We start from the raw sequence: 57,671 nt of genomic DNA on the forward strand, positions 1-57,671 counted from the left end.
TAGAGGAGTTAGTGAGCAAGCTTCATAGTATGCCAATTGATGGTTTGTATTACAAACAAAATATTAGAGAGCCCATTAGTAAGTATATAGCAGAACGAATTGTGAAACGGATAGAAGGGTTTAATACAATCACGAACTGTAAAATTAATCTTCCGAATACAAAAACAATTGAATATATTCTTAGTACAGCAGATCATGTAAAATGTTTATTACATATGGACATTCGACCAGCCAATTTAATCGGGTATAATGGAGAAGTTAAAGCAATAGTTGATTGGGATAACGCTTTAATTGGTCATCCATTGCTGGAGCTTATGAGAATAGCTGAAACAAATGAGGTTAGTTGGGATGAATTTAAAGATGGATATAAGAATGATAGTATCTTTAATGTTACTTCTCATATTGTTAGTTTATTTTATAGACTAGATACAGCAGTCATGCTAGCAAACTTATTTATAGCACATTTGAAAATAAAAGATAAAGGTGTATTCTATAAAGAGCGGGTTAAAGCGCTTCATCACGAAATATATAAAAATTTATAAGCAATGAGAACGAAGCTTTTAAAATAGGAATTGAGGAGAACATCATGAAATACAAAGTTATATTATTCGACGTAGATGATACATTATTAGATTTCCCCGAAACGGAAAGACACGCATTACATAATGCGTTTGTACAGTTTGGTATGTCTACAGGGTATAATGATTATCTTGCAAGTTATAAAGAGATTAGTAATGGATTATGGAGAGATTTAGAAAATAAAATGATTACGCTAAGTGAATTAGCAGTAAATCGATTTAGACAATTATTTGCACTTCATAATATAGACGTAGATGCACAGCAATTTAGTGATGTATATCTTGAAAACTTAGGGAAAGAAGTACATCTTATAGAAGGCGCAGTACAATTATGTGAAAATCTACAAGATTGCAAGTTAGGTATTATTACGAATGGATATACGATGGTGCAACAATCAAGAATTGGAAATTCACCTTTATGTAATTTTTTTGATCATATTATTATTTCTGAAGAAGTTGGTCATCAAAAACCAGCACGTGAGATTTTTGATTATGCGTTTGAGAAGTTTGGGATTACTGATAAATCAAGCGTACTAATGGTTGGAGATTCGTTAACTTCTGATATGAAAGGCGGAGAAGATTACAGCATTGATACGTGTTGGTATAATCCGAGTTTGAAAGAAAACGGGACAGATGTTAACCCGACTTATGAAGTGGAGAGTCTGCTACAAATTTTAGAAATTGTAGAAGTGGCGGAAGAAAAGGTAGCTTCATTTTAATCATGCTGATATTTGTCGAAAAATCGATATATTGAAAAAATCGTTGATATATTGTAAGTTGTGATAGATATATTGAAAAAATCGTTGATATATTGTAAGTTGTGATAGATATATTTGAAAAATCGTTGATATATTGTAAGTTGCGATAGATATATTTGAAAAATCGCTCATATAAATTCATATACTAAGATATAGAACAAAAAAATAGAGCTACTATACAAGGTCATTCACGTGTTATAATGCGTGAATTAAATATGCGTATATAAATAGTTTCCTAGCGTGATGCGATGTCATGTATGATTAGTGTAACAACTAGAGGTGAATAAAGGATGTTAACGTTTTTATTTGAGTTAGACAAAAATCTCCCGCAGAAGGATGAGCCACGGTATGATGCTTATTCAAAGGGCTTTATCGAAGGAGATGTAACGATTTGCGCGAGTGACAGCGTATTTTTTCAAAAATCATGTATGAAGGTTGCAGAGCTGGGGATTTATTTAGGTCAGTGGATGGAACAAGTTCAACATGGGCAGAACGTGCCTATGAAATATGAAACGGCTGACCGTGAAGAGGTAATTCTTGGTTTCTTCTATGAAGAGGATCATAATCAATGGACTGTTTTTTCCAGCTGGCAAGAATTTGAACTTCAAGAGCGTATAGCTACTGCAACATTAATAGAGAGTGTTCAACGCTATTTGTATGAGCTAAATAAAGAACTGCGCATGATAGAATATCCTGTGACGTTTGATCAGTACTTAAGAGGAGAGCGAATGATGCAGCTCTCTTACAAACGACCGTGTGATAGCAAAGCAGATACGACACCGATAGAGGTTTATAATGGAAGTGAGCAAGTAGGCGTAGTAAGGGGCTATTATAAAAATACGCTGATGAGAGTGCTGGATTTTATTCCGAAAATTGGTAGTAATATTATTTATGAAATAAAGGATAGTAAGGACAATATTCGCGTCATTGCAAAGGATGTAAGTAGGCAGCGCCAAAGAAGGATTTTAGTAATGTACAAAGATAATCATGATGCAGAGCATGAAATACTTGTATGTGACGGAAAGTTATTGGATGCAAATTTCTTATTTACCTTTACATATAAGGCAGAAGAATATGTTGTTCATAAAACTTCATTTGGAATGGGAAAGTTATTACGAAAGGGCTATGTAATTGCAGATTGGAATATTCGTCTTGAGGAGGATATGTATTACATTGAGATGAATGTATATGATGAAGATTACATGCAGGATCGATACTTACTATTAGGCGTATTTCATGCGGTTTTATATGGATAATCAATAAGAAATACCGTCATTCTTCTTGGAAAGAATGACGGTATTTTTTTTGTGATTCTTGTGACTGGACGTCTTTAATCAATCCTCAAAAATAAAAATCTCATCAATCGTACTATGTAATGCCTTCGCTATATCGTGAGCAAGTTGTAAGGAAGGATTGTATTTACCTTTTTCGAGATGACTAATTGTTTCACGTCGCACACCAACGCTCTTCGCTAAATCTTCTTGTGTCATGTTCAATTTGGCACGGTATTCTTTTATTCTCGTTACGAATGCCATGGTGCATCTTCCATTTCATCAATTGGTTTATCGAAAAAGAACATAGAAAAGCCGAATGTAAGAATGAGTGTGCCGAAAATAAGAGCGATATCAATCTCTTGTAGCGTAGGGTTTGGAAATAACATTTCAATAAACATAATGATTGTGGTAGTTAGTAACGTAACGATAAATGCATTGCGACACGATTTATTGACAATTTGTTCAAACAGTTCATCGTGTTGAACTGTTCTATACGATGTGAAAAAGGAGAAGAAACAGAACATAGTAAACAATCCTTTTTCATAAAAAAATCCGAGGAAACCGAAGAAACCGAGAAATCCTAAATATTTTATCCAAGTTGTTTTCATGATAGTTCCTCCTTATAGTGTTAGAAATAAATCACGTTATGTTATAAATATATCACATATGGATAGGAATGGTAATAATAGTTTTCCAGTTTGGTTCATAATAATAGTAAAAAGAGGAAATATGCTGCGAAATAAAGAGGATAATATTGTAAAATGGTTGTAAGGAGGGGGAGGAAGAAATGCTAACTTGGATCATGATCGTTGTATTACTTGTAGTGATTACTGTCATTGCGACGGTGTTAATTGGGCGGAATGGTGATGCAAATTATAGCAAAGCGACAAAGGGGAATATTAAACGCTTAACAATGATTTATATTATACTAGCTGTCGTTTTAGTTGTTGGATTAGGGGTGTATATTTATTTTAAAGGTTAAATATACTGAAAAATGTAAAAATCTTAAAATAGAACTATGCTATAATATCAATATAGTTATTTGGTAATTAAGGAAAGGATTGGATGAAATGATTGAAATTACGAATGTGTCAAAAAGTTATAATGGGTCTACCTATGCAGTAAAAGACTTAAGTTTATCTGTACCTAGCGGCGAAATCTTTGGATTTTTAGGACCGAATGGTGCGGGTAAATCAACGACAATTAAGATGATTACTGGTATTCACGGGGTGGACAAAGGGACTATTACGATTAACGGAAAAAATATTATGGAAGAGCCGATGGAAGCGAAGAAGACGTTTGGTTATGTACCAGATAGTCCAGATATGTTTTTACGATTAAAAGGAATTGAATATTTAAACTTTATGGCCGATATGTATGAAGTGCCGAAAGAAGTACGACAAGAACGAATAGAGTCTTTAGCGAAGAAGTTTGATCTTTATAATGCTTTATCTGATCAAATTCAAAGTTATTCGCACGGTATGAGACAAAAAATCGTTATTATTGGTGTGCTCGTACATGAGCCAGATGTATGGATTTTAGATGAACCATTAACTGGGCTTGATCCGAAATCTGCATATATTTTAAAAGAAATGATGAGAGAGCATGCGGATAAAGGAAAGATTGTATTTTTCTCTACACACGTATTAGAAGTGGCAGAAAAATTATGTGACCGCGTCGCGATTATTAATAAGGGAAACCTTCAGTTTAAAGGGAATTTAGATGAAATGAGAGATCATTTTAAATCCAATGAATCACTTGAAAAAATGTTCTTGGAGATGACGGGCAATGAGTAAAATTTGGACGTTAACGAAAGTATTATTGAAATTAAATTATGCAGATTTTATAACAGATAAGAAGAAGCGATGGGCGTATGTATTTTCATTTGCAGCTATTTTATTTGTCGGCTTTTTACTGTTTGGTTCTATCACGCATGCAATGTATGAGGGAATGATACATTTAGGGCAAGATCCAGGAATGATTATCGCAATGGGACTTGCGATTGCGAGTATATGGGTATTTTTAATGAGTATTACGAACATTTTAACTGTATTTTACTACAGCAATGACATTGAAATGTTATTACCATTACCATTAAAACCAGCGCAAATTATTTCAGCCAAATTTTTAACAGTATTAATTACACAATACGTAATGAGTTCATTTATTTTATTACCGATCTTTATTACGTACGGTTTAAAAAGTGGCGCATTTATTACATATTACATATATATGATTTTCATTTACTTACTCTTCCCAATTGTGCCGTTAGTACTAGCTTCGTTACTGATGACAGTTATTATGAGGTATACAAATATAGCGAAAAATAAAGACCGAGGAAATATATTTATTGGAATCGTAAGTATACTATTTATTGTAGGAATTAACGTATTTTTGCAGTGGAAAAATAAAAGTTCGTTTTCTGAAGATGCAATTGCGGATTACCTTGCAAACAACCAGTCTTCTCTTTTAGTACAAATGACAAACTATTTTCCAACTACATATTTTGGAGCAGTAGCATTAGTAGAAAATGCAAATTGGAAGGGACCTTTATATGTAATAATTTTTGCAGTTATTTCATTTGTCTTCTTTGTGTTGTTTTATTACATAGCAGAGCGTACATATTTAAAAGGGGTTATTGGACTTTCAACGAGTACAGCAAAGAAACAAGTTATTTCGGCGGAAGGTTTACAGAAATCAACAGTACAAAGTTCGCATTTAAAAGCGTATGTGAAAAAAGAATTTAAAACGTTATTCCGTACACCACAATTTTTCTTAAATTGCATTGTACAAACTTTCGTTATGCCAATTATGTTGTTCTTTATTTTATTTGTGCAAGATGGAAATTTAAAGTTTATTACAGAGTATATTAACAATTCAGAGACAACGGGATTTGCAATTGGTGTTGGCCTTTGTGCATCGTTATTTTTAATGGGTAGTAACGTCATTGCAACAACGTCATTTTCGCGAGATGGAAGCTCTTGGTTTGTGAATCGTTATTTACCAGTAAAGGCTTCGGATATCTTTTTTGCGAAAGCAATCACTGCTTGGTTAATTAATGTGATCATTTTAGCAGTATTCGGTATTACGATGGCAGTTGTAGCTGGGATTTCTCCAGTCTTTATGATACTGTGGTTTTTACTAAGTGCGAACGGGTTGTTATTCATTAATTTAATCGGAACACGCTGGGACGCGCAAACTGCAGATATTCATTGGGATACAGAGCAGAAATTATTTAAAAGTCGATATACAACTTTGTGGAATTTTTTAGCTAATATTTTAATAGCTTTAATTATTGTGGGGGGAGTAAGTGTATTATACTTCTTCCTTCATGTCGGACTGTGGGTTATGTTTATCGTTTTATTTGTAATGTTTACGATTGTAAATTATATCTTTATTAAAATGTTAAAATTAGGTGCTGAACGTATACTGTCAAATATTCAATAAGAAGATAGATCCTCTGTATTCATGCAGGGGATCTGTGTATAGATGGAGGAGAAAAAGGTGAAGAAAATAGCAATTGTAACAGGGGCAACTCGTCTGAATGGAATTGGTGCAGCTGTATGCAAGGTGCTTGCTCAAAAAGGGATAGACATTTTTTTCACGTACTGGCCAAAGTATGATAAAGCGATGCCATGGGGAATGAGTGATCAAGAACCCTTTTTGCTGAAAAAGGAAATTGAAAGTTACGATGTTCGATGTGAAATGGCAGAAATCAATTTATCGCAGTCTTATTCGCCAAATCGTTTGTTTTATATGGTATCAGAACGGTTAGGTGATCCATCTATTCTAGTTAATAATGCAGTATATTCTACTCATACGAGAATTGAGGAATTAGATGTAGAGCAGTTGGATAAACATTATACAGTTAATGTTCGGGCTACTATGCTATTAAGTTCATTGTTTATAAAACATTATTCACTTAAAACGGGCGGGAGTATTATTAATCTTACTTCAGGACAGTCAGTAGGTCCAATGCCAGATGAACTAGCATATGCAGCAACGAAAGGGGCAATTGAAGCATTTACAAAGTCAGTAGCACCAGTTGCGATGGAGAAGGGGATTACAGTGAATGCTGTAGATCCAGGACCGACGAATACAGGATGGATTACAGAGGAGCTGAAGCATCATTTAGTATGGAAGTTCCCGCAAGGTAAAGTAGGAGAACCGGTGGATGCTGCGCGCTTAATTTCTTTTTTAGTAAGTGAAGAAGCGAAATGGGTTACTGGGCAAGTCATTCACTCGAATGGTGGTTATTCATAAAAATATTATGTTAACAAATGTTGAGAAACAAAAAACGAAAGAAAATTTTATTTTTTTTGTATAAATAAAATGTCAAGAAAGATAAAAATTTGATAGAAGAGTATATCGTCATATGAAGATAGTAATTCTTAATGTGACAATATACTCTTTTTCTTTTACTTGCGAGTAGAAAAATGAAGTAGAAGAAACTCGAATATTAAAATGAGTTTATCAGTTTTTGTACGTATTATTATGAAGATTACTGTCGGAAAGATGATAATTCGTATGAAAAGGGATTTTTTAAGGGGGAATCGAATCGTAAAGGGGAGGATAAATTATGTAAAACATAGGGGGATTTATATGAAAATGAAAAAGGTCGCTATCGCATCGATAACAATTGGTACAATGCTTACTATGGCAGCTTGTAGCCCTTCAGCAGATAAAGAAACGGAAAAGAAAGAGCAAGTAACTGCGCAAAATGATGGAGAAGCAAAAACGACAAGTGCAGATGAAGCGTCAAAAACAACGAAAGATACTGAAAAAGAAACAAATACTTCTTCAAATGAAAAAACAGATAAGGATGCAAAAAATACGAAAGAATCATCAGGGACAGAAAGTAACGGCAAAACGTCAACTCAAAACGAAAATGTAAAAACAAAAGAAAAAGAGACGACAGGAAAAACGAATGATCAAACGACTAGCGGGAAAACAACAGATCAAAGTACAAGCACAAATAATAATGGAAAGACAACGAAAGATCCGAAGAAAAGTGTTGCTGTGAAAACGAATGTTAAAGAAGTTGTAGCATTAATTGATAGCTTGGACAAGCAGTTAGCTGCTAATCCAAAATTGGAAACAGTGAATAAGCTTGGCAAACAAATTAATGAAAAGTGGGATGTGATTGAAAAAGAGCTAGAAGCATCACATCCGACGGATTCTAAAACAATCGGTCAAAGTATGTATCCGTTAATTGTAGGAGCGGAGAAAGAAAAAATCGATATTAATAAAATGAAATCATTAACGACGAAAACGAAAAAAGATTTAAATCAGTTATTGACGAAACTTTCATAGTTTCAAAAGCCTACTCGTGTGAGTAGGCCTTTTTTAGTTTGTTGTAATGTGCACAGTATAACTTATTTATTTTCATTTTCAATTACGATGCGAAAGGAACTGAATGCTTGTTGACTGATATAATCATCTTCGCTAACTTTATAAGGAAATGGAAAAGCGACGAGTTGCAAATTACTTTCCTGATCCACTGAAGGCAATGTGAAATTAAAGATTTGTCTTGTTTCAGGTGCAACCTTAGTATAAACGACTTTTCTATTGTTAAATATTTCAACTTGTTTGCAATCTTTAAAAGCCACGATTGCGTAAGTCATTTCATCATTTGTTTCATTACCGTTTGATAAAATTAATTGCTTGCCTTCCTTTTCAAAGAAGACAGTTTGTAAGTTCTCTTCACGGTTCGTAACAAATACTGGTTCGTAAAGACCATCTTTTAAAATAGCATCTGGATTTATAAGGGAGAGTTTTATTTTTTCGTTTTCTTTCTGAAGAGGATGCATTGAATATCGCATACTTAGAATATCTTCTAAAATAGCTGCTTTATTTAAGTTATTATCTTTTAATTTGTATTCAGGTTTTTTAATTATTAAAAAGGTTAATTCACTTGCATTAGGAGAAGTGCGTAAAGAGATTTTCGTAGTAATTGAACTGTTTGGTTTCATATCAAAAAAATAGTGTGATATTTCATTAGTAGTATCTTCTATTTTAAAAGGTTTTTGTTCGTAATCTTCTAGAACAATTAATCCATATTTTCGGTTTTCATTAATAGTATGTACGAATGATAATGTTACATTAATTTTATTATCCTCACTAGTAATTGTACTACCATTGTTAATATGTTGGCCTTGATTATCCTTCAATCCGTAAGAAATAGTATTGGTTTGTTGCTCTCGTTTATTTTCTATGGAAGGTGGATGAGGTTGTATGAATGAAGTATTGAACAAAATATAAATTGTAAGTAATGAAATAAGTAAAACACCGCTAATAATATATATTTGTTTCATAAATAGCACCTCAATATATGTAAAATATTAGAGAAAAAAGATATGCAAGATGCATATCTTTTTTCTCTTTCTTACCAGAAAGCTTTTGTTTCGTGATTCACATCATTATAACCACTTAATTTATAGGTATGATTACCGATAGCGTAATCATCTCCATAATAAATGCTTGTGTTGGTCGCTGTAGCACTTACAAAGGATGATTTTTTTGCACTATTACTTTTCGTATTCACTAATGAGCCATCGCCATTGAAAGTTCTTGCTTTTGCATAAACATAGTCTTCGGTCGTAGTTGATTTCGATTTAGCAACTGCATAGGGGTTACCAAAAAAGGAGTATATACGCTAATGTTAGAGTCATTCTTAGGTGCAGCTGCAATAGTCAAACTAGGAACACTAGATGTTTTTGTTGATTGAATTGTATCAAAGTCAACTAAAACGGGCTGCTTGTCTACAGTATCGACCTCTGAAGCACTTGCGTTATTAGTAAAACCAAAACCTAAAACCGCTAACCCTAAAGTTGTCACCGATAAAGATTTTTTCATATTCACTAATTTTCCCACCTTTTTAAATTTTTGAGTTCGAACTCAATTCATACAATATATGAAAATTTCGAAACTCTCAATGGTTTATTCCATACTTAACTTTTCTTTTACTTTCGATTCAACATGTCTTCATTTGCAAAAAAGCGAATATATCTTCTAATGCTTAGCCAGCAAGGGATACAGGTTTAACTTTATGAAATTCGTGTAAATTTAAATCTATTCATGTCAGAATCTCTGTTATTTTTAAGTTCATATGGGAAACTTATTAAAAAAAGGATGGTGACAAAAATGACAATCGATCGAATTTGTACAATTGGACCCGCAAGTAATAATAAAGAAACGTTAGCACAGTTAATAAAGAATGGTATGAAAATTGTTCGACTGAATTTATCGCATGGCACGCATGAAAGTCATAAAGACATCATTCGTTTAGTGAAATCATTAGATGACTCTATTAAATTTTTGGGTGATGTACAAGGACCTAAAATAAGATTAGGTGAAGTGAAGGGAGAGCAAATTACACTTCAGGCAGGAGATTCTTTTATTTTACATACACAATCAGTTACAGGGAGTAATACAGAAGCGAGTGTTGATTATGAAGGAATTGCGAATGATGTAAAAGTAGGCAGTAGAATTTTAATTAATGATGGAGAAGTTGAATTAATTGTTGAAAAGATAAGTACGGACAAAATAGAAACGAAGGTAAAAACAGGTGGCAATATCTCATCTCATAAAGGAGTTAATTTACCAGATGCGGCTGTTCGTTTACCAGCTATTACAGAGAAAGATAAAAAAGATATTCAGTTTCTTTTAGAGGAGAATGTTGATTTTATCGCGTGTTCTTTCGTAAGAAAACCTAGTCATATAAAAGAAATACGAGATTTTATACAACAGTATAAAGAAACGTCACCTAATATAATTGCAAAAATAGAAACGATGGAAGCAATCGAGAATTTTCAAGATATATGTAAAGAAGCAGATGGAATTATGATTGCAAGGGGCGATTTAGGAGTAGAGTTACCGTATCAATGCATTCCGCTTTTACAGAAAATAATGATTCAGGAATGTAATCGAACGAATACATATGTCATTACAGCAACACAAATGCTTCAATCTATGGTAGATCATTCTATTCCAACAAGGGCAGAGGTGACTGATGTGTTTCAAGCTGTACTGGACGGAACGAATGCAGTTATGCTTTCAGCTGAAAGTGCATCAGGAGAGCATCCAATCGAAAGTGTAAGAACATTACGTCTCGTTTCAGAATTTGCGGAACATGTTAAAAAAGATGGACCTTTTGCGATGAAAGATGTACTGCAATTACTGCGTGAGTCTCTGGATGAGTAATAAATAAAAAGAGGGCGGATATACATCCGCCCGCGTGTTTTTCATTCATACTATTCTTGCTCTTGCTCATCCAAAATCTTTTCAAACGCAGCAGATACTTTATCAAACTCTTCATCATTTTCAATGTATGAAAACTCATTATCTTCTTCTACTTTTAAAAAGAAAATATCAATGTCTTCCTCAGTTTCTGTTTGGATATCTTCAACAAAGGCAACTGCAATATATTCTGCACCTTCGACATCCATCGCTCCAAGTACTTCTACTTCTTGCTCTTCGTTATTCTCATCACTAAGAGTAAACACTTCGCCAACTTCAATATCAGACATATTCATTCTCCTCCTGTTCGACTCTAAAAATAGAGCACTCAAACTGTATACATACTAACATATCTTTCCATGAAAAACCAAATTCATACGTAAGAAAACAATTCATTCTTCTTTAGTATGAGTATACAGCTATTAGGAGCATTATTTGTCTGTGCTATATTACTTAATCCATTCAACAATTGTATCCATAGTCTGTCTTGTTTTATCACGCTTTGGCTCTTCTTTACGGTAACCAAAGGCAACCATAACTGATACTTCAAGATTATCGCCTTGTATAATGCCTTCTTGACGAAGTAAAGAATCTACTTCCTCTTTATCAAATCCTTCTATTGGACAAGAATCAATACCGATTTGAGCTGCGCTCGTCATCATATTACCTAAAGCAATATAAGTTTGTTTAGATGCCCAATCAAATACAGCACGATCGGATTGTAATAAGTTAAAATCTGATTCCTGGAACTTTTTGAAGAATTCATATCTAATTTTTTGAGTGTCTTCAGGCAATCCAATAATATCGTTCATCATATATTTAATATACTCTGCATCATAATGCATATCTTTAATGTTTCTTGAAAGAACAATAACAAAATGACTAGCTGTTGCAAGTTGCCCACCAGCGCCCCATGAATACGGTTGTAGTTTTTCTCTTAATTCTTTATTTTGTACGACAATAAATTTCCAAGGCTCATATCCAAAAGAAGAAGGAGATAATCTGCCTGTTTCTAAAATGAATTTGAAATCCTCTTCTGAAATTTTGTGCATAGGATCGAATTCTTTACATGCATGTCTGAAATGAAAAGCCTCCATAATCTTTTCTTTTGTAATTTCATTTGTATTTGTCATAAAAGTTCCTCTTTTCATGAATTTATTTTTGTAAGTAAATTATATTTTTAAAGTAACACAGATACAAGTACGCACATTTATGTGGTATAGTATCAAAAAAGATACTATTGATAAGGGAAGGGATTTATTATGGATTGTTCAAATGAAAATAATATAAATTACCCATTTTTAAATAAATATTCTTGTCCAGTTGAAGCTATGGTTGAGGTGATTGGAGGGAAATGGAAAGGGGTAATTTTGTATCATTTATTAGATGGTACAAAGCGGTTTAATGAATTAAAAAGATTAAAACCAAATATCACACAAAGGATGTTAACACTGCAGCTGAGAGAACTTGAAGCTGATGGGATTATACATCGTGAAGTATACCGTGAAGTACCACCTAAAGTTGAATATTCGTTAACTGAGCTTGGTGAATCACTACGTCCAGTGATTCTATTAATGATGGAATGGGCAACTCATAATATGGAGAAGGTTTTGGAGAATAGGAATACGAAAAATAATAGTTAAGAGTTGAAATTGATATAGACGAGTTATGTGAAATAGTTGTAGAAATAAAAGGTGTTTCCATACGTGAAAACACCTTTTATTTCTATATTTTTTACTTTTTAACTTCAACTGCTGAAGTTGGAAAGTTATTTAAGTTTGCAGTTTGACCATACCAATCAGCATGTTTAAAAACAACACCTTTTCCATATCCGTCAGTTGAAGTACGTTCCCATAGTGTTGTTGAGTAGCTAGCAGTAGGAGCTGCTGTACGTACAGAAACAATTTGATTTTGCCAACTAGCAGACAAGTTTTTATAACCGCTACTTAGAGAAAAATACTCGCTACCTTGATTTGTAAGTTTATAGAAGTCTGTACTACCAGGTCCGCTTCCTCCAACACCAAGGGGAGTGATTGAATGATTCAACCTTTGTTTATCTTTTTCAATAAAAGACTCTAAACTTTCTTTGCTCGAAAATCCATAAGATAACCAGTCTCCATTTTGATTTTGTTTCGGTAGAACTAACGTTATTTTTACGTCTTCCTTTGATGGAGCACTCAATTTGTTAAACGAATCAACAGTCTTTTCATCTACAGTTACATATTCGAAAGAGGAAATCGTATAATCTTTTTCGGTACTAGCTGATACTGATCCCAGTCCTCCAGTTAACGACGAGACAGTTAATAATGCACCTGCTACCAACTTTTTCAGCATGGATTCATCTCCTTAAAACTTAGATTTTTTACATAACTAAAATGTATGTTAATTTGAATGTTTTATAAATATTTAGAAATTTATAAAAATTAAACAGAATATTCTTTTATTATTCTGAAGTAAGGAAAGTAATTAAAAATGAAAAAAGGTTTACTTAAAAAGTAAACCCTTTTTGCTGACCTATTTCAAAACTCAATGGATGAAAGTTTCATTTTATCCATCTATGAATCATACACTTCTTTTGCATTCGTAGAAGCAGCATCTAATAAAAGGAAAATGGCTGCTATCATATGTAGAAAGATGTCTATATAAGGAAAGAAGGCAACTAGAGTAACGATAATACCGATATACTGAGGGTACGTATTCATGCCTTCTTTTTTAGCTAATAAAATAGTAGTGATATGAAAAACAATCAATAGTAGTAAAGGTAACCCATATAGGTTAACAAGACTTGGAAATACATAATAACAAGGAAGTAATAAAAGATGATAGATCCCTGTAGTCCACTTTAGTGCTTGAATGTAGGTTTTCAAAGTTAATCCTCCTAAAACAATTCATATCTATATATTACCAAAAATAATAGGTAATTGGATATTGTTTATTTGTATTTTTAATAGATTATAATAATTTTATGTAAACTAATTGTTAGGTATCTATAAAATAGAAAAACCACCCAAACGAGGGTGGTTCGTATTATAAATAACTACTTAAAGAAGAAATCGGAACCTTCACTTCACTACCTTCCTTCATATTCCGCAGCATAACGGTTTCTGTACTAAGTTCGTCTTCCCCAATAATAAGCACATAAGGTATATTCTCTTTATTGGCATAATTAAGGGCGCGTTTTAATTTGCGTCCTGCTAGTTCAAGTTCGACTTTTAAGGAAGTGGTGGAACGTAATTGCTGGGCAATTTGTAAGCATTGTAACTCTGTCCCAAGCGGGATGATAAATAGATCCGCTGTAGATGAGATTGTTTCTTTCTGCGATAGTGCTGTATAAATAACGTCTAAACCGAATGAAATACCGACTGTTGGATAGTTTATATTATCACCACGGAAAGCTCCGATAATGTTATTGTATCGACCACCGCTACCGATGCTAGATGTAATCGATCCATCTTTTAAAAAGATTTCATATACAGTACCTGTATACATTGTGAGTCCTCGCGCTAAAAACGGGTTGAATATCGTATTTTCATTTATTCCAAGGGCGATTAAATATTGCTGTAATTGTTGTAGTTCGTTTACTCCATCGGCAACGAGTGGATTATTGAAAGTTTCTTTAAAGTCAGCGATAGTAAGCTTTAGACAAGATAATACGGTATTACATATCGTATCAGCCATTTCTTCAGAAATTCCGCGCTCTAATACATCTTTTCGTACACCATCAATCCCAATCTTTTCGATTTTATCTAATGATAAAATGACGTCACTTGTTAACTCAGTAGGGATGTTAATGGCCTGAAGAATACCATTTAACAATTTTCGGTTATTATATTGGATCGTTATCTCTAAGTTTAACGTTCGGAACAGTTCAAACGCCATACCCATAAGTTCAGCCTCTGCCATGACAGACTCAACACCGACGATATCAACGTCGCATTGTATAAATTCACGAAATCTTCCTTGTTTAATTGGCCCATCTCGAAATACTTTCCCAATCTCATAACGTTTAAAAGGGAGGCGGAGGTTCGGATTCATTGCCACAACTTTTGCGAATGGAATAGTTAAATCGTATCGTAAGGCGAGCTCACGTTTTCCTTGATCCTGAAGTGTATATATTTCTTTTAATATTTCATCGCCACCGCCGTACTTGTAAGACATAAGCTCATACATATTTAACGTCGGCGTTTCTAAAGGTTTGCATCCGTATCGTTCAAACGTATCTTCACAAGCTCTTTTAATTTTATTTCGCAGCACTTGCTCCTCTGGTAAATAGTCTTTCGTTCCTTTTACATTTCTCATTTCCATCATAATCACTCCTTTTTCAAATTAAAAAAAGCTATGCAGGTATAAAAATACCCACATAGCTTTATGAACGCTTCGTGGGTCAACAGGAAAAGCCCTGTACCCACGAAGAAAAATTTTTCTTCGGATACACGGCGTTACGTTTGATGATGAAGTTGGAAAGAAGTATTAAAATTTAGCATTGCAAATCTCTCCTTAACGTAAGTTTTTCCAAATTATATCAGATGATTTTTGAATTATCAATATTTTTAGTTTTGAAAAATACGTGAAGTTATGTAGGAGAAATGGAAAAGGGTGTATAATAAAGGAAAACTTAATGATATGAAATAAAGTTTTAAGGAGAACGTTATGAAAAAAGATAAAACAAATGCGATGCGAATATTAGATAAAGAAAAAATTGAATATTCGATGATGTCATATGATCCAGACGATGGGAAAATTGATGGCGTATCAGTAGCCGAGAAAATTGGACGAGAAGTGAGAGAAGTATATAAAACGTTAATCGCTCAAGGGAATAGTAAAAATTATCATGTGTTTATTATTCCGGTAGATGAGGAACTAAATTTAAAAGCTGCCGCAAAAGCAGTAAGTGAAAAGAAAATTGAAATGATTCCTGTTAAAGATATTACGAAAGTGTCAGGATACATTCGCGGAGGTTGTTCACCAGTTGGAATGAAAAAGTTATTTTCTACATGTATCGATGAAAGCGCCCAATCACTTGAAACGATGATTGTAAGTGGAGGGAAAATCGGCGTGCAAATTGAGCTTAAAGTGGATGATTTGGTGAAAGTAACGAGAGCGCAATTTGGTGAAATAACGAAATAATGATACATAGGAAAAGCAGTTCTAGTTTTATTGAATTTAGATAATATTTTATAGGATAGTTAGTTCATTATGGGGCTGATTATCCTTTTTATTTACGTAATAATACATTATGTTAACCGATTATGTGTACAGTATTCAGCCGAAAACAAACAACATATCAACTCTCTAAAATGGTAAAATAGGGAAAAGGGCATCCTGAATATTACCTTTAGAAACCACTATTTATCACATAGGGGTTTTTAAAAAAGTAAAGGGGGGAGATAAATGAAATATATTAATGGATTGTACATATCACTTATATTGATGGTGTTTATTAATTTGCTTAATTTTACAATTTTTGATAATAAATACTCAGGGATAACAATGTATCTTTCTTCCGTTATATTCATAATTGGGAGCGCATTTTTTGGAAGTGCAAAACGGCTTAAAATGAGTGAAAAAAATAAACCTTTTAGGAGGTTATAATCATTAATGAAACAACAAGAACAAGTTATCTTTCGTGAGGTTCAGCGATCCCCAATTTGGGTATGGATACTCATATTAGGGATCTCCATGCTGATGTGGTATGGATTTATTCAACAAATTATTCTTGATATCCCGTTTGGAGATAAACCAGCTCCTAATGGTGTCTTAATTGTTATGTGGTTGTTGTTCGGGATTGCCTTTCCTGTATTAATGCTTGGAGTATTGAAACTGATCATTGAGGTCCGTGAAAAAGGTCTTTATGTCCGCTTTGTTCCTTTTCATTTTCAATATAAGCAGTACCTTTTCAAAGATATACATCATTATGAATGCATTACTTACAGTCCGATAAAACGATTTGGAGGATGGGGAATTCGTTTTAACCTTAAGAATGAAAAAGCCTATAACATGAATGGAAATAAAGGAATAGAGTTAAAGTTGCAATATAACACAGTAGTAATCGGCACTCAAAAATCAGAAGAATTAAAAAAAGCACTGGACTCAGTACAAAAGTATATTGAAAATTAAACTTCAACAAACGGGCACAATTCAACAATTTCTACTAGGTATACCTACTTTAAAAATAACTTGAATGTACTTCCTATATCGAAAACTATGCAAATAAGCTGTTCACTAGATTCTCATAGAAAACTGTGGTGAGATAAAATTTTTGATTTTGCAGCACTTCAAAATCTTAACTAGAGTGCTAGTATCGGTACCCCACAATAAAAAGGCAGGAACATATCAAATATGTTCCTGCCTTTCATTTTAGAGAGATGTTTCCTAACAGTTGATTTTGTTAACGAAAGTCGACTTTAAATCCATATTTTGTGTGAAATAAAAGCATATAATAAAAGTATGAGGTGATGATGTGAAGGAGATAAACATTCATAAAATAATTGCGGATAAGAGAAAAGAAAAGGGAATTACGCAGGAAGAGTTAGCGATGTATATTGGTATTACGAAGGCATCTGTTTCCAAATGGGAGACAGGGCAGAGTTATCCGGATATTACATTTTTACCACTGTTAGCATCGTACTTTAACATAAGTATTGATGAACTAATTAGTTATACACCACAAATGGAGCAGGAAGATATTAAGGATTTATATCATAGACTAGCGGAAGCTTTTAGTGAAGAACCATTTGATGAAGTAATGATAGAGTGCAGAGGAATAATCAAAAAATATTATTCTTGTTTTCCGTTATTACTTCAAATGGGACTACTTTTTATTAATCACCATATGTTAACAGAGGATACGGATAAAAGAATTGAAATGTTAGAAGAGGCAATGTCTCTCTTTAGCAGGGTACAGGAAGAAAGTGACGATGTTTCTCTTGTGAAAGAGGCGGTATCGTTTCAAGCAACTTGCTATCTTATACTCAATAAACCAAATGAGGTGCTTCAATTACTTGGCGGAACGATACGACCTAACGTTCCAGCGGAAGATCTAATCGCACAAGCGTATCAAATGCTTGGAAATGTTGAAAAGGCAAATGAAATAATGCAAATTAGTATGTACCAACATTTAATACAACTCGTTGCGACAATACCGAATTATGTAGTAGTAAATGCCTCAAGCGCTGAAAAGGTAGAGGTAATTTTAAATAGAGCTTTCATGTTAATAGATATATATGAAATAGAAACATTACATCCTAATATGACTTTAAAAGTATACTATGCTGCTGCGCAAGTATATTGTATGCAAGGTAATTTTGAAAGAGCATTAGAAATGTTACGGAAATATGTAGCGGTTTGTGCGGCTAGCTTTACAGTAAATAGCCTGCATTTACATGGAGATTCCTATTTTGATGCGATTGATGGATGGTTTGCAGAGTTTCCGCTCGGCGCTAAAACAGTTAGAAATGAAGAGATTATAAAGCGAAGTATGTTACAAAGTATTGCAGAGAATCCAGTTTTCGCTCCAATGAAAGATGTAAGAGAGTATAAAAATATAATAACGAGTTTGAAATTTAAATTGGATATAAAAGAATAGGGGGACAAAATGATGACTTTTGATGAATATGAAGTAGCGATCAATAGTGAGTGTACTTTACAAGGTACGATTACAAAGCCAAAAGCTGATGGGAAGTATGCGGCTGTTGTCATTATCGCGGGATCTGGAGAGATTGATCGTGATGGAACGATCGTACCGCTAAAGCTTGAGGCGAACATATATAAAGATTTAGCGCATGTAATAGCGGGGCTGGGTGTAGTGACGCTCCGCTTTGATAAGCGCGGAGTAGGAAAGAGTGATGGAGAATTTCTGAAGACTGGAATGTGGGATTTAGTTAGTGATATAGAGTCTACGATTACGTATTTAAAAGAACAACCATTTGTTGATCCAGAAAATATCATTTTAGCTGGTCATAGTGAAGGATGTATGTTGGCAACAGTAGTAAATGCAAGAACACCAGTTAATGGGCTTATCCTTCTTACAGGGGCTGCGGAATCATTAGAAGAGGCTACGAAAAGACAAAGGGAAATTGCATATAAAGAACTAAAGGAGCAGAAAGGAATAAAAGGAAAACTAATGCGCCTTCTCAATGTAGAGAAACGTGGAGAGAAGCAAATGGAAAAAATAAAAGAGAAAATGATGAATACAGAAAAAGATACGATTAAAGTTGGTTTTAAACCGATGAACGCAAAGTGGTTTAGAGAGCATTTTCAGCATGACATTTATAAAGATTTAATGAAAGTAACGTGCCCGGTATTAGCAATCGCTGGTGATAAAGATATTCAGGCTGATCCTGAAAGAGCGAAGCGGATCGGTGATTATGTGAAGGGTGATTCTGAAGTACATGTAATAAAAAATATGGATCATAGTTTGAAAGTTTTTGAAGGTGAGTTTAAAGCATTAGATTTTAAAAAGAATTATGAAGAAGGGGCAAGAAAGCCACTTCATCCAGAGTTGGAAGAAATAATTGTGAATTGGCTGGATACAAATTTTAACTCGCAACATGCGGGTAGTAAGATTCCCGGCTCAATATTAGGCGAAAGTGAGGAAGTCGGAAGGAAGAGTAATTGTCTGTAAAAAAAACGGTTGTTGTAGGTTGATTTAGTTTAGTATATGAATTTATTTTTTTTTGCGAATTCATTCATTATAAAATGTTCGTTTTTATTAATTAACGAGATAAAAACGAACATTATTTTATTTTAAATAAATTGGGTAATTAGACTATAACATTAATGCTTGTCATTGAATATAATAATAATATAATGGAGGTGGTGTTATATGGCTCTTACTACAGGACCAATTGAAAACGTAGGAAATCAACCTGCTAATGCAAATAAAGTTAGGGTGAAGATCCTTAACCGTACTGCGGGCCCACTTACTGGAGTAGCTAGAGTTTTTAGACTTGACGGTTCATTAGTATTAATTGAACAGGTAAACTTCAATGTGAATTCTAATGCTTCTACTTTTGCAACTCTAAGTTTAGTTCATCCTGCTCTTGGACAAGCATTTGAATATGAAGTTCAAATTGTTCCTAATCAACCTGGTGGACTATATAGTGTTTATGGACTAACAGCTGAAAATGTTATTATTACTGCACAACGTGTTGTGAACTCAGAATTGACACAGTTTCTTTAATTAAAATAGATTGGTGCCTACATGGTATCCAATCTATTTTTGTACGTATTATTCAGAGAAAGAATGGTTTTACACAAAAATAAAGATAGTTATGGAAAAGGGAAAAATCGAGCTATCATCTTAATTTTTATTATTTCTGTCTTAGACCATATCTGTTTTGTGGCACGGTTTTCTTTGAATGCATTTTATTCAAACTGTTTTTTAAAGTATTTATCAAATATGCATTATTGCATAAATAAATTTAAATTTATAAGTTAATATTAAACTACTTTTTAGTTGTAAAGAATATGTTAATAATCTTTATAAGAAAAGGATATTCCTTGTAAAAAGTGAAATTGTTTGGAATGTGAATAAACAAAAAGTTTAGAAGTGATACAGACTGGATAGAGTCTTGTATTAAATAAACAGAAAAGGGGTATGGGTTTCTAAAAGGTTTCGGGGGTTAGAAAGCACTTTTTAGTTAATAGCTTTAAATTATATTTTAAAGGGGAATGGGTATATGAAGTTTCGAAATACAAAGATTGCTATGGTTACACTATCTTCATTTTTTATTTTAGGTTCTGCATCTCTATCATTCACAGATACTATACACGGTGAAGTGGTTCCTGCATCAGCACAGGAGATTATTGTAAAAAATTATGACGATACATATTATAATAACGCAATAGGGAAAACGGGGTTAGAATTAAAGAAGGAACTGCATAATATTATTGATAATCATACAAAGTTATCATACAGTGCGGTTTGGGAAGCGTTAAGAGATACTGATGAAGATCCAAATAATAAAAATAATGTGATACTCTTATATACTGGTCGTTCGCAAGGGAAACTTACGAATGGATCAGGAGTAAATAACTGGAACCGAGAGCATGTTTGGGCAAAATCTCACGGTGACTTTGGAACGACTGCAGGACCTGGAACAGATCTACATCATTTAAGAGCGACGGATGTATCTGTAAATAGTTCACGTGGAAATCTAGATTTTGATAATGGTGGTGTGAATCATTCTGAAGCGACAGAATGTAAATATGATAGTGATTCTTGGGAACCTCGTGATAGTGTAAAGGGAGATATTGCTAGAATGCTGTTTTATATGGCTGTTCGTTACGAGGGAGACAACGGCGAAATAGATTTAGAACTAAATGAAAAAGTGAATAACAATAAAGATCCATACATGGGGAAACTATCTGTCTTATTAAAATGGAATGAACAAGACCCGGTCGATGATTTAGAGCGAAAGCGTAATGAAGTGATTTTTACAAAATATCAACATAACCGCAATCCTTTTATTGATCATCCAGAATGGGTAAATAAAATCTGGAACTAAGATTTTTAAAGGTATTATATTTTGATAAAAGGGATTGATCATTATGATCAATCCCTTCTTATATTTTTACTAGAATAAATGATTTTTATAGGACTAGTGAGGGAAATAGAATAGATATTTATATGGAACGATAGTACTTATTTATCTAGTTAAGTATTTAGTAAGGTCCCCACTCAATATTCACCCCAACAATAAGAAAAACAAGTCCAATGATAAACCAAATGAGTGCAAGTGGAGCCATGAAACGAATCCATTTTCCATAAGAAATCCCGCTTGCTGCGAGAACGCCCATTAAAACACCGGAAGTTGGATTTAAGCAGTTTACTACACCTTCTCCGAGCATAACAGCTTGTACTGTAACTTGGCGTGTAATGTGCATAAAATCAGCTAATGGAGCTAATATCGGAATAAAAATAACCGATTCTCCTGTCCCGGATGAAATGAGGAAATGTAATGCGGCACTACTCACATACATGCCGATAACACCAAATACAGGGTTTTGTCCTTCGAGAGCTTGTGCGAGTTGGTTAACAATTGTATCAAGCAATTTTCCTTGTTCTAAAATGACTGAAATACAGCGAGCCATTCCGACAATTAAAGCACCGTAGATAAGGTTTTGGCAGCCAGTTAGAAAAGTAGAAGCGATATCGTTTGCTTTCATGCCACCTATTATTCCGGCTGTAATTGCTATGAAAATAAAAGTAGCGGTCATTTCTGCGTCCGTCCAATGTAGACGAAAAGCGCCTATTAAAAATGCAATTAATGATAAAGCTGAAACGAGTAAAATTAATTTATGACGTATCGTCCAAGGAACTTCCTTTTTCTCTGCTTCTTTTTCGCTTGAAAGAGCGTTACTTGGAAACCAGTTGTCGCCAAGGATGCTTCCTTTATTCGATTTTTTCAAGCGCTTTACATACCAATTTATATATAGAATGGTAGCAAGTAAAAAAGATATATAAATTGCTGTGCGTAAACCAATTCCCGAAAACATCGGAAGTTCTGCGATCTTTTGTGAAATGCCTAAAGGTGAGGGGGATAAAATAGTAGCATTAAAACCAGCATAAGTGCCTAAATAAATAATTGCTACGCCAACGATAGCGTCCCATTTTAATGTGCGGGCAACGATGATGCCGATAGGGATAAAGCCGATAACTGAGTTAACGATAATGCCAGTCGTTCCGAGAATGGAAAAGAGTGCGGCGACAATACATATGAAAAATAATTGCTGATTACGAAATTTGTTAATAACATGATAGATTAAACCGTCAAGGGCACCTGTCTTTTCAAGAATTGCAATGGCTCCACCTGTAAATAAAATTAGAAAGATAATAGGGGCAGCAAGTGTCATTCCTTTTTCAATAGCGGTAAAAAAAGAAACAAATCCTACAGGTGATTGCGGAACAGAATGATAGCTACCTGGTATTGTCGTTGTAACAGTCCCGTTTGTAACCCTTTTAAATTCTCCAGCAGGAACGAAGTACGTAGCAATGGCGCAAAGTAAGGCAATAAAAAATAGTAGTACGTACGCATCGGGCATTTTAAACTTTGGTTTACTAGGTTGTTTTTTTGCCTCAGTTTGTATTTGCATAAAATCCCTCCTTCTTCACTTGGTTAATTTTTAATATTCTGAATTTAATCTGTGAAATAGATTATAATAAAGGTAGCTTCTTAAGGCAATAGTTTTTGTATCCTTTCCCGTACATACAAATTATTGCAATATTAGACAGGGAAACGATAATAAGCCAAGAATATGTTATGTAGAAAGAAAAAGGAAAAGAGGGAACAAGATGTGGAAAACTACTGATCTATGTGATGAATTTGAAAAGGAATTACAAATATGTCGCCAGTCTTTTCGGTCTTTTGGGAAGAAAGAACAATTCCACGGGAAAATTGCAACTGTAAAAGTGAAAGATGATAATGTACTAGTGAAGGAAGGATTGCAAACATTACCAGAAGGAACAGTATTAGTTGTTGATGGCGGAGCGTCTACGAATTGTGCGTTACTCGGTGATAATTTGGCAGCTATTGCGGAAGAAAGAAAGCTAGCAGGAATTATTGTGAATGGGTATGTTCGTGATTCTAGTGAACTAAAGAATATTAATATTGGTATTTTAGCGTTAGGAACGATGCCAAATAGAAGTGTGAAAGAAGGAAAAGGAGAACGAAATATTTCATTGCACTTTGGACAAGTAGAATGGAATCCAAATGAATATGTCTATGCGGATGAAGATGGCGTCATTATTAGTGAAAAGAGTTTACATCGTTAAGAGTTAATAAGTTATTATTCTTAGAAAATAAATCCGATAAAGCATGGACAAAATTCTTTGTCAATAGTAAAATAATACAGAAATTTAAAATTTACAGAATGTATAGGTTTATCGTTTTACGATAACTTAAATGGGAGTAAGTTGTGCCAAGAAAAGTGAATGTTATCACAATGATACGTTCATAAACAAAATTATTTTTCCTATACAAATATAGCCGCGAATGATGCGGATAGGAGGTGTTGTACATTTTTGTTCGACACTTACAAAAAGAGAGTGTCAATCGCACGCCCTTGAAGGGCCTTTTTTTGTGTAAATGGTAGTAAGGGAGGAAATTTTGGGATGGCAATGTTGAAAAAGTGGCTGCTTACGTCGTTAATGGCAGTGACACTTGTATTTGTTTCTTTTGCGAATACAGTACATATTACGTTTGCTGAAGAAAATACAGCAAAACTTGCAATTATTGGGGAATCACAAAAAGGCATTATGTTATGTCCGAAAGAAGAGCAAATTAAAGATGGGGAAACAGCTTTAAGTTTGCTGCAAAAGGTCATGGGGGACAAGGTAGAATCTGAAACGATGTCGTTTGGAACATATGTAAAAGGCATCGATGGTTTAATGGCCGGGGCTACAAGTGCTTGGCTGTATGATGTAAATGATAAGTCTGCAGAAGTCGGAGCAGATAGTTATAAATTAAAATCTGGAGATGTTGTTGTCTTTCGCTTTGTTTCAGACTGGAGCAATGTAAGCCAGGAAACATTGAAAGAAACGTTAGATAAGTTCGGGACGTGTAAAACAGAAGAACCTAACGGTGGCAAAACAGAAGAACCAAAATCAGAAGGTCAAGATGATAAAACGCCAGGTGTGAAAAACCAAGGTGACCAAGACGGTAAAACGCCAGATGTGAAAAACCAAGGTGATCAAGATGGTAAAACGCCAGATGTGAAAAACCAAGGTGACCAAGACGGTAAAACGCTAGATGTGAAAAACCAAGGTGACCAAGATAGTAAAAAACCAGAACAACCAAAGCAAGAGAACATTCAAGATCCAAGTGCACAATTAAACGAAGCCATTTCTAAAACATCAGATAAGATGTTACAAGATGGAATTGAAAGTGACTGGGTAGCTGTAGCGCTTTCTCGTTCTGGAAAGAATGTGCCAATTGAGGCAAAATTAAATTATGTTAAGTCAGTAACTGAAAAAGTAGAAAAGCGTATTAACCGTTTTTCAGCGACAGATTTAGCTAGAACAATTATTATGATGAATGCAATGAGTGCAGACCCTAAAAATGTAGGTGGACATAATTTAGTTCAAAAATTGTATGAGTCAGATAAAGTGAATTCTGTTACAGGTTATGCATTTGCTTTACTTGCATTTGATACGAAGAAGTATGAGATTCCAGTTGAATCAAAATGGAACAGAGTTGCTCTAGTGGAAGCACTGTTAAATAATCAGCATACAGACGGTGGATGGACTTATAATAGTTCAGGTAGTAAAGATAGTGCTAGTAGCGTTGATGTAACAGGTATGGTTTTATCAGCATTAGCTCCTTATCAAGAGCGATCAGATGTGAAACCAGCTATACAAAAAGCTGTTGCGTATTTATATAACGAACAGCTGCAAAATGGTGGTTTTTCAGCTGATGGACAAGAAAATTCAAATAGTACTGCGCAAGCAATTATTGGATTATCGCTTGTTAAAGATGTAGATCAAAATCGTCTTCATAAGGCAATGCAAAACCTATTATCATATCAACTTTCAAATGGTGAATTTAAATGGTTACCAAGTGATCAAAATGGTAACGGAATGGCTACAGAACAGGCTCTTTTAGCATTACTTCAATTTAAGGAAATGGGAAAATCTATTTATGATTGGTCTAATGTAGACGCTGGTAATGTAATTAAGCCAAAACCGATTGAAGAGCCAGAAAAGGTCGTTGAACCAGAAAATAATGTAGTAGAAAAAGAAGTTACTGAAGAACCGAAAGAACAAAAACAAGTACAACAAGAAACAAAAGATGAAAATCTAAAAGTAGTTGTAGATAACGAACCGGTTAAGAATAAAAAAATCGGAAACGGTAACAGTCTACCAAAAACAGGAGCATCTTCTCATGGTGCAGCAACAGAAGTAGGTATGGGTGTATTATGTATTGCTTCTGCATATGTATTATGGAGACGTAAAGCAGCTTAACAAAAAATTAGGAGCAATTATTTGCTCCTAATTTTCGTATGAAAGGTGAGAGATAGGATGAGTAAGGTGAAATGGTTCATTTCTTTACTGCTTTCGCTCGGGCTACTTGCCGGATGTGAAGAGGCAGCTGTAAAGCCTGAGAAGAAGGTAGAACCGAAGCAAGAAGAGGTAGCGAAACAAGAAGAACAAAAAGATGAAGCGAAGCCGGAAGAAAAAACAGAAGAAAAGCAAGCTGAATCAGAGCAAAAGCAGCAAGAAGCGCAGAAAGAGAAACAAGAACAAAAAGTAGAAGAGAAGCCGAAAGAGGAAAAGCCGCAGGCACAACCAGAGGTAAAGAAAGAAGAGAAACAACAGGAACAACCGAAAGAACAGCCGGCTGTAAATAAGCAACCAGAGCAGCAACAAGCACAAGAAGAGAAACAACAACCGAAAGCACCAGAAGTAAAAGAAGAAGCAAAGGTTGTGAATCAGCCGAAAGAAACACCGAAGCAGGAGCAAAAAGAAGATCCGAATAAAGCGGAGAAAACGATACCGACTCCGGCAGTACCAAAACCTGAACCACCAAAACCAGATCCAGTACCAGTACCGAAACCGCAAGCAAAACAAGTAACAATCTCGGTAAAAGGAAATAACGGATATATAATGGGTGCGAAAAAGATGGATGTACAAGAAGGCGACACTGTGTATAAAGTATTACAACGTACAGGATTAGATGTTGATGCAAGCGGATCTAGAGATAGTATTTATGTAAAAGGTATTAATGATTTATATGAAAAAGATATTGCGGATACTAGTGGATGGAAATATCGTGTGAACGGTGCTTTTCCAAACCATAGTGCTGGTGTAGTTACGGTAAAACCAGGAGATACAATTGAGTGGGTATACGTATTACAATAAGAAAGGCATTCGGTAAAGGGCTATGAAAATAAGTTTTTCTTCTTTACATCCTTTTGTGAATTTTTTCTATTATATCGGGGTGATGATACTATGTACGATGTGTCTTCATCCTCTTTTTTTAATTGGAGCAATAGTATTAATTATTATGTTAAATGTGATGCAAGGAAATGGCGAAAAGATAAGAAAGATGCTACCGAGCACAATTGTTTTCTTTTTTATGGTAATTTTATTTAATTCGTTATTAACGCATAGAGGTCGAACTACGTTATTTTGGTTAGGTGATAGCCGTATTAAGCTTGAGGCGATTATGTTTGGAATAGTAATGGGGTTATTACTAGTTGCAGTTATGTTTACGTTTGCGTCATACAATGATATTATTTCCAGTCATAAATTTTTATATTTGTTTTCAAGAATTTCACCGAAAGTTGCATTGTTAACGATGATTACAGTGAGATTTGTTCCTTTGTTTATAAGACGATTAAAGAAAATCACACTCGTCCAAAAAACGAAAGGTGTGCAGGTAGATTCAGGTTCGATAATTGAACGCGTCAAAAATGGTACGCAATTGCTGCAAGTATTATTAATTTGTTCATTAGAAGATGCACTGCAAACGGCAGATTCTATGCAAGCTCGTGGATTTGGTGTAACGAAGCGTACGGCGTATATTCGCTATAGAATGGAAAGGCGTGATTGGTATACGCTCAGTTATTTAATCATTTTATTTATAGCTGCTATTGTATGTAGTAATTATGGCGGAGGGAAATTGATTATTTATCCGAAAGTCGAATCTATTTTATTCCAGCAATACGATGGAATGATGTTTGTATTATTTACACTGTTTATTAGTTTACCAATTATGATGGAAGGGAGAGAATGGATATGGTGGCGCATGCAGAAATAAACAATTTATCATTTGTATATGCTGATGAAAACGAATACGCGTTACAGCATATTTCTCTTTCTGTTCAAAAAGGTGAGTTTATTGCACTTGCTGGAGGATCGGGATCTGGGAAGACGACGTTATTAAAACATTTTAAAAAGGAGTTACTTCCAATTGGTACGCGTTCTGGAGAGATATTTTATGAGGGTGTTTTAATAGAGGAAGTAGCTGATTTGTTATCTGCCCAAGAAATTGGGATGGTATTTCAAAACCCAGAAAACCAGATCGTTATGGATACAGTGATTCAAGAATTAGCATTTTCTTTAGAAAATATCGGATTACCATCACATATTATTCAAAAAAGAATAGCAGAGCTTATTAGCTTTTTAGGATTTCAAGATTTATTGCATCAATCTGTTCATACGTTATCTGGTGGGCAGAAGCAGCTTGTCAATTTAGCTGCGGTATTAGTTATGCAGCCGAAATTGCTATTATTAGATGAACCGACAGCGCAGTTAGATCCAATCGCTGCAAAAGAGTTTTTAGGATTATTAAAACGGATTAATGAAGAACTTGGAATTACGATTATTTTAAGTGAACATCGCTTAGATGAAGTTATCCCGCTTGCAACACGCGTTGTTTGTATGGATAATGGCCGTATTATGTATGATGGTAGTCCTAAAATTGTTATTACGGATATGTGGGGAGTAGAAACATTCCGTCCATTTATTCCGCAAATTCCAAGGCTATTTTTAGAGTGGAATGTGAGAGATATTCCGTTTACAGTGCGAGAGGCGCAAATGAAAATGAATGATTTTGCAGCGATATCATATGTAAATGACCCAATAGCACAAAGTGAAAAGCAAGAGGTAATTTTAAGCGCAGAGCATATTTCGTTCCAATATGAAAAAAATAGTCCGCTTATTTTACGTGATTTATCAGTTTCGATTGAAAAAGGAAAATGGGTAGCGCTCGTTGGGAAGAACGGTACAGGTAAGTCTACACTGTTAACGATTTTAGCAGGATTACAAAAAGCGAGAAGAGGAAAAGTAAAGTGGAACGGAAAAGTGATACATAAAATCGATTCGAAAGAACGGTTTAAAAGTATTGGGTATGTATCGCAGCATCCGTATTACCATTTTACATTTGATACAGTATGGGATGAGGTTTATGAACGTGCGCGTGAATTATATGGAGAACAAGGAAAAGAAATAGCAGAAGATACGCTAAAACAGTTTTGGTTGTATTCGCTTAAAGAACGCCATCCGCACGATTGTAGCGGAGGAGAGCAACAATTACTTGCGTTATGTACGACGTTATTATCAAAGCCGACTTTATTATTACTTGATGAACCGACAAAGGGATTGGATCCATGGAAGAAAGAAAGAGTAGGAGAGCTATTTAGGAAGCTACAAAAAGAAGGTACAACAATTGTAATGGCAACGCATGATATTGAGTTTGCAGCGAAATACGTGGATCAATGTATGATGTTATTTGATGGAACAGTCATTATGAATGATGCACCGAAAGAATTTTTTAGCGGCAACTTCTTTTATACAACATCTATTAATCGATTCATTCGAAAAGACTTGCCATATGCATTAACGTGGGAGGATGTGTACGAAGCTTGTCCAAACGATATGTTGCATTCATAATATGTATCTTTGCAGTAATAATCGGCACATTGCTTTTTACGACACTTGTTATGGACGGTTATTACATGTTAAGTAGTTTGTTTATATTAGCGGTTATTATGTTACCTTTCTATATCCGTTTTGAAAGAAAGGCGTTTGTTTCACGTGAAATTGTTCTCGTTGCTGTATTAGCGGCAATTGCAGCAGTAAGCCGGGTGCCATTTTCTATTTTACCAAGTGTACAACCAACTTCTTTTGTCATTATCGTTTCTGCAATTGTATTTGGAAGTGAAACTGGTTTTATGATTGGTGCTACAGCAGCAATCGTATCTAATATTTTTTTAGGACAAGGTCCATGGACACCGTGGCAAATGTTTTCGTGGGGCATGATTGGTTTTATAGCAGGTTTACTTCGTAATACATTTTTTATGAAAAAGCTATGGGGGAGACTTCTTTACGGAGTAATTGTTGGCTTTTTATTTGGCTGGATTATGAATTTCTGGGGCCTTCTCGGTTTTATACGAGAAGCAACATGGGAAACTGTCATTTCGTATTATATCGCAAGTTTTTACTTTGATTTGAGCCATGCGATTTCGAATGTTATTTTCTTATTACTATTTAGTACTTCATGGATTACGATTCTTACAAGATTTAAAAAGAAATACGGTATATTAGATGAGCATAACGTGACATAGAAAAGCATACTCATATAAGGTAGGGTCGCGACTTACATATTCGTTTGCCTCTTTCATGCTTCTTACATAATGTAAGGAGCATTTTTTTGTCAAAAAATCGTTTCAATATGCATCCGCTATTATATAAAATTATTTGTATAATTGTAGGTGAGAACTTTTTTCAAAAGGGAGGTGTATAGTTAATGAAGTTAGTTATTCCGAAGCAACATGGTGCATGGGCTATGCTTGTTATTCCTTTTTTATTAAGTGTCGTACTTGGGAAACCTACTATTTATCATATTCCATTGTTTTTAGCGTGGTTCTTTATCTATTTAGCCACATATCCATTTCTTACGTACATAAAGCAAAGACGAAAAAAAGAGTTTTTACAAGCTGCCATTGTTTATTTTATTATTGCGTTCCTATTTGGGGTGATTTCTTTATTATATGAGTGGCGAATTCTTTTATTCGTAATAGTAATGATTCCATTATTTATAGTGAATATGTATTACGCTCGTCAAAAAAATGAAAGAGCACTATTAAATGATATTTGTGCGATTATTGTGTTTTGTATCGGTGGGTTAATTAGTTATTACTTTTCAATGAAGCAAATCGATCATACAGCTATATTCATTGCACTTATTTCATTTTTATACTTTTTAGGTAGTACGTTCTATGTGAAAACGATGATTCGTGAAAAAAATAATCCGAAGTATCGTCTTATATCTTGGGGATATCATATCGTATTAACGATAATTGTATTTGCGATTAATCCGTGGTGTTCTCTCATTTTTATACCAAGTGTCATTCGAGCGATTATGTTGTATGGTAAAAAAATTTCTATTATAAAAGTAGGAATTTTAGAAATTGCTAATTCTGTATATTTTTTAATCATAACGGCAATAATTATGAAGTATGCCATTTGAAAAAACTTCCCATCAATTGATGGGAAGTTTTTAATCTTTTTCTAAAATGTGAACGGTGTACTCGCAACGTTGAATAGCTTGTTCAACAGCATAAAGTGATTGTTCAATACGAGCGCGATTAAAATCTTTTTCAACTGTTTCGAGCGCTTCTTCTAAACAATTTTTAGCTTCTTGTAATGATTGAAAAGAATCTTGTACATATCCGCGAGCATTTTGATGCATTTCATAATCCTCCTTGCGTGTTCGTATATGGGTAGTATGAACAGTAAGGAAGAAAATATAATTTATTATATTTGTTTGACAATTAAAGTGGAATTACGTATAGTAAGAATTAAGTGAATATTTTCTTATCCAGAGAGGTGGAGGGACTGGCCCGATGAAACCCAGCAACCGCGATGCAGGTGCTAATTCCAGCAGAACATATTTGTTCTGGGAGATAAGACGAAGATATATACGTAACTTCTTCTTATCGGAGAGGTTTTTTTATTGCAAAAAAACCGATTACGAAAATTTATATTAAGAAGAAAGGGGTTGCGCATTACTGTGACACTCGAAAAATACGTAAAACTGCGTAGTACAGTTTATGAATATATGATAGAGCAAGATAAGCCGATATCATTGTTAGATATTCAAGAACATATCGTTTCGCATCATGAAGGAAAATTCACGAAAAAGATGTTGCATCAATTTTATTTATCAAGATTATTAGACGAACTAAAACTGGATGGGAAAATTACATTAGCTGATGAATATCTCTATGCTGAAAAAGGGGTATTGTATAAGGCGAGAAAAGGGAGCTAAGCTCTCTTTTTTTCTTAAAATAACGGAGTATGTAGAGTAAAAGACTGCTAAAGCAGCCTGATACAGGGAATGGTGTTGAGTGTGTAGTGTCAAAAATTGAATGTGCCTGAAAGAGGCAATTCATATCGGCTGCAAATGAAAAGAGACACCTTCGCCGAATAGGTGTCAGTCGTTTTGTCACGTAGACTTGCTACTTAACAGTAATTAGAATAACATGCAGGATTTTCGAAGTCAAAAGGGAATTAAAGGAAGGGGTACAATTATGTACGCTTACTTATTAAAAGATATAACGAAATGGATCCCAAAGTACATTGTAGATAAGGGATATGAATATTATGAAGATGGGCATGTAGAAGATGTTGAAATACAAGATAAAAAAGTGTTTGCTTTCGTTACTGGAAATGCAGGGAATTATGAAGTAGTTATCGATCTCGAAGATTTTTCAGAAAGTAACTGTGAGTGTCCCTATGAAAATTATTGTAAACATATGGCGGCAGTTGTTTATGATATGCAAGGTGCTGGTGAGAGTGCAGTTAAAGAGAAACTGAAAGATTTAGAAAAAGAAGAGTTACTTATATTATTAAATCGATTGTTGCAAAGTTCGAAAAACGTACAAATTGTAGAGAAGATGTTAAAGAAGGGGAAACTTTAACGTATAGAGGGAGTTGTTTTGTAGTGAACGTACTAATTATATATGCTCATCCTAGTCCTTCCAGTTTTAACGCGGCGATTTTCAATCATGTGCAAAAAGGACTACAGGAAACAAATCATTCAGTTACCGTACTTGATTTATACAAAGAACAATTTGATCCAGTCCTCGTATTCAATGAAGAGAAGAAAAGACGTGATTTAGTAAATGAAGAGGAAACTGCTCGGTACAGAATGTTAGTAGAAGAAGCAGATACACTTCTATTTATCTATCCAATATGGTGGTGGGGGATGCCAGCAATTTTAAAAGGTTTTATTGATCGTATTTTCGTAGCTGGATTTGCTTATAAATATGAAGGGGCTCTGCCGAAAGGATTATTGCAAGGGAAAAAAGCGTGGGTTATTAATACGTTAGACTCGCCTCTATGGTACGTCGCATTGTTATATCGATCAGCAGATTGGATTATAATGAAGAGAGGTGTTTTACGTTTTTGTGGCATTCGCGATATAAAACGGTCAGTGTTTCAATCTGTGAAAACGAGTAAAGTATCAAAGCGTGAGAAATGGTTATTACAAATAGAAGAAAAGGCTCGTGCATTATGAATGAAGTCGATCGTATTATAAACTGTGTTCAGTATGATGGCGAACTTTTTCGGAAGTATGTTACGTGTTTACTTCAATTGAAAAAATGTAGCGAAACATTTCAGCAAATTCAAATAGAGTTAAGAAATGATTATTTAATAAGAGGAATTTGTGAAAGAGAAGTTGATGAGGTAGTACGGGGAAGTAAAGAATATGAAATGCATTTTCTTCCTAAAGTATTACAGTGGAATTTTTTGAGGGGAAATCCACATCTAATTGAAAAAGTGTGCGAAGATTTTTTTGCATTTGAGTCATTACATCTTACGGAGTTAGAGTGGGAGAAGATTATAAAATTCATGGGAAATAAGTGATTTATTATGTAAAAAAGCTAGTATAAAACTAGCTTTTCGTTTAAATAAATAAAAAGCATAGACTAATGATGAAACCCGCATATAGTAAGTTCACAACACAAAATCCCATAATGTCACGAGCACCTAAACCAGCTATCGCTAATTCTGGTAATGCCCAGAAAGGTTGAATTAAATTCGTCCAAGCATCGCCCCATGCAATTGCCATTGCTGTTTTTGCAGCAGGTACACCAAGTTCAGCGCCAGCTGGAATCATAATTGGTGCTTGCACAGCCCATTGACCGCCGCCAGATGGAACGAAAATGTTAACAATGCCAGCACTTAAAAATGTAAAGAGCGGAAAAGTCGTTTCATTTGAAATGCTAATAAAGAAATTAGAAATAGCTCCTCCAAGTGAAAGTCCTTCACTATTTGCTCCAATCATCATGCCCATAATTCCTGCGTAAAACGGAAATTGAAGTAAAATGCCAGAAGCACTTTTTGTAGAGTCTGAAAAAGCACGAATATACTGAATCGGAGTACGGTGGAAAATAAGACCTGCAATTAATAACATAAAAATCACGATATCGAGAGTAAGGTTAAAACCTTTCGTATAAAAGTAATTGAAAATATAAATGAGACCTAACAATCCAACGCAAAGTGTAATAATAATGCTATTTTCCATCTTTTCAGCGAACGTATTTTTTTCTACTTCTTGAGCAGCAGCTTCTTCATGGAACACGCTAGGATCTACTGTAATCGTATGTTTTTCATCTGGATGCATCGCTTTATTAATGAGAGGCATCGTAATGAGAAAAATAATAACTGGAACGAGAGCGTATGGTGAGAATAACGTTTCTGTTATTGGAATCGCCTCTTTAATACTTCCAGCAGTCGTTTTAATTAACGTTTCACCGCCTGTTGCTAACGTAAGAGGGATAGAGGCAGAAAGACCGGCATGCCAAATGAGAAATCCAGAGTAAGAAGAGGCGATTGCTAGTCTATAATCTAATCCGTCCAGCTGCCTTGCCACTTCTTTTGCGTATAAAACAGATACAACAATTCCAAAGCCCCAGTTTATGTATGCACCAAGTAAACTTACAATTGAAATGGCAATAATGCCTTGTCCATTCGTTTTTGGTAGTCTGGCAGCTTTCGTTAATCCTTTTTTAATAAGAGGAGCATTTGCTAAAGCAGATCCAGTCACGAGTACAAGTGCCATTTGCATAGAAAAGGCGAGGAGTCCCCAAATTCCATTACCCCAGTGATTAATCATTTCTACAGGTGTTTGGTGAGTCGCAAACATACCAAAGAAGATAACGAAAACAGTTAGTAAACATGATAAAATAAACGGTTCTGGCAAGAAGCGTTGCACTAAGGCGACGCAACCATTTGTAAAGGAACGAAACAAAATAGATCAACCTCCTTATGTATATGTATTACAATTATTCGAGGTTGGTTAGGAGATAACCTTCAATGTAAAGAAAATTCAGATATTTACAGAGTGGTAATTTATTGATAGATTGATATAGAGCCTCGTATCAAATTCTGCTTTTAATATACTAGAAGAAAAACGGTTGGAAATGGGGTAGCACTTATAGGGATAGTATAGAGAAAGGTTACTAGCTGGCTTCAAAGCAACTGTTGCAAACTGGTCAAAAAATAAAGTTCATCATCCCGGAAGAAACTTTATTTTCATCTATAGAAGAAATTTTCGACCAATATGAACAGACAATCTTTGTAAGGGAAGTGTTTTAATACATTCTCCAAAAGATGTGGATGTATAAGTTAAACGCTCAATTAAAATTGTAAACTGCTTATAAAATTTTCGATAGGTGTATTTTAGGTAATTGTTTTTTCATTCTTTTCTAATAACGAAAAGATAATTGGTATAGTAGTGTAAATAATGTACTGTAATGAAAAAGCTTCCACTACTGTGGAAGCTTTTCTAAATGATGTGCAATATCAATATACATATTTGAGTAAGTCGAATGTATTTCATTACTTGGCGTTGCGTTAGAAGAGAAATGAACGATTACCATATTTGCTTTCGGATCGATGTAAAGTGTTTGTCCGTAACTACCTAACACTTCAAAAGCACCTTGTTCATTGTGCGGAATCCACCATTGATTATGATAAGAAATGGAAGCTCCAGGGCCAATTGCAAGTTCACCTTCTTGGACATTTTTTACACTTTCTGTAATAGAAGAAGGGAGAATGTGTTTTCCGTTATATTCCCCGTTGTTTAATAGTAATTGCCCGAATCTCGCCATATCTCTAGCAGTTGCATTTAATCCAGCACTAGCTTGTTCTACTTTTGTTTCATCTGTAACGTAATACGCGTTTTCTTCCATACCAATTTGAGACCAAATTCGTTCGCTTACATTTTCAGCTAGTGATTTACCAGTAATAGTTCTAATAATCCAAGCGAGCGTTTCTGTTGATCCGTTATTGTAAGAAAAGGAAGAACCAGGCGGTGCAGTTTCTTCGGCTTCCCGTAACATATCATAAATTTTCATCGGACCGTCGTAATTTTTGCCACGGGGTAAAATATTGCTAGCTAAATATAATTGTGCATCTTGATTTTCTAGCCCAGGTTGCTCATATCCATGAGTAGGATATTCAGCTGAAACTTGCATGTCCATTAATTGCTGAAGTGTGGCATTACCGAACGGTGTGTTTTTTAATTCTTTTATGTAAGTGTCAGCTGTTTTCTCTAAATCGATACGATTCTCTTCAGCGAGAGATTGTATAATTGCCCCGGTAAAGACTTTTGCTAATGATGCCATACCATGAGGTTCATTCTGTTTATACCCATTGAAATATCGTTCGTAAACAAGTTGTCCATTATGTACAACGACAAAAGCATCTGTTTTGTTATCATCTAAAAGTTTTTTTAGAGGAGTTGTATTTCCGAATCTACGCTCCACAGCAAAATCGTCTAAGTTTTGCAATGCGGAAGGGAAGTGAGCAATTTGGTCAGGATTGTTTTTTACGTCATTAACTAAAGTGAATTCTTTCATGTGTGTGTACGACCAACGTAAGTAAGGGTCATTTAACCAGTTTTCTTTTGTCACATTATGTTTTGATGGAGTCGTTTTATTTTGTTTGAAGTAAGTAAACCCAAGCCCTGTAATTACAAATATGAATGTTAGTATAAGTAAGAGTAGGGGAGATTTTTTTAGTTTCATATATGGCCCTCCTTTTTATTTCTACTATAAGTATACGCTCGTCTTGAAAGAAATACAAAATAAGGAAAGTAAACGGGGAAGTTTACTTTCCTTATTAACGTTAAGCGGAAATTTTTCCGTCTGTAGGTTGTTTCTTGAATTTTTGTTTTCGTCCGTGTAATCCATAATATAAAAGTAAAGTGAACGCAACGATAATAGCTGCGATAAAATACATATTATGATAACTGGATTTCGCTGCGACAATACCTAAAATGAAAGAACCAAAACCAATACCACTATCAAAGAATGAGAAATACGTAGCTGTCGCAGAACCACGTCTATGGTTTGGAGCGGCAGAAATCGCAATCGTTTGGAAACTCGGAATTAATGTCCCGTAACCTAAACCGATTAGCATACCTGCGCCAAGGAACCAAAATGAAGTTTGTGCTTGGCTTAATATGAACATTCCGATTGTGAAAATAATGATAGCAGGGTAAACGAGTACATTTTCACCGAAGCGATCAAAAATCTTTCCTGTAAATGGACGAGAAATGACAACAACAAGTGCGTATAAAATAAAGAAGTAACTTGCAATTTCACTTAAACCGAGTTCTTTCGCATAAATAGGAATAAAGGATAAAATACCACTATAAGAAAAGGCTAAAACAAATCCTGTAAGTGCAATCGGAATAGAAGATGGTTCGATTAAGTCTTTCCATTTCATTTTTTCACGTTTTTGTTTGCTAACAGGTGCTTCGTGTGGAATATCTACAAGTAGTCCTAATAAAAATGCAAGTAATGAAAATACGGAACAAACGATAAATAATACAGTAAACGAAAAATGAGAAATAATTGTTAAACCTAAAAAAGGACCAATTACCATCGGCAGACTCATAAATACGCCGAAATATGCAAGCGCTTCGCCTCGTCGATGAGCTGGCGCAACATCAGTTACAATCGTACCAGTAGCTGTCGTTGCCATCCCGAACCCAATACCGTGCAAGAAGCGAAGGGCAAGTAATAAGAATAAACTTTGCGCACCGAAATACATAACAGTAGCGGCTAAAAATAATGAAAGTGAAATAAATAATATTTTCTTTCTTCCTAAATCATCGAGCCATTTTCCTGTGAATGGTCTACATAAAACAGAAGAAATAAGAAACACAGTTGCAACTAAACCAATTTCCTCAGGTTTTCCTTTTAGCCCGTCTATAACATAGACAGGCAGAGTAGTCATAAGCATGTAAAATGTTAAGAAGAGAAATAGACTACTAAAACAAGTTCCGAGGAAATCCTTCGTCCAAAGTTTCTCACTTTGCATCGTCATCCCTCCAATTTAATCTAAATTTTTAATAATTTGTTGTAACACTTGAAATGCTTGATGTAAATCATCTTCATTAATACCTTCTAGCGTTTTTTCTTCGAAAGTATCAACTTCTTCTTGCCATACTGGAATCATCTTTATCGCTGTTTCGGATAAAGAAATGAGCTTCTCGCGGCGATCTTTACCTTCTGTACGAATAATCCATCCCATCGTTTCCATACGTGTTAACGTACGAGTCATCGTTGGTGATTCAACATTTAAATACTGGCATAATTCTGTTTGGGTACAAGAACCAGTTTGATTAATGCGGAAAATAACAGCCCATTGCGCACTAAATAACCCTGTTGGAGATACACGTTCATTAAATTTCTTCGTAAACTTTCGAGAAGTCTGGCTGACGATGTGAAAAAAATGTTGTTTTTCGTCCATGTATTTTGATCCTTTCAAATTAGTTACCTAGCTAACTATATACTTTTTTATAATAATTGTCTAGTAATAGACATGTTGATTTATGTAAAAAATTCTTATAGGTTTTATGTTGCGAACGTATATTCTACGTGCTATTCTTTAATTAAGTAAAGAATTTTCTTTCTATTAAATAGAATGGGGGAACTTGTGATGATTAAGCCTGCAACAATGGAGTTTGTTTCACTATCGAACGGAGAAACGATTGCATATCAGGAAGTTGGAAGGCGAAATACAGATATTCTTGTACTCATTCACGGGAACATGACATCGTCACAACACTTTGATTTAGTTATTGAAAAGTTGCAAGATCAATACCATATTTACGCTCTTGATTTAAGAGGGTTTGGACAATCAACGTATAATCAGTCGATAGATTCATTACAAGACTTTGCAGACGATGTAAAATTATTTATTGACGAGTTAAAGCTAGAGAAATTTTCATTAATGGGCTGGTCAATGGGTGGTGGCGTTGCGATGCAATTTACAGCGAATCACCCAACTTTTGTAGAAAAGTTAATTTTAGTAGAATCAGTAGGAATGAAAGGATACCCAATCTTTAAAAAAGATACGAATGGGCAGCCGATTGTATCAAGTTTAGTAAAGACGAAAGAAGAAATTGCGCAAGATCCAGTACAAATCGCTCCAGTATTAGATGCGATAAAAAATATGAACAAACTATATTACCGTACAGTATGGAATCTATTAATATATACACATAATCAACCTGAACCGGATCGTTATGAAAAGTATTTAGATGATATGTTAACGCAACGTAATTTCGTAGATGTGAATTATGCGCTCATTACATTTAATATTTCAGATGAACATAATGGGGTTGTAGAGGGAAGTAAACAAATTCATCGTATTAAAGCGCCAACACTCGTCATACAAGGTGATAGAGATTATGTCGTACCGCAAGTAGTCGGTGAGGAATTAGCGAAACATTTGCCAAATGCAGAGTTGAAGGTATTAGAAGATTGCGGACACTCGCCGTTTATTGATTGTTTAGATGTATTTATAAAACATGTAGAGGATTGGTTAGAACAGAAATAATCCCCGAAATGAGAAGTGTTGCATATACTATAACATTTGTATGTATAAGGGGAGATTATCAATGCATAAACCATCCTTAATCGCTTATTCGCCATATAATCATCATATCTATACAAAAATAATGATAGATCCGATGTATATGCAAGTTTCACCAGCTGTAGTTCCTTTACAAATGCAGCAGCCACTAACAGCTCATATGCAACATTACTTATATGGACCTTCATTTTATGAAAATCCATATTTTAAACACTTTCATTACAATGTGAAAGCGCAAGTTTGGGAAGGATAAGATAACAAGCTAAAAGGTTCATTCTTTTAGCTTGTTTTTTATTGCGAATATTCGTACACGCATTTGAAGAAACAGTTTATAATGAAAAGTGGAAGCGTGAGAAGGAGAGGGACAGAGGATGTCAATGCGTTTTACTTTTTGGATTATGGTTGGGATTGTAGCAATCTCGGGTTTGTCACAAGGAATGCTCTTACCGGCCATTGCAATGATTTTTGAACAAGAAGGGGTTAGTTCAAGTATTAATGGTATTCATGCGACGGCATTGTACATTGGGATATTAGTTATTTCGCCGTTTCTTGAAAAACCGATGCAAAGGTTTGGAATGAAGCCGATTATTGTTATAGGTGGGTTTCTCGTTATTATTTCATTATTCTTTTTTACACAAACATTTTCATTTTGGGTATGGTTTATCCTTAGATTTCTAGTTGGAGTTGGAGATCATATGCTTCATGTCGGAACACAAACATGGATCACGACAACATCAGACCCAAGTAAAATAGGGAGACAAGTATCGATATACGGTGTATTCTTCGGAATTGGTTTTGCCGTTGGTCCGTATTTAGCAAGCACTGTGCAGTACGGTCTTGCGACACCATTTATTATATCTACTATACTTTGTTTAATAGGTTGGCTTTTACTACTTCCAACAAAAAATGCATTCCCAGCGCAAGATGAAAGAGAAGTGAAGAGTGAATCATCATTTTCTCGTTATAAACAAGTTGTTGGATTAGGATGGATTGCACTGCTGGGACCACTTGCATATGGCGTACTTGAAGCAATGTTAAACAGTAACTTACCAGTATACGCACTTCGTAAAGGGTGGTCTGTTTCAGATGTATCCTTCTTGTTACCAGCATTTGCAGTTGGGGGTATTATTACACAAATTCCGCTCGGTATATTAAGTGACAAATACGGAAGGGACCGTATATTAACGTGGACGTTCTGTATAAGTACGGGCATTTTCTTGCTTGCAGCCATATTTGATCAATATTACTGGATCGTCTTTGCCTGCATGCTTTTAGCGGGTATGGTTATTGGATCGTGCTTCTCTTTAGGGCTTGGATTTATGACTGATTTATTACCGAGACACTTACTACCAGCAGGTAATATATTATCCGGAATCGCTTTTAGTTTAGGCAGTATTATGGGACCTGTATTAGGCGGCGTATTTATAGAAAAAATACAGTATACAAGCTTTTTTATTGCGGTTATGATTATAATGGGAATTCTCGCAATGTTATATATGGTCTACATGAAAAATCAATTCGCATCAAGAAAAATAGAAAGTAGGTTAGGGCATGACAAAACAACCTAATAAAAAGAAATTTGAAGTACTTGAAAATGAAACAATTACAGACTGCTTAGCACGTATGGAACAAGAAGGCTACGCTCCGTCTCGTCGTATGGAAGAGCCAATCTTTCATGAAGTAAAGAAAGACGGCAAAACAGTAGTTGAGCCGTGCGGTAGGAAGATTGTTTTTGAAGGGAAATTGAAGTAATCCAATAACAAATTCTCTTTATAGTATAGAGCCATCCAATAGTTGGGTGGCTTGTTTTTTTATTAATCAATGAAGGAATTGAATAGAATGAATCTCTCGTTCATTTCTCCTAATGGGCTTCTTTATATGGGACAAAAGATTGCTACTTTTTTCGTATATTGGTAAAATAAGTTCTTGGGTCTTACTTATTGTTATCGGTATAATGTTTGTCGCTTGAATGAAAGAAATTAGTTACAAAAATTTCGCACTATGCAAAGGGGTACAGCAACGATCCCTTTTTTGGGAGGCACCTTAAACATAAAGCGAGAGAAGAGGCTATATGAACGATTCTCCTATCTTGTTTAAATATTAAACGAGTTACTGCAATTGGAACAGGTATATCAAACTAGTCGACATCCTGATGGATCATCTTTTTCTAGTAATCTATCACTTCTGATGGAATCGATAGATTGCTAGAAAGCGGAAAATAATTATTAGTATATTCCGAAGCAGGTGTAACAGAGTGTCCTTCCATAATTAAAGGTAAAACCAAAATACGTTGTTGTAAAGAATGATTTGTTAGAACTAGTTATAAGGAATAAAACAGAAAAGAGGATCACATGTTAGATACTTTACAGAGAAGTAAAAAGTTTTTTTTAGTATGTCTTATTTTTTTAGTGCTTTTAACCGCTTGTGGTAATACTGATGTTAAGACATCTAAAGCTTCATTACCACCGGCTGAATCCAATATAGATACATCATTAAAAGCACCAAATTGGGTAGATAAAAGTCCTATCCAACAGTCTCCTAATTTTACGGAAGATAAAAAAGTACAATCGGTTGTGAATTTAATAGCTACGGGTGATAATTTATATCATGACGCAGTAATTAAAGATGGCAAACAAAAAGACGGTTCATATGATTATAATTATATTTATGAAAATATCAAAAAAGCTGTTAAATCAAGTGATCTTGCTATAGTGAACCAGGAGACTCCGATTGCCGGAAATAATTTAAAAGTACAGGGATATCCGACTTTCAATACACCTGAAGAAGTAGGCCAATCTTTAGTGGACACTGGATTCAATATAGTGACGCAAGCGACAAATCACGCTATGGATATGGGTATTAAAGGTGTTGCGAATACAAGAGAATACTGGAAGAAATATCCGGATGTTATCCCGGTAGGTATTAATGAGAGTCAAAACGAGCGTAATGAAATAAAAACGATTACAAAAAATGGTATTCGTTTTGCGTTACTAAATTATACATATGGTACGAATGGAATTAAAATTCCAGCTGATAAGTCTTGGGCTTTAAATTTAATTGATAAAAAAGCGATACAAAATGATGTGGAAAAGGCAAAGAGTAGCTCTGATATGGTGATTGTTATGGTGCATTGGGGAGTAGAATATACCTCAACACCTTCAAAGCAACAAAAAGAAGTTGCTCAATATTTAACAGATTTAGGTGTAGATGTAGTAATTGGAAATCATCCACATGTAATTCAACCAATTGAGTGGAAACAAAATAAAGATGGACATGAAACGCTAATCTATTATTCTCTTGGAAATCTTATTTCTGCGCAAGAAAAATTAGAAACATTAGTTGGAGGATTATCTTATGTACAATTTGTTAAGTATGAAGATAAAACTTTTGGTATACGACAAGCGGCAATCGTACCGACAGTAACCGACTATGCCGATGGTAAGAAACAATTTAAAATTCAATTTTTAAAAGATTATTCGGATGAAAATTCTAAAAAACATGGAATTAAAAAATTTATCGGCCCCGTTTCTTTGAAGGATTTCAAGGAGATTCCTAGAGACGTGTTGGGAAATTGGTATAAAGACTAATAAACAAAAAGGGAATGAGATACAATTAAAAAATTTATAATTTTAGCATTGGTATTAGCAATGGGATGGAGTCTTGCTGCTTGTAGTGGAAAGCAAACATCTCAGGCAACTACTAATAATAACGATAAAAATAAAAATGAAATACATGCGAAGAAAAAAGATGTTTTACCTATCTCTGATGTTAATGATTGGAGAATTATCCTTGTAAATAGAGAGCATATGTTATCAAAGGAACTAGGAATTGAATTAACAAGTATCACCCAAAATGCGAAGCCAAATATGAAAATAGATAGTAGAATTGCAACTTCCTATCAGGATATGGTAGCAGCTGCAAAAAAAGAGGGAATCAATCTTTATTTAAGATCAGGTTATCGAGCTATAAAATTACAACAAACGTATTATGATGCGTCAGTTAAAAGCTATAAATCTCAAGGTTTGTCGGATAAAGAGGCTAGTGCTAAGGCATTGGAATATCTTCAGTATCCTGGTGCAAGTGAACATCATACTGGATTAGCGTTAGACATTATTTCAGTTGAATGGCAGAATACTGTAGAAGATTTAAATGCAAAATTTGAAACTACCGATGCATTCAAATGGTTAGATAAGAATGCTGCAGAATATGGATTTACTCTCCGCTATCCAAAAGATAAAGAGAATATTACTGGCATTAAGTATGAGCCATGGCACTATCGTTATGTAGGAAAAGAAGTTGCTGTTTATCTAAAAGAAAAAGGGTTAACTTTAGAAGAATATAACGAAAAAATTAAATCTGGTAAGTAAAAATATGCTTTAATTTTATTAAACATTATGCACTGCTACAGGAAAAGGTGAATCTGAGGATGTGTTAACCTTCCGCCTAGTATTGTAAAAACTGAGTATGATAATTTGAGCACGTATGAACCAGTTATCGTGTAAAAAGATGTATGTATTAAGAAATTAAAGTTAAGGATCTGATATTCATATCAGATCCTTTTTCTATTGTTCTTTTAAGCGCGACTGAGCCAAAATATTGGAATGAATATAGAAACAAAACAGCCCAAGGAATAGTAAAACGAGTCCGGGAGCCTACTCGTACGCTTCATTGGGATTATCCAGAAATAGTTGTTGATGAAATAAGAAAGAACTGGTCTTACTCTCAAGCAAGGATTTAATACGAATGAATTGGATAAAAGGTAATAATAAAAAACACTGCGCCTGGCAGTGTTTTTTATTATTTCTGCACATAAATACATAGTCATATTGATTAAAGTTTCACTTTATTGAAGAAAAATGCGAAAGCCATTCATAAAATATGGAAATGTTAAAATCCCTTTGATAAAATAGCAATATGTAAAAATAATTATTTGTTAATTCTTAATGTAATGAATATTCATGTTTAAATATACGAATTTAACTACATAGTTATTGTGCTAAAGGGGGAGAAAGATGTTAGATGAATTGTACAATGCTTTTTTAAATGCGTCTGGTTTTACAGAAAGTGCGAGGAAACGAGATCGGTATGATGATTTACATGATTATTTAAAAGATAAAGAAAGAGAGTTAAAGCAATTCATTCAAGATGCTGAATCAGCGAAGAGAGATTATGAGAGTAAAAGTAATGGTTTAGAAGCTAATAAAATTCCGGCAGTTGAATTTGAACAAAAACGTCATGAAAAGGATGAAGAATTACATACATTAGTATCCTATTTTAAAAGTGCATTAAGCGATGTTGGATCTGCAAAAAGTACAGCTTATGCAAAGTATTTGGAATATAAAGCGAAAGCAGAATCGGAGAAAGCGTCAGCATACGCTGCAGCGACCAAGGCTTTTGAAGAAAAGAAAAAGGAATTTGAAAAACTTATCCATTAAGCATACAAAGAATGGAGGGAACCAACATGAGTGGTAAAGAGGTTGAAATTATAGGAAGTAACACTGCAAGTGCCATTTCTTACGCACAAAACATTGAAAATGGTATGAAGGATTCTTTAAACCAAGCGAAAGACTTAAAAGCATATGTCACAGGTGCGAAATGGAATGGAAAAACGAGAGATGCATTTTTAAGTTATCTTGATTTGATCATTCAATATAATTCAGAAATGGTAGAGGCATTTGAAGGACATACGAAAGCTTTGAAAGAGTTAGATAAAAGCATTCAAACGTACGGAGATAAATCGGAAGTAAGGGAGATAAAACAACTGTGATGGAGAAACGAGGGATAAAAGAATGGGGAAAGAAATGAGTTTTGCACCTGCTGAATTATATGTCCTCGCAGGTGCAGCTGGGGTTACCGATATATTTGGATTGCCAAACCGTGACGCAATTATTTTACTTGATGCAGAATGTGTCACGAAAGCAACTACGAGTTTAAAAGAAAAAGGCCTACTTACAAGTGAAAATGGAATTACCCCTGCAGCTTTTCAAATAATTGAACTATTAAAGGAATATGAAAATTGTCATGAATACACGAGAATGAATAATGTATTAATTGGCTTTTTAAAAGAGGATAAAGACCGAGTGGCTGTATTAACAGAAATAGAACCAAATAAAAAATACGAGATCGACTACATACCAAAACCGGACGTATATTTTTCATTATTAACACGCATTCCTTTCTTATTGAGAGAACCGAGGGAAATAGAAGATACATTTTTCTCAAAGAGAATGACAGAGGCAGAACAACAAACATTTGAGGAAAAAGATTTATCAAATAAAGACGTTATAGCGATAGAAACGTATACGAGGCCTCGAAGTAATAGAGGAGGAAAATGGGAATGTTTCTTATATTTTACTGAAGGAGAAGATTTCGTTCAAATAGATGTAGATCGTAATCGATATGACTGGGTGAGCCTCTATGCGGTTAATAAGAAATTGTATGACGTGTTAAAAATGCCATATAAAAAGTTAATTGACCCGAGACAATTCTCGTTAGGAGGTATTCAATAATGCAAGTATCAATGGGAGATAGTGGTTCTGGTGGTGGAGAAGAAGTATTAGTTAATTTTCAAGAACTACTTGATATAGTAATGAAGTTAGAAAATATATATAAAATCCATGTAGACGTCATTGGAACGAATATTGAGAGTTTATTAAGCTGTGATTTTTATCAAAAAGGTGAAGCGATGAGAGTAATTGAAAAATATCCTGATATATTACACAAAACACTAGAATTGGCTGAACACTATTCTAGGTCAGCGACAGTTGTAGGAAATGTATGTGTAGAAATGCTTGAAAAGGACGAACAATTACGTGAAATATTAAGTAAGTTGTAGAAATCACCATACGGCTGGGGGGATGAAAACGAGATGGATGTGAAATATAGACCTGAACCATGGCAAAACATGGGGGATGGTATGAATCGAATTACAAAAGATGCACTCATAAAATTACGGGAAGCAAATGAATCATTAAAAAGAATTGATGGAAGAATACGAGATTTAGACTCGGATGGTAGTATACATTTTAATCCTAAAGATCAATCGCAAAAAATCGGGGAATTACTTGATAGCTATTCGACATTACAAAAATATTGCGGAGAAGCAGGGCGATTAGTCTCTGAACATATAGATAAACCTTTTTTAGTAGAAATGGATAAATTCGCTCAAAAAATGAGAGATACATCTATTCTCAGTTTTGAAACAAATAACCGAATTGGCTCTACAACAACGACAGTATTACCAGGTGCGCATGCAGGCTACGGAAGTGTACCACAAACAATACAGAAGAAGAAAGATAGAATAACAGTAGAAGATATTTTTAGAGATTCTCCTGCATTTGATAACGTACTTAGGGCAGAATACAAAGAACTAAAAAAACAAAATCCAGATGCAAAATTAAATTATGAAGAATACAAGAAAGTAGTCCCATCCACACGAGGATTTGAATACAAATCGATAGAAGATGAACAGAAAAAACTAGAAATGGTGCGAGACATAGGAATAGGCCTAGGAATCATCATCACAACAATCCTTTGCCCGCCACTCGGGGCCGCTGCCGCAGTAGTATACGGAGGTGTACAAATAAAAAGCGGTATCGACGGAGAAGACTGGGGAACACACCGGAAATTGAGCCAAGAAGAACGCACAGCAAACATCATTTTTGGCGGATTAGATGCAATCCCAGTTGTTGGAGCAGTAGGAAAAGGAGTAAAAGCATTCAAAGGGACGAGTGAATTAGCTGATTTAGCCAAATTATTAAAATTCAAAGACGGAATGCCTGGTTTTAATCCAAATTTGGGTAAAAATGTGGTACAATCGCTTAAGGAAAATAAGACTTTAAAGAATGCACTAGATACTGTGAAAAATACTCCTATTCCAGTAGCAGTTAGGACGGTGGATACTGGAATAGGAGTGAAGATTCCTTATGTAGAATCTTCAACTGTTAGAGAAGTAGCTGGAAAGTTTTCAAAGGCAAGTACGGCAGCTAAGGATGACGCTTATCAACTTGCTAAGGGTAGTGGTGGTTCAGGAGTTAGTAAGGAAGGTAGTGTGGCTAAGGGTACGGGTAATTCCAGTAAGATAGTCAATGAGGCTAATTTAAATAATATAGATGAATTTATAAATGGAACTAAGAAATTTGATGATGTTATTAATGATTATGTAAAGTTGTACAGTGAAAAAATTATATCAAATAAAACGTGGTCATGGAATAAGTCACTTCACGGTGGAGCTAATTTAACGGCTCGTCAAAAAAGAATGATTAAGGAAAAAGCAGTTGCAGATGGTTTGGTTCCTGATGTGAAGGTTATTAAAGCTGATGGAATGAGATACGGATTTGCCGATTTTAAGAGTGCTGGGCTTGTTGTAGAGACAAAGCAACTTCCAGAGAGGCTATGGTTAATGTCAGACGAAGAGCAATTTAAATGGCTCGATAATGCAATAGGTGGACGACCGGAAGGTATGACATGGCATCATACTGAAGTACCGGGTAAAATGGAGTTGGTTCCTTTTGGAATACACAATATTACGATTCACAATGGTGGAAGGTCGGCCGGAATGTGGGCCGATGCTCCTAGATAGTAAACTAAAGAAAGAGGTAAAAACATGAAAATAAAACAGGATACTATTGTAAAACCATTACCTTCAGAAGAGTTAATAAAAAAACATGAAAATTTTTGGAGATTAAAACTACCAGGTTCATTTTTGGATTTTATTAAAGTGTATAATGGTGCAGAAGTTGAAGAAGCTACATTTGTATGTGATAATCGTAGTTATGCGATAGAAAGGTTTTTATGTATGCTGGATGACATTGAAAATAACCCTAAAGGGATCTATGATATTGATGTTGTATTTTCACAGATAGAGGAAAGATTAACTGATAATGAAGATTTATTAGGTGCAGAGGTATTACCAATAGCTAGTATATTTGCAGGGGATTTTGTATGCTTGGATTTTAGAGAAAATAAAGAGAATCCATCGGTGTGTGTATGGTCTCATGAAGAGTCAGGAGAGTTTGAACCAGTGTTTTATAAAATAGTAGATAACTTTACTGAGTTTTTAGAGATACTACAATAAAACTTGGTACAATGAGTTTGTAAGTAATATAACAAGACTTAATATTTGGTATTAAAGTTAAAGACATATAAGAAAAGTGAAGAAAAAGAATGAATAAGCTGTTAAAAAGTAAGTACTCCATGATGGTTGTACCATCATGGAGTACTGTGTGCAATGATAGAATAGAAAACGAAGTACGAGCTTAGGCGAGATGACATTTTACATGGCGATGAATATAAACACATGGAATGCATATTAAACTAACGAACTCGTACAAACTCGTAAATTTTAACGTAACACTTGTCGCGATATGTAAAAGGTGTCATACTTGTGCTACAAAACTTACAAATTTACGCTACTTAAAAACATATGAACTTAAAGTACTTGATTGTCAAATAAAGGCAACAAGTGCTTTTTTACGTTTTAGCGTAGAAATTTAAAAGAGCGCTATAATTTTATAAGTGCATTAAGTGTTAAATTTTTATTGTTGTTTTATAGCCTGTAGTGGCTGTGGACAGTGTACGACGATAGTAGAGGAAAAAATAAAGGGTTGTGTTACTTTTTGAAGTCATCGTAAAGTACGTTTTAATGGATGGACGTTATGCACACGTTATCCGCAAAAAACGGGTAAACGTTACAGGGATTGTAATTGCTGTAACGGGAAGGGGCTCAATATGGGAGAGAAAGTAGTTGGTTATGTACGAGTTTCAACGGAAGGACAAGTGCGTGAAGGGTATAGCCTAACGTATCAAGTAGAAGAAATTGAACGGTACTGCATCGAAAATAAACTACAACTGCTTCACATATACGAAGATAAAGGAATCAGCGGAGCGAAAGTAGATGAAGATGGATTAACAGTTGAACGTGAAGGTCTACAAGAGCTATTGTCGGATATGGCATATCATCAAGTGAGCAAAGTTATTGTACTAAATACATCTCGGTTATGGCGCTCTGATATGGCAAAAGTGTTAATACAACGAGAGCTAAAGAAACACAAGGTAGATGTGAAAGCAATTGAACAACCAAATTATAGTATATACACGCATGATCCAAATGACTTTTTAGTAAATGGTATGTTAGAGCTATTAGATCAATATCAACGTCTTGAGATTGCATTAAAGCTAAGTCGAGGCAGAAAGAAGAAAGCAGAACAAGGTGGATATGCGGGGGGCGGTGTGATGTTTGGTTATAGAGTAAAGAAAGAACAAAAGGTGTTAGAAGTAGATACGGAGAAAGCAGTGGTTGTACGTAGACTATTTGAGTTAAGACACTTTTTTAAACATTGGTCGCTGACTCAATTGGCAGAACGACTGAATAGGGAAGGTTATCGTACAGAGAAAGGAAAACAATTTACGAAAGTACAAGTGAAACGCATGTTAGACCGAGAGAGTTTTTATCGAGGGATATATACATACGGGCAAATACAAACAAACGGTAAACATCCAGCAATTATATAATAGTCGTACTTAAAAAAATCACTCATTTTACTATATGTACTTATGAAATTATGAAAATGGATAGGCTTGCGTACCTATGCGCATCGGAAGATGAACGCTCGAACTAAGGTTGCCGACGTTTTTATATATGACTAAATCATTGAATAGAGGGATGAGTTATGCATAATAGACAGAACTATTTGTATGTAGGAGTAGATTTACATAAGGAGCATCATACGGCTGTTATTATTAATTGTTGGCAAGAAAAATTAGGAGAAATACAATTTGATAATAAACCATCTGCATTTTCGAAGTTTTTATTAGAAGTAGAGACATATGTGAGTGCTGGGATAACTGTTGTATTTGGTTTAGAGGATGTTGGTGGTTATGGAAGAGCGTTAGCGAAATATTTAGTAGATCATGAACAAGTAGTGAAAGAAGTAAATCCAGCTTTTATCATTTTTAGAGCGAAAAAGCCATGTGACGACACAAAAAAGTGATAGTTGGGATGCGGAATGCGTAGCCCGTATACTAATAAATAAGTTAAATCAATTACCAGATGCAAAGCCAAACGATTTATTTTGGTCGATACAACAACTAGTTTCAAGAAGGAATACATTAGTAAAAGCACAAAGTGCGTTAAAGAACCAATTACATATTCAATTAAACCACCATTATCCAAGTTATAAAAAGTTTTTCTCAGAGTTAGATGGAAAAACAGCATTAGCATTTTGGCAGCAGTATCCGTCACCCTTTTGTTTAGAGGGTGCGAATATAAAGCAATTAACAGCTTTTTTATTAGATGTTAGCAACAATACATGTTCAGTAAAGAAAGCAAGCGACATATTAAAACTTGTAAAAGAAGATGGACAAACAATGAAAGAGTATCAAGAAACACGAGACTTTTTAGTAAGAAGTATTGTACGGGATATTGAGTTTAAAAAGAAGGAAATGAAATACATCGAAAGAGAATTAAAACGGTTAGTAAATCTACTAGATTATCAATTAGAGACGATGCCGGGAATAGAACTTGTAACGGCATCAGCATTAATTGCAGAAATTGGGGATGTAAGGCGATTTCCAAATGCCAATAAATTAGCACGATTTGCGGGGATTGCGCCTGTTTACTTTGGTTCTGGTGGGAAAGGTAAGACACACAAAAGCAAACAAGGAAACAGGGCGCTACACGCTTTATTTTATAATTTAGCAGTACAGCAAGTGCAAGTAGCGAAAGGAAGTAAGTTACCTAGAAACCCAGTGTTTCATGCATACTATCAAAAGAAACTTAAAGAGGGAAAAACAAAAGGACAAGCATTGGTATGTATTATGAGAAGGCTTGTAAACATTGTATATGGCATGATGAAATATAAAACAGCTTATGAGTTGCCAGTAGTGGAAGAAAAAGAAGTAGTTTAATAAGGGTTTACATGGTTTGCTTTTTTATTGTGAGGGTTTAAGATTACAACATAGGGTACGGGTAATAGTCGAATAGATTATTTACGTAATAAATATGGAAAATTTACTTCGAAAGAATTGAATTATAGGATTAACTTACGCGGCGAAACACTTAAGGAATTGCAAAAGTTAAAGGATACGGGGATAAGTAAGAAAAAAATTGGTCCAGCCTTTGCTGGAGTGTATGATAAAACAACTGGTAAAATTTATTATGCGATAAATGACTACGATGGAATATTGCCCGATTTCCATCCTTTAATAAAGTCAAGATATGATTCTATGCCACAAGAAGTTATTGATTCATATACATTTACAAAAGGTGCAGGTTCACACGCTGAAGTAATTGCCTTGAATAAAGCATTAAAGGCTAATCCAAGTGCTGGTTTGGATAATTTTGTTATCAATGTAATTCGTACGGGTCAAAATAGAACAAAACCAGCTGGAATGATGTTTCTAAGGTGTCCTCATTGTGCTTATCTTACAGATGAATTTGAAATAATCACGGAGGTTTCAAAAAATGTTAAATGATATATTAACGAAGGAATATATAATACAGAACGGCCTAGAGTTTGAGGAGTACTTAGAATACGGAGGGCCTTATGATTTAGGAATAGTAGAGTATACTGATGATGGAAAAGAAAAATTATTTACTGGATTAGCTTACGATATTTATGAAAATGGGAATATAGAAAGTTATTTCTACGTAGAAAATGGTGTTAAACAAGGAAAATATGTGGAATTTTATCCGAGTGGTAATATAAAAAGGATAGGAAATATGAATAAAAACTCGGCAGAAGGCTACCAGGTTGAATTCTTTGAAAACAGGGTTAAAAAGTATGAGTCTGAATGTATTGCCGGACGTGAGATGACTTTTAAAAAGTATGATGAACAAGGGAATATTATAGAACAAAAAACAGAACCAAGTGAATCAGATTTATTATATGCTAAAAAATTCAGTAGGGAGCCAAAAGTATAATAAAGTAAATACTATACAAAATCAGTTGAAATGTTGAGTTGTAATTCATTAAATGAAGTATGGTTAGAAGACATACAGGAGGTATGCACTAAATTTGGTATGAAAGTGGAGAGGGAAATATGAAGAGAAATTTAAATGCGGCGATATGTTTATGTTGCGCTGAGTGGGATCAACAAGAATATATAAAAAAACAAAATCTTGAATCAACCAAAGAGAATTTACTATTTATTGAAAAAAATTTACGCTGTGATTGCAATGGATAATTCTAAATTAAAACCTTTAATAGAGGAATTTAAAAATGAGCAGCGTGCATTCTTACCAAAAGTACAACTTAGAAATACCTTTGAATTAGAAGAAATACGATTTGTTGCAGGAGTAGATTTAGCGTATTGGGAATTAAATGGTAAAACGTATGGTACATGCTGTATTGTAGTCATTGATTTTAGTACACATGAAGTTGTTGAAAAAGTGTACAGTTATGGAGAAATAACAATTCCGTATATTTCAGGTTTTCTTGCTTTTCGTGAGTTGCCTTTAATTAAAGCTGCAGCAAAAAAACTAACTAAGCAACCAGATATCTATATGTTTGATGGGAATGGTTATTTGCATTATCGACACATGGGTATTGCAACACATGCTTCTTTCTATTTAAATAAACCAACAATTGGTGTAGCGAAAAGTTATTTAAAGATTAAAGGTGTAGATTTTACTATGCCTGAAAATCAAGAGGGATCGTATACGGATATTATCATTAATAATGAAATATATGGTCGAGCTTTAAGAACAACCAAAAGTGTAAAACCCATTTTTATTTCATGTGGTAACTGGATTGATTTAGAGACAAGTACTGAAATTGTCATGAGGCTTATTAATAAAGAAAGTCGGTTACCCATACCTGTTAGATTAGCAGATTTAGAGACACATATAATGAGAAAAAAACTATGGGAAAATTATAAGTTATAGAGCTAAAACCTTGATAAGTTGAATACTTATCAAGGTTTTTATGTAACTGCTTTAAATAGAGTATTACGTGCAAGGATAGAATAGAAAAAGAAGTACGAGCTTAGGCGAGATGACATTTTACTGTGGGATGAATATAAACGCATGGAATGTATATTAAATTAACGAACTCGTACAAACTCGTAAGTTTTTAGAGAGTATTTGTTATGAAGTATAAAAAGTTTCATACTGTTACTACAAAACTTACAAATTTATGCTGCTTAAAAACAGATGAAACCTAAAGCACTTGATTGTTATTTTGGACAACAAGTGCTTTTTCATAAATGTATTTAAACTTAATGAATAATGCGCGGTATATATTAATAAAAGAAAATAAATTGTTAATATTATATAATTGAAATTAGAAGAGCAAAAGGTGTGGATTATACAAAAGAGTATTCTTTGAGAAATGATCTATTAACTCTTATTGAGGAGTGTGAATATGAAAATTGATAATTCTGACTATGGAGGTTTTATTATTTCTAAGAATGTTGTAGCCGGAAAACCAATACGTTATACATTTAGAGAAAAATCAGAAGTTCCTCAATTAAATGGGTGGACTATTTACTCTTCAGAAGATAATGATGAATATGTAAATGATTCTAGTAACTTTCAAGTTTTAGGAGCAAACTTTGTATTAGAAATAGCCCCAGTTATGTTAGAAATTTTTGATGCGCCCTATGGAACAGACCTATGTTGGCTGTATAAAGAAGGTGTTCATGTAGGATTTTATGATTTGATAAGTGAAGATGAGAAAGATATTGGTCAAATTGTAAAAGGAAATTGATGCTATTTTGTGAGTTCTTTGGGCACTGCCAAAAATACATTTCCAATAAGAAAAGTCAACAGCGACGTTAGGAAAATGTAGTGGTCTGTTGACTTTTTTAAGTGTCATTTCATGACAAGAGTTATTTAGCATCTTCGTTTAAGTTAATGGTTTCTTTGTTTTTACGAACTTCAAGGATAGCTTTTCTCATGTCTCGTTCGATTCGTTGCTTGTAAAGAAGTTCTGTAAATGCTCAGAAGCATTCATTACCACTTCCAACATACACTCGAATCAATCAGTTTAAATAAAAAAGCTCGTCTTTTTCATCACTGTTTTCTCAACAAAAACCGATATTCGCCCGCAAATCCTCAATAATATTAATATCATTGGCATTACCATTGATATTATAGTTTGTCCGCTTGATATTCTAAGATTACAATGAGACTAGATAAAAGTTTATATATTAAGCCAGATGATATACAGTTTAAAAAGTGTAAAAGGACATAAAAAGAGGAAATTGAAAAAGGTAAAGTGCCAAGAGAATTGTTTACTCCACAACAGCTTGATTAGATTGAAAAGGGAGTAGCTAGAACAAAGGAGGTTATTTGGCACCATCATCAGGTTCCTGGAAAGATGCAATTAGTATTAACAGATATTCATGGCATTAACCATCTTGGTGGAAATAAATTATGGGGAGAGGGTATTAGATGAGAAAAGATTTAGAGTGGGAATATGCTGATGCAGAAGTATTAGAAACTAAGATTAAAGAAATTGGATTACAATTAGGCTTCCAGTTACCTCAAGATTATATTGATTGTGTAAAAATAAATGGAGGTGCGAGTGTATTACCAGAAGAATTTAAAGTAGGCAATGTTGAGCGTTGCTTTGGTAGTTTATTTAGTTTTGATGAGGAAAGTAGTGAGTACATTGTTAAAAAGTATGAAATATACAAACCTACGCTTCCGCAAAAAGTATTCCCTATTGCAATTGATCCAGCTGGAAATTTAATGTGTTTAGATTATAAAAATAATACAGAAAACCCAATTGTAGTTTTTTTGGAGCATGAGAATGCTGGCGAAAAAGAAATGTTAATGCGTCAAGAAGGTTTAACAGAAGCACAAGTAGAAGAACTGGCAAGAGAAAATGTATTTTTTGTTGCTAATACGTTTACAGAGTTCTTAAGTAAGTTACATGATTAATAGAAAGTTAAAATTAAAATGAACATACTACATAATATCAGTGCTATGTATACTGTTGATACAAAAGAACCTCCTTCGAAAGAAAAAGAAATTAAAGCGCTTCAGCATTTCTCAGTAATAGATGTACCTACAGAATATATAGAAATGATTCAGCTAGCTTCAAATGTTGAAATTAATGTTAATGACCAAATGTATATTAGGATATGGGGAGCTTCGGATTGCATAGAAATGAATGAAGCTTATAAAGTGCAGAATTACCTTCTTCATTCACTCGCAATTGGTGATGATGAAGGTGGGGGTGCATTAATTTATCTACAAGGTAAAGATGGTTTTGGTATATACTATAACAGTTTTGGAAATTTGGACATGGAGGATGCAGTTAAAATTGCACCATCTTTAACCGAGTTATTAGTAAATAATGTTGGTGTGAATATCTTATTAGACATTTGAGAACATGTAGAGAATTTGGTGTTATAGTTTCATTGTAATTTGTTTTCTAATAACTGTAGGGAATACAGCAAAGAAAAAATAACAATATCTATTATTAATATTCTTGGCTTAGTTTGTTAGTAAACAACCAGATACAAAAGAATACATATAAAGTATGAATAGGGATGTAGTAAAAATGACAATGATACAATTTAATTCTTATCATCAAAAAGTAGAGATAAAGAGAAATTTAGAACTTATTAACTTAGAATATAAAAAAATTAGAGAGTATGTAAATTTTGATGTATGTTCTTTTGAGCAATTAGATGAATTTCAAGTAGGATACAGCATTGACACCGATGGAAACTCACTTGTAACCGATGAGGAAGATACTTGGGATGCAAATTGGATTGTTATTGCATATGAAACTATGTGTGGAGATCCAATTATTATTGACTTAAGTGGGGAAGGATACCCTATATCTTCACTCATGCACGGAATGGATAGTTGGAGTGGTGGCGATTTTCTTGCAGATTCCATGGAATCATTTATTAATTTTATGAAAGATATAGGTGATTTTCTAACTGAGAAACAAGTGTTAGAAGGTAAAAGAATGATACAAACTAAAGAATTGGATATATTGTTAAATGAGTTTTTGGAAAGAAATAAATTTACTGATTTTGAAATGTGGAACTCTTTATTAAGTCCATTATTTGATATTGCAGAAGAATATGAGCAAACAATGGAGATAAAAGTAAAAAAGATGAAGGAAGAAGGAAAGAAAATAACGGAGATTGCCCACATGCTTAATATAAAACCTAAAGAAGTGTATGAGTATATTAAGAAAGTTTAATAGTGCCTCTTCACTTTAGAGGGAACAATCAGGCACGATGATGGAGCGATACATGCAGAAAATGCTCGAATTTTTATAAAGCCGAAACAAAAATTTGCTGGAGAAGAATCCATTTTGATCAATCTTTTTTCAAAATAGATTCTTTTTATTTATCGTAAAACCTAGGATTAAGAGTTGTTTTTGATTAGACTTTAGGGCATTGGGGTTTCGAGGCAGCTCTGCATGAGTAAAGATACTTATAAAAAATCAATGAAATTCAAAAGAATATCCATAAGAATATCCATAAGTGAATACAGTATGGAGAATGGGAACGAAGGACGACGGGAAAGGTGGCTACAGGGATGAAGTATGGTGAAAATACTAAGTTAGTTGAGGAAGTTATCGAGTATATACAAAAAAGAAGCTTATTTGATAGGAATGATATAAAGTTACATGAATTATTACATGACATTGAAATGATTCATGATTTTGATAAAGCACAGGAATTGGCTTGGTCTCAAGATTTGGACGTTACCCAAATCGTTTGGGATGATATGAAATCGGATGAAAGTGCAAAATTATTAGAAGGAACTTATAACCCTAATATGGAATCAAAAAAAGATATGTTATATGAAGTTTTTTCTGATAACTATAATTATTATCAGGAGTTTATTTCTATTGATTATATAAATATTCTCGAAGAAGTAGAAAGAGACCTTGAGATGTGTGCAATAAATCGTTTAGTAAATGGAAAGGTGGATAATTTTTATCCCGCATTAACGGGCAGTAAGATCCCCACCTCAAAATCTAGCGAAAGCAAAGAAGTTAGGTGGGGGATCAACTGCCCGTAAAAGCCCGATTGGTTCAACTAATAATCAGCGAGGGATGAACAAAACCCCCACTGATTAAAGTTTCACTTTATGAAAAGGTATTTAAGGTATATAAAATGGGAGGATGGAAAGGTGAGTACATGAAAGGGAAAATGATTGTCTACTTACCAAATGAAAAATGAAGGCTTACATACCGACATACTTTATAAATTTAATGAACTCTATTGTGAAACGATTATAGAGAGATGATGGGTGATACGTAAAAATATCTTGATAGTTTAGGAGGGATTATTAAATGATTAATCTATCTAATATTCCAGATTTGATAGAAAAGTCGGCAGCGAGTGATATTGAAATTCAAGCAGTAGAAAATCGCATGAATGTTACATTACCTAATGTATATAAGGAATTATTGAGATGTGCAAATGGCTTTTCAATAGGTGG

The 57,671-nt window shown here is 34.3% G+C and carries 66 protein-coding genes, 2 pseudogenes and 1 riboswitch (2 of these 69 only partly in view); of the genes and pseudogenes, 53 read left to right on the forward strand and 15 right to left on the reverse strand.

Features of this window, described 5'->3' with window-relative positions; all coding sequences use genetic code 11:
- From M1D66_RS10775 to M1D66_RS10785, 3 genes are all read left to right on the forward strand, one after another.
- Positions 1-542, forward strand: the 3' portion of a protein-coding gene (locus M1D66_RS10775) for a phosphotransferase family protein (RefSeq protein WP_242555114.1). It extends 373 nt beyond the left edge of the window; the window shows 542 of its 915 coding nt (coding positions 374-915); the start codon falls outside the window, past its left edge; its stop codon occupies positions 540-542.
- Positions 543-586: 44 nt separating this feature from the next.
- The gene (locus M1D66_RS10780) at positions 587-1,297 is read left to right on the forward strand and encodes a YjjG family noncanonical pyrimidine nucleotidase (protein ID WP_000875922.1); all 711 of its coding nucleotides are present in this window, start codon (positions 587-589) and stop codon (positions 1,295-1,297) included.
- A 329-nt stretch (positions 1,298-1,626) separates the two neighbouring features.
- Complete coding sequence (locus M1D66_RS10785) at positions 1,627-2,592, forward strand: tubby C-terminal domain-like protein (RefSeq protein WP_153595171.1); 966 nt, start codon at positions 1,627-1,629, stop codon at positions 2,590-2,592.
- A 78-nt stretch (positions 2,593-2,670) separates the two neighbouring features.
- Here the strand turns inward: M1D66_RS10785 and M1D66_RS10790 are convergent, their stop codons facing one another.
- Positions 2,671-2,871, reverse strand: coding sequence for a helix-turn-helix transcriptional regulator (locus M1D66_RS10790; protein WP_000896323.1), 201 nt, complete (start codon positions 2,869-2,871; stop codon positions 2,671-2,673).
- Complete coding sequence (locus M1D66_RS10795; protein WP_000859224.1) at positions 2,859-3,218, reverse strand: DUF3796 domain-containing protein; 360 nt, start codon at positions 3,216-3,218, stop codon at positions 2,859-2,861. Before M1D66_RS10795 ends, M1D66_RS10790 begins: the two co-directional genes overlap by 13 nt.
- Positions 3,219-3,397: 179 nt before the next feature.
- Between M1D66_RS10795 and M1D66_RS10800 the strand changes: the two genes are divergently transcribed.
- From M1D66_RS10800 to M1D66_RS10820, 5 genes are all read left to right on the forward strand, one after another.
- Positions 3,398-3,592, forward strand: a complete 195-nt coding sequence (locus tag M1D66_RS10800; RefSeq protein WP_000958863.1) for a hypothetical protein — start codon at positions 3,398-3,400, stop codon at positions 3,590-3,592.
- An 88-nt stretch (positions 3,593-3,680) separates the two neighbouring features.
- The gene (locus tag M1D66_RS10805) at positions 3,681-4,406 is read left to right on the forward strand and encodes an ABC transporter ATP-binding protein (RefSeq protein WP_000570206.1); all 726 of its coding nucleotides are present in this window, start codon (positions 3,681-3,683) and stop codon (positions 4,404-4,406) included.
- A complete protein-coding gene (locus M1D66_RS10810; RefSeq protein WP_088362247.1) occupies positions 4,399-6,057 on the forward strand; it encodes a putative ABC transporter permease subunit in 1,659 nt (552 codons plus the stop codon). Before M1D66_RS10805 ends, M1D66_RS10810 begins: the two co-directional genes overlap by 8 nt.
- 57 nt (positions 6,058-6,114) lie before the next feature.
- Positions 6,115-6,873 carry an SDR family oxidoreductase gene (locus M1D66_RS10815; protein ID WP_000716965.1) on the forward strand — a complete coding sequence of 253 codons (759 nt, stop codon included), beginning with the start codon at positions 6,115-6,117 and terminating at the stop codon, positions 6,871-6,873.
- A gap of 339 nt (positions 6,874-7,212) precedes the next feature.
- On the forward strand, positions 7,213-7,923 hold the full coding sequence (locus tag M1D66_RS10820; protein WP_000782542.1) for a hypothetical protein: 711 nt from the start codon (positions 7,213-7,215) through the stop codon (positions 7,921-7,923).
- A gap of 62 nt (positions 7,924-7,985) precedes the next feature.
- Here the strand turns inward: M1D66_RS10820 and M1D66_RS10825 are convergent, their stop codons facing one another.
- Together M1D66_RS10825 and M1D66_RS10830 are read right to left on the reverse strand one after the other, a co-directional pair.
- Complete coding sequence (locus tag M1D66_RS10825; protein ID WP_242555115.1) at positions 7,986-8,924, reverse strand: hypothetical protein; 939 nt, start codon at positions 8,922-8,924, stop codon at positions 7,986-7,988.
- A 71-nt stretch (positions 8,925-8,995) separates the two neighbouring features.
- Positions 8,996-9,471 (reverse strand): annotated as a pseudogene (locus M1D66_RS10830) (XoxI protein).
- A 282-nt stretch (positions 9,472-9,753) separates the two neighbouring features.
- On the opposite strand from M1D66_RS10830, the gene M1D66_RS10835 reads away from it, so the two are divergent.
- Entirely contained in the window at positions 9,754-10,812 is a 1,059-nt protein-coding gene (locus tag M1D66_RS10835; protein WP_000151083.1) for a pyruvate kinase, read from the forward strand.
- A gap of 50 nt (positions 10,813-10,862) precedes the next feature.
- On the opposite strand, the gene M1D66_RS10840 is transcribed toward M1D66_RS10835, so the two are convergent.
- Both M1D66_RS10840 and M1D66_RS10845 read right to left on the reverse strand, forming a co-directional pair.
- Positions 10,863-11,144, reverse strand: a complete 282-nt coding sequence (locus M1D66_RS10840) for a DUF1292 domain-containing protein (RefSeq protein ID WP_002005464.1) — start codon at positions 11,142-11,144, stop codon at positions 10,863-10,865.
- 153 nt (positions 11,145-11,297) lie between these two features.
- Positions 11,298-11,981 carry an NAD(P)H-dependent oxidoreductase gene (locus M1D66_RS10845; protein WP_000185709.1) on the reverse strand — a complete coding sequence of 228 codons (684 nt, stop codon included), beginning with the start codon at positions 11,979-11,981 and terminating at the stop codon, positions 11,298-11,300.
- 129 nt (positions 11,982-12,110) lie between these two features.
- Here M1D66_RS10845 and M1D66_RS10850 point away from each other — a divergent pair, with 129 nt between their 5' ends.
- The gene (locus M1D66_RS10850) at positions 12,111-12,491 is read left to right on the forward strand and encodes a winged helix-turn-helix transcriptional regulator (RefSeq protein WP_000340659.1); all 381 of its coding nucleotides are present in this window, start codon (positions 12,111-12,113) and stop codon (positions 12,489-12,491) included.
- 91 nt (positions 12,492-12,582) lie between these two features.
- On the opposite strand, the gene M1D66_RS10855 is transcribed toward M1D66_RS10850, so the two are convergent.
- The 3 genes from M1D66_RS10855 to M1D66_RS10865 form a co-directional block, all read right to left on the reverse strand.
- Complete coding sequence (locus M1D66_RS10855) at positions 12,583-13,182, reverse strand: hypothetical protein (RefSeq protein ID WP_000914421.1); 600 nt, start codon at positions 13,180-13,182, stop codon at positions 12,583-12,585.
- Positions 13,183-13,403: 221 nt separating this feature from the next.
- Positions 13,404-13,715, reverse strand: a complete 312-nt coding sequence (locus tag M1D66_RS10860; RefSeq protein WP_000860724.1) for a hypothetical protein — start codon at positions 13,713-13,715, stop codon at positions 13,404-13,406.
- A gap of 160 nt (positions 13,716-13,875) precedes the next feature.
- Positions 13,876-15,153 carry a histidine--tRNA ligase gene (locus M1D66_RS10865; RefSeq protein ID WP_060851898.1) on the reverse strand — a complete coding sequence of 426 codons (1,278 nt, stop codon included), beginning with the start codon at positions 15,151-15,153 and terminating at the stop codon, positions 13,876-13,878.
- 345 nt (positions 15,154-15,498) lie between these two features.
- Between M1D66_RS10865 and ybaK the strand changes: the two genes are divergently transcribed.
- The 7 genes from ybaK to M1D66_RS10900 all read left to right on the forward strand — a co-directional run bounded on the left by ybaK (position 15,499) and on the right by M1D66_RS10900 (position 21,356).
- Entirely contained in the window at positions 15,499-15,975 is a 477-nt protein-coding gene (gene ybaK / locus M1D66_RS10870; protein WP_016122872.1) for a Cys-tRNA(Pro) deacylase, read from the forward strand.
- A 264-nt stretch (positions 15,976-16,239) separates the two neighbouring features.
- The gene (locus M1D66_RS10875) at positions 16,240-16,440 is read left to right on the forward strand and encodes a hypothetical protein (RefSeq protein ID WP_242555116.1); all 201 of its coding nucleotides are present in this window, start codon (positions 16,240-16,242) and stop codon (positions 16,438-16,440) included.
- Between the two features lie 6 nt (positions 16,441-16,446).
- Positions 16,447-16,965, forward strand: coding sequence for a DUF6141 family protein (locus M1D66_RS10880; protein WP_000813118.1), 519 nt, complete (start codon positions 16,447-16,449; stop codon positions 16,963-16,965).
- Positions 16,966-17,308: 343 nt separating this feature from the next.
- The gene (locus M1D66_RS10885; protein ID WP_000659028.1) at positions 17,309-18,433 is read left to right on the forward strand and encodes a helix-turn-helix domain-containing protein; all 1,125 of its coding nucleotides are present in this window, start codon (positions 17,309-17,311) and stop codon (positions 18,431-18,433) included.
- Between the two features lie 9 nt (positions 18,434-18,442).
- Positions 18,443-19,471, forward strand: coding sequence for an alpha/beta hydrolase family protein (locus tag M1D66_RS10890; protein ID WP_114555587.1), 1,029 nt, complete (start codon positions 18,443-18,445; stop codon positions 19,469-19,471).
- Between the two features lie 201 nt (positions 19,472-19,672).
- The gene (locus M1D66_RS10895; RefSeq protein WP_001229415.1) at positions 19,673-20,029 is read left to right on the forward strand and encodes a hypothetical protein; all 357 of its coding nucleotides are present in this window, start codon (positions 19,673-19,675) and stop codon (positions 20,027-20,029) included.
- A 499-nt stretch (positions 20,030-20,528) separates the two neighbouring features.
- Positions 20,529-21,356, forward strand: coding sequence for an endonuclease I family protein (locus M1D66_RS10900; protein ID WP_000672193.1), 828 nt, complete (start codon positions 20,529-20,531; stop codon positions 21,354-21,356).
- A gap of 157 nt (positions 21,357-21,513) precedes the next feature.
- Here M1D66_RS10900 and M1D66_RS10905 read toward each other — a convergent pair whose 3' ends face one another.
- On the reverse strand, positions 21,514-22,944 hold the full coding sequence (locus M1D66_RS10905; protein WP_242555117.1) for a YfcC family protein: 1,431 nt from the start codon (positions 22,942-22,944) through the stop codon (positions 21,514-21,516).
- Positions 22,945-23,143: 199 nt separating this feature from the next.
- Here M1D66_RS10905 and rraA point away from each other — a divergent pair, with 199 nt between their 5' ends.
- From rraA to M1D66_RS10940, 7 genes are all read left to right on the forward strand, one after another.
- Positions 23,144-23,623 carry a ribonuclease E activity regulator RraA gene (gene rraA, locus M1D66_RS10910; protein WP_000266039.1) on the forward strand — a complete coding sequence of 160 codons (480 nt, stop codon included), beginning with the start codon at positions 23,144-23,146 and terminating at the stop codon, positions 23,621-23,623.
- 339 nt (positions 23,624-23,962) lie between these two features.
- The gene (locus tag M1D66_RS10915) at positions 23,963-25,810 is read left to right on the forward strand and encodes a DUF4430 domain-containing protein (RefSeq protein WP_242555118.1); all 1,848 of its coding nucleotides are present in this window, start codon (positions 23,963-23,965) and stop codon (positions 25,808-25,810) included.
- 57 nt (positions 25,811-25,867) lie between these two features.
- Complete coding sequence (locus tag M1D66_RS10920; protein ID WP_006922556.1) at positions 25,868-26,707, forward strand: DUF4430 domain-containing protein; 840 nt, start codon at positions 25,868-25,870, stop codon at positions 26,705-26,707.
- Between the two features lie 22 nt (positions 26,708-26,729).
- Positions 26,730-27,608 carry an energy-coupling factor transporter transmembrane component T gene (locus M1D66_RS10925; RefSeq protein ID WP_033687086.1) on the forward strand — a complete coding sequence of 293 codons (879 nt, stop codon included), beginning with the start codon at positions 26,730-26,732 and terminating at the stop codon, positions 27,606-27,608.
- On the forward strand, positions 27,581-29,242 hold the full coding sequence (locus M1D66_RS10930; protein WP_033692498.1) for an ABC transporter ATP-binding protein: 1,662 nt from the start codon (positions 27,581-27,583) through the stop codon (positions 29,240-29,242). Before M1D66_RS10925 ends, M1D66_RS10930 begins: the two co-directional genes overlap by 28 nt.
- Positions 29,215-29,916: an ECF transporter S component gene (locus tag M1D66_RS10935; RefSeq protein ID WP_000044901.1), complete on the forward strand. Its 702-nt coding sequence runs from the start codon at positions 29,215-29,217 to the stop codon at positions 29,914-29,916. The genes M1D66_RS10930 and M1D66_RS10935 overlap by 28 nt, the downstream gene beginning before the upstream one ends.
- A gap of 182 nt (positions 29,917-30,098) precedes the next feature.
- On the forward strand, positions 30,099-30,821 hold the full coding sequence (locus tag M1D66_RS10940; protein WP_242555119.1) for a YwiC-like family protein: 723 nt from the start codon (positions 30,099-30,101) through the stop codon (positions 30,819-30,821).
- Positions 30,822-30,851: 30 nt separating this feature from the next.
- Here M1D66_RS10940 and M1D66_RS10945 read toward each other — a convergent pair whose 3' ends face one another.
- Positions 30,852-31,043 carry a hypothetical protein gene (locus M1D66_RS10945; protein WP_000554032.1) on the reverse strand — a complete coding sequence of 64 codons (192 nt, stop codon included), beginning with the start codon at positions 31,041-31,043 and terminating at the stop codon, positions 30,852-30,854.
- 122 nt (positions 31,044-31,165) lie between these two features.
- A riboswitch (SAM riboswitch) is annotated at positions 31,166-31,264 on the forward strand.
- A gap of 100 nt (positions 31,265-31,364) precedes the next feature.
- Here M1D66_RS10945 and M1D66_RS10950 point away from each other — a divergent pair.
- The 4 genes from M1D66_RS10950 (at position 31,365) to M1D66_RS10965 (ending at position 33,223) form a co-directional block, all read left to right on the forward strand.
- The gene (locus M1D66_RS10950) at positions 31,365-31,622 is read left to right on the forward strand and encodes a hypothetical protein (RefSeq protein ID WP_000171476.1); all 258 of its coding nucleotides are present in this window, start codon (positions 31,365-31,367) and stop codon (positions 31,620-31,622) included.
- A gap of 262 nt (positions 31,623-31,884) precedes the next feature.
- Positions 31,885-32,274: an SWIM zinc finger family protein gene (locus M1D66_RS10955; RefSeq protein WP_000271528.1), complete on the forward strand. Its 390-nt coding sequence runs from the start codon at positions 31,885-31,887 to the stop codon at positions 32,272-32,274.
- 23 nt (positions 32,275-32,297) lie between these two features.
- Positions 32,298-32,873 (forward strand): NAD(P)H-dependent oxidoreductase, encoded by a 576-nt coding sequence (locus M1D66_RS10960; RefSeq protein WP_001101580.1) that lies wholly within the window; start codon positions 32,298-32,300, stop codon positions 32,871-32,873.
- A complete protein-coding gene (locus M1D66_RS10965; RefSeq protein ID WP_242283512.1) occupies positions 32,870-33,223 on the forward strand; it encodes a group-specific protein in 354 nt (117 codons plus the stop codon). Before M1D66_RS10960 ends, M1D66_RS10965 begins: the two co-directional genes overlap by 4 nt.
- 40 nt (positions 33,224-33,263) lie before the next feature.
- Here M1D66_RS10965 and M1D66_RS10970 read toward each other — a convergent pair whose 3' ends face one another.
- From M1D66_RS10970 to M1D66_RS10985, 4 genes are all read right to left on the reverse strand, one after another.
- Positions 33,264-34,610, reverse strand: a complete 1,347-nt coding sequence (locus M1D66_RS10970) for a short-chain fatty acid transporter (RefSeq protein WP_242555120.1) — start codon at positions 34,608-34,610, stop codon at positions 33,264-33,266.
- 520 nt (positions 34,611-35,130) lie between these two features.
- Positions 35,131-36,390 (reverse strand): serine hydrolase domain-containing protein, encoded by a 1,260-nt coding sequence (locus tag M1D66_RS10975; protein ID WP_000768744.1) that lies wholly within the window; start codon positions 36,388-36,390, stop codon positions 35,131-35,133.
- Between the two features lie 100 nt (positions 36,391-36,490).
- Entirely contained in the window at positions 36,491-37,690 is a 1,200-nt protein-coding gene (locus M1D66_RS10980) for an MFS transporter (protein ID WP_001190318.1), read from the reverse strand.
- 15 nt (positions 37,691-37,705) lie between these two features.
- On the reverse strand, positions 37,706-38,122 hold the full coding sequence (locus M1D66_RS10985; protein ID WP_000343680.1) for a MarR family winged helix-turn-helix transcriptional regulator: 417 nt from the start codon (positions 38,120-38,122) through the stop codon (positions 37,706-37,708).
- 189 nt (positions 38,123-38,311) lie between these two features.
- On the opposite strand from M1D66_RS10985, the gene phaZ reads away from it, so the two are divergent.
- From phaZ to M1D66_RS11110, 25 genes and pseudogenes are all read left to right on the forward strand, one after another.
- Positions 38,312-39,214, forward strand: coding sequence for an intracellular short-chain-length polyhydroxyalkanoate depolymerase (phaZ, locus tag M1D66_RS10990; RefSeq protein WP_006920435.1), 903 nt, complete (start codon positions 38,312-38,314; stop codon positions 39,212-39,214).
- 61 nt (positions 39,215-39,275) lie between these two features.
- Positions 39,276-39,503 (forward strand): hypothetical protein, encoded by a 228-nt coding sequence (locus tag M1D66_RS10995; RefSeq protein WP_000549500.1) that lies wholly within the window; start codon positions 39,276-39,278, stop codon positions 39,501-39,503.
- 118 nt (positions 39,504-39,621) lie between these two features.
- The gene (locus M1D66_RS11000) at positions 39,622-40,818 is read left to right on the forward strand and encodes an MFS transporter (RefSeq protein ID WP_242555121.1); all 1,197 of its coding nucleotides are present in this window, start codon (positions 39,622-39,624) and stop codon (positions 40,816-40,818) included.
- Positions 40,802-41,002: an NETI motif-containing protein gene (locus tag M1D66_RS11005; protein WP_000166303.1), complete on the forward strand. Its 201-nt coding sequence runs from the start codon at positions 40,802-40,804 to the stop codon at positions 41,000-41,002. Before M1D66_RS11000 ends, M1D66_RS11005 begins: the two co-directional genes overlap by 17 nt.
- Positions 41,003-41,601: 599 nt before the next feature.
- Positions 41,602-42,837: a CapA family protein gene (locus tag M1D66_RS11010; RefSeq protein ID WP_242555122.1), complete on the forward strand. Its 1,236-nt coding sequence runs from the start codon at positions 41,602-41,604 to the stop codon at positions 42,835-42,837.
- A 48-nt stretch (positions 42,838-42,885) separates the two neighbouring features.
- Positions 42,886-43,617 carry a M15 family metallopeptidase gene (locus tag M1D66_RS11015; RefSeq protein ID WP_000241986.1) on the forward strand — a complete coding sequence of 244 codons (732 nt, stop codon included), beginning with the start codon at positions 42,886-42,888 and terminating at the stop codon, positions 43,615-43,617.
- 645 nt (positions 43,618-44,262) lie between these two features.
- On the forward strand, positions 44,263-44,685 hold the full coding sequence (locus M1D66_RS11020; protein ID WP_000883455.1) for a hypothetical protein: 423 nt from the start codon (positions 44,263-44,265) through the stop codon (positions 44,683-44,685).
- 26 nt (positions 44,686-44,711) lie between these two features.
- Complete coding sequence (locus M1D66_RS11025) at positions 44,712-45,017, forward strand: WXG100 family type VII secretion target (RefSeq protein WP_000014537.1); 306 nt, start codon at positions 44,712-44,714, stop codon at positions 45,015-45,017.
- A gap of 22 nt (positions 45,018-45,039) precedes the next feature.
- On the forward strand, positions 45,040-45,759 hold the full coding sequence (locus M1D66_RS11030) for a DUF5081 family protein (RefSeq protein WP_000514121.1): 720 nt from the start codon (positions 45,040-45,042) through the stop codon (positions 45,757-45,759).
- Positions 45,759-46,085 (forward strand): hypothetical protein, encoded by a 327-nt coding sequence (locus tag M1D66_RS11035; protein ID WP_001198201.1) that lies wholly within the window; start codon positions 45,759-45,761, stop codon positions 46,083-46,085. Before M1D66_RS11030 ends, M1D66_RS11035 begins: the two co-directional genes overlap by 1 nt.
- A gap of 33 nt (positions 46,086-46,118) precedes the next feature.
- Positions 46,119-47,831 carry an HNH endonuclease signature motif containing protein gene (locus M1D66_RS11040; RefSeq protein ID WP_153595177.1) on the forward strand — a complete coding sequence of 571 codons (1,713 nt, stop codon included), beginning with the start codon at positions 46,119-46,121 and terminating at the stop codon, positions 47,829-47,831.
- Between the two features lie 24 nt (positions 47,832-47,855).
- Positions 47,856-48,326 carry an SMI1/KNR4 family protein gene (locus M1D66_RS11045; protein WP_000695049.1) on the forward strand — a complete coding sequence of 157 codons (471 nt, stop codon included), beginning with the start codon at positions 47,856-47,858 and terminating at the stop codon, positions 48,324-48,326.
- Between the two features lie 653 nt (positions 48,327-48,979).
- Positions 48,980-49,762: a recombinase family protein gene (locus M1D66_RS11050; RefSeq protein WP_046392896.1), complete on the forward strand. Its 783-nt coding sequence runs from the start codon at positions 48,980-48,982 to the stop codon at positions 49,760-49,762.
- A gap of 158 nt (positions 49,763-49,920) precedes the next feature.
- Positions 49,921-51,157: pseudogene (locus M1D66_RS11055) on the forward strand (IS110 family RNA-guided transposase).
- Between the two features lie 159 nt (positions 51,158-51,316).
- On the forward strand, positions 51,317-51,724 hold the full coding sequence (locus M1D66_RS11060; RefSeq protein ID WP_228520999.1) for a YwqJ-related putative deaminase: 408 nt from the start codon (positions 51,317-51,319) through the stop codon (positions 51,722-51,724).
- Complete coding sequence (locus tag M1D66_RS11065; protein WP_242555123.1) at positions 51,714-52,172, forward strand: toxin-antitoxin system YwqK family antitoxin; 459 nt, start codon at positions 51,714-51,716, stop codon at positions 52,170-52,172. The genes M1D66_RS11060 and M1D66_RS11065 overlap by 11 nt, the downstream gene beginning before the upstream one ends.
- A gap of 119 nt (positions 52,173-52,291) precedes the next feature.
- On the forward strand, positions 52,292-52,435 hold the full coding sequence (locus tag M1D66_RS11070; RefSeq protein ID WP_000828062.1) for a hypothetical protein: 144 nt from the start codon (positions 52,292-52,294) through the stop codon (positions 52,433-52,435).
- Positions 52,428-53,135, forward strand: coding sequence for an endonuclease V (locus tag M1D66_RS11075; RefSeq protein WP_015382421.1), 708 nt, complete (start codon positions 52,428-52,430; stop codon positions 53,133-53,135). The genes M1D66_RS11070 and M1D66_RS11075 overlap by 8 nt, the downstream gene beginning before the upstream one ends.
- A gap of 478 nt (positions 53,136-53,613) precedes the next feature.
- Positions 53,614-53,958, forward strand: a complete 345-nt coding sequence (locus M1D66_RS11080; RefSeq protein ID WP_000687240.1) for a DUF2185 domain-containing protein — start codon at positions 53,614-53,616, stop codon at positions 53,956-53,958.
- Between the two features lie 582 nt (positions 53,959-54,540).
- Entirely contained in the window at positions 54,541-54,648 is a 108-nt protein-coding gene (locus tag M1D66_RS11085; RefSeq protein ID WP_227593162.1) for an HNH endonuclease, read from the forward strand.
- Positions 54,645-55,136 carry an SMI1/KNR4 family protein gene (locus M1D66_RS11090; RefSeq protein WP_001224272.1) on the forward strand — a complete coding sequence of 164 codons (492 nt, stop codon included), beginning with the start codon at positions 54,645-54,647 and terminating at the stop codon, positions 55,134-55,136. Before M1D66_RS11085 ends, M1D66_RS11090 begins: the two co-directional genes overlap by 4 nt.
- A gap of 18 nt (positions 55,137-55,154) precedes the next feature.
- Positions 55,155-55,586, forward strand: coding sequence for an SMI1/KNR4 family protein (locus tag M1D66_RS11095; RefSeq protein ID WP_001023210.1), 432 nt, complete (start codon positions 55,155-55,157; stop codon positions 55,584-55,586).
- Positions 55,587-55,761: 175 nt separating this feature from the next.
- Positions 55,762-56,418: an SMI1/KNR4 family protein gene (locus tag M1D66_RS11100; protein ID WP_242555124.1), complete on the forward strand. Its 657-nt coding sequence runs from the start codon at positions 55,762-55,764 to the stop codon at positions 56,416-56,418.
- A 341-nt stretch (positions 56,419-56,759) separates the two neighbouring features.
- Complete coding sequence (locus M1D66_RS11105) at positions 56,760-57,248, forward strand: hypothetical protein (protein WP_033687094.1); 489 nt, start codon at positions 56,760-56,762, stop codon at positions 57,246-57,248.
- A gap of 274 nt (positions 57,249-57,522) precedes the next feature.
- Positions 57,523-57,671: the start of an SMI1/KNR4 family protein gene (locus M1D66_RS11110; protein WP_000609232.1), read on the forward strand. It continues 505 nt past the right edge of the window; only the first 149 of its 654 coding nucleotides appear in the window; its start codon is at positions 57,523-57,525; its stop codon lies off the right edge, out of view.

The sequence above is a fragment of the Bacillus sp. PK6-16 genome (assembly GCF_056530295.1).

Bases quoted from the DNA above. Each gene is read 5' to 3' on its own strand.
- M1D66_RS10780 (WP_000875922.1), top strand. From the start codon at position 587: ATGAAATACAAAGTTATATTATTCGACGTAGATGATACATTATTAGAT.
- M1D66_RS10785 (WP_153595171.1), top strand. From the start codon at position 1,627: ATGTTAACGTTTTTATTTGAGTTAGACAAAAATCTCCCGCAGAAGGAT.
- M1D66_RS10790 (WP_000896323.1), bottom strand. From the start codon at position 2,871: ATGGCATTCGTAACGAGAATAAAAGAATACCGTGCCAAATTGAACATG.
- M1D66_RS10795 (WP_000859224.1), bottom strand. From the start codon at position 3,218: ATGAAAACAACTTGGATAAAATATTTAGGATTTCTCGGTTTCTTCGGT.
- M1D66_RS10800 (WP_000958863.1), top strand. From the start codon at position 3,398: ATGCTAACTTGGATCATGATCGTTGTATTACTTGTAGTGATTACTGTC.
- M1D66_RS10805 (WP_000570206.1), top strand. From the start codon at position 3,681: ATGATTGAAATTACGAATGTGTCAAAAAGTTATAATGGGTCTACCTAT.
- M1D66_RS10810 (WP_088362247.1), top strand. From the start codon at position 4,399: ATGAGTAAAATTTGGACGTTAACGAAAGTATTATTGAAATTAAATTAT.
- M1D66_RS10820 (WP_000782542.1), top strand. From the start codon at position 7,213: ATGAAAATGAAAAAGGTCGCTATCGCATCGATAACAATTGGTACAATG.
- M1D66_RS10825 (WP_242555115.1), bottom strand. From the start codon at position 8,924: ATGAAACAAATATATATTATTAGCGGTGTTTTACTTATTTCATTACTT.
- M1D66_RS10835 (WP_000151083.1), top strand. From the start codon at position 9,754: ATGACAATCGATCGAATTTGTACAATTGGACCCGCAAGTAATAATAAA.
- M1D66_RS10840 (WP_002005464.1), bottom strand. From the start codon at position 11,144: ATGAATATGTCTGATATTGAAGTTGGCGAAGTGTTTACTCTTAGTGAT.
- M1D66_RS10845 (WP_000185709.1), bottom strand. From the start codon at position 11,981: ATGACAAATACAAATGAAATTACAAAAGAAAAGATTATGGAGGCTTTT.
- M1D66_RS10850 (WP_000340659.1), top strand. From the start codon at position 12,111: ATGGATTGTTCAAATGAAAATAATATAAATTACCCATTTTTAAATAAA.
- M1D66_RS10855 (WP_000914421.1), bottom strand. From the start codon at position 13,182: ATGCTGAAAAAGTTGGTAGCAGGTGCATTATTAACTGTCTCGTCGTTA.
- M1D66_RS10865 (WP_060851898.1), bottom strand. From the start codon at position 15,153: ATGGAAATGAGAAATGTAAAAGGAACGAAAGACTATTTACCAGAGGAG.
- ybaK (WP_016122872.1), top strand. From the start codon at position 15,499: ATGAAAAAAGATAAAACAAATGCGATGCGAATATTAGATAAAGAAAAA.
- M1D66_RS10875 (WP_242555116.1), top strand. From the start codon at position 16,240: ATGAAATATATTAATGGATTGTACATATCACTTATATTGATGGTGTTT.
- M1D66_RS10880 (WP_000813118.1), top strand. From the start codon at position 16,447: ATGAAACAACAAGAACAAGTTATCTTTCGTGAGGTTCAGCGATCCCCA.
- M1D66_RS10890 (WP_114555587.1), top strand. From the start codon at position 18,443: ATGATGACTTTTGATGAATATGAAGTAGCGATCAATAGTGAGTGTACT.
- M1D66_RS10895 (WP_001229415.1), top strand. From the start codon at position 19,673: ATGGCTCTTACTACAGGACCAATTGAAAACGTAGGAAATCAACCTGCT.
- M1D66_RS10900 (WP_000672193.1), top strand. From the start codon at position 20,529: ATGAAGTTTCGAAATACAAAGATTGCTATGGTTACACTATCTTCATTT.
- M1D66_RS10905 (WP_242555117.1), bottom strand. From the start codon at position 22,944: ATGCAAATACAAACTGAGGCAAAAAAACAACCTAGTAAACCAAAGTTT.
- rraA (WP_000266039.1), top strand. From the start codon at position 23,144: ATGTGGAAAACTACTGATCTATGTGATGAATTTGAAAAGGAATTACAA.
- M1D66_RS10915 (WP_242555118.1), top strand. From the start codon at position 23,963: ATGGCAATGTTGAAAAAGTGGCTGCTTACGTCGTTAATGGCAGTGACA.
- M1D66_RS10920 (WP_006922556.1), top strand. From the start codon at position 25,868: ATGAGTAAGGTGAAATGGTTCATTTCTTTACTGCTTTCGCTCGGGCTA.
- M1D66_RS10925 (WP_033687086.1), top strand. From the start codon at position 26,730: ATGAAAATAAGTTTTTCTTCTTTACATCCTTTTGTGAATTTTTTCTAT.
- M1D66_RS10930 (WP_033692498.1), top strand. From the start codon at position 27,581: ATGGATATGGTGGCGCATGCAGAAATAAACAATTTATCATTTGTATAT.
- M1D66_RS10940 (WP_242555119.1), top strand. From the start codon at position 30,099: ATGAAGTTAGTTATTCCGAAGCAACATGGTGCATGGGCTATGCTTGTT.
- M1D66_RS10945 (WP_000554032.1), bottom strand. From the start codon at position 31,043: ATGCATCAAAATGCTCGCGGATATGTACAAGATTCTTTTCAATCATTA.
- M1D66_RS10955 (WP_000271528.1), top strand. From the start codon at position 31,885: ATGTACGCTTACTTATTAAAAGATATAACGAAATGGATCCCAAAGTAC.
- M1D66_RS10965 (WP_242283512.1), top strand. From the start codon at position 32,870: ATGAATGAAGTCGATCGTATTATAAACTGTGTTCAGTATGATGGCGAA.
- M1D66_RS10975 (WP_000768744.1), bottom strand. From the start codon at position 36,390: ATGAAACTAAAAAAATCTCCCCTACTCTTACTTATACTAACATTCATA.
- M1D66_RS10980 (WP_001190318.1), bottom strand. From the start codon at position 37,690: ATGCAAAGTGAGAAACTTTGGACGAAGGATTTCCTCGGAACTTGTTTT.
- M1D66_RS10985 (WP_000343680.1), bottom strand. From the start codon at position 38,122: ATGGACGAAAAACAACATTTTTTTCACATCGTCAGCCAGACTTCTCGA.
- phaZ (WP_006920435.1), top strand. From the start codon at position 38,312: ATGATTAAGCCTGCAACAATGGAGTTTGTTTCACTATCGAACGGAGAA.
- M1D66_RS10995 (WP_000549500.1), top strand. From the start codon at position 39,276: ATGCATAAACCATCCTTAATCGCTTATTCGCCATATAATCATCATATC.
- M1D66_RS11000 (WP_242555121.1), top strand. From the start codon at position 39,622: ATGTCAATGCGTTTTACTTTTTGGATTATGGTTGGGATTGTAGCAATC.
- M1D66_RS11005 (WP_000166303.1), top strand. From the start codon at position 40,802: ATGACAAAACAACCTAATAAAAAGAAATTTGAAGTACTTGAAAATGAA.
- M1D66_RS11010 (WP_242555122.1), top strand. From the start codon at position 41,602: ATGTTAGATACTTTACAGAGAAGTAAAAAGTTTTTTTTAGTATGTCTT.
- M1D66_RS11020 (WP_000883455.1), top strand. From the start codon at position 44,263: ATGTTAGATGAATTGTACAATGCTTTTTTAAATGCGTCTGGTTTTACA.
- M1D66_RS11025 (WP_000014537.1), top strand. From the start codon at position 44,712: ATGAGTGGTAAAGAGGTTGAAATTATAGGAAGTAACACTGCAAGTGCC.
- M1D66_RS11030 (WP_000514121.1), top strand. From the start codon at position 45,040: ATGGGGAAAGAAATGAGTTTTGCACCTGCTGAATTATATGTCCTCGCA.
- M1D66_RS11035 (WP_001198201.1), top strand. From the start codon at position 45,759: ATGCAAGTATCAATGGGAGATAGTGGTTCTGGTGGTGGAGAAGAAGTA.
- M1D66_RS11040 (WP_153595177.1), top strand. From the start codon at position 46,119: ATGGATGTGAAATATAGACCTGAACCATGGCAAAACATGGGGGATGGT.
- M1D66_RS11045 (WP_000695049.1), top strand. From the start codon at position 47,856: ATGAAAATAAAACAGGATACTATTGTAAAACCATTACCTTCAGAAGAG.
- M1D66_RS11050 (WP_046392896.1), top strand. From the start codon at position 48,980: ATGGGAGAGAAAGTAGTTGGTTATGTACGAGTTTCAACGGAAGGACAA.
- M1D66_RS11065 (WP_242555123.1), top strand. From the start codon at position 51,714: ATGTTAAATGATATATTAACGAAGGAATATATAATACAGAACGGCCTA.
- M1D66_RS11070 (WP_000828062.1), top strand. From the start codon at position 52,292: ATGAAGAGAAATTTAAATGCGGCGATATGTTTATGTTGCGCTGAGTGG.
- M1D66_RS11075 (WP_015382421.1), top strand. From the start codon at position 52,428: ATGGATAATTCTAAATTAAAACCTTTAATAGAGGAATTTAAAAATGAG.
- M1D66_RS11080 (WP_000687240.1), top strand. From the start codon at position 53,614: ATGAAAATTGATAATTCTGACTATGGAGGTTTTATTATTTCTAAGAAT.
- M1D66_RS11090 (WP_001224272.1), top strand. From the start codon at position 54,645: ATGAGAAAAGATTTAGAGTGGGAATATGCTGATGCAGAAGTATTAGAA.
- M1D66_RS11095 (WP_001023210.1), top strand. From the start codon at position 55,155: ATGAACATACTACATAATATCAGTGCTATGTATACTGTTGATACAAAA.
- M1D66_RS11100 (WP_242555124.1), top strand. From the start codon at position 55,762: ATGACAATGATACAATTTAATTCTTATCATCAAAAAGTAGAGATAAAG.
- M1D66_RS11105 (WP_033687094.1), top strand. From the start codon at position 56,760: ATGAAGTATGGTGAAAATACTAAGTTAGTTGAGGAAGTTATCGAGTAT.